Source organism: Jatrophihabitans lederbergiae, from assembly GCF_031845305.1.
Taxonomy (GTDB): domain Bacteria; phylum Actinomycetota; class Actinomycetes; order Mycobacteriales; family Jatrophihabitantaceae; genus Jatrophihabitans_A; species Jatrophihabitans_A lederbergiae.
Window position 1 is genome coordinate 113,736 of the sequence record NZ_JAVREH010000003.1, and the last position, 54,894, is coordinate 168,629.

Sequence of the window (54,894 nt, forward strand, 5' to 3'; positions counted from 1 at the left end):
CGCACAACATCGTCTCCAACGCTTCGTGCACGACCAACTGCCTCGCGCCGTTGGCCAAGGTGCTTGAGGACGGTCTCGGCATCGAGCAGGGCACCATGGTGACCATTCACGCCTACACCCAGGATCAGAACCTGCAGGACGCTCCGCACAAGGACCTGCGCCGGGCGCGCGCCGCCAACCTGAGCATCATCCCCACCACGACTGGGGCCGCGAAGGCCATCGGGCTGGTTCTTCCCTCGCTGCAGGGCAAGCTCGACGGTTACTCGCTGCGGGTGCCGGTGCCGGTGGGGTCGCTCACCGATCTTACCGTCCGGGTCGGGCGGGAGACGACCGTGGAAGAGGTGAACAGCTTGTTCCGTGCCGCGGCTGAGGGCCCGTTGTCTTCGATCCTCGAGTACACCGAGGATCCCATCGTCTCGGCCGACATCGTGACGAACCCGGCCTCGTGCATCTTCGATTCCGAACTGACCAAGGTGGTCGGCGGCCGGCACGTCAACATCTTCGGCTGGTACGACAACGAGTGGGGCTTCTCCAATCGCCTCATCGACACCACGAAGCTGGTGGGTGAGTCGCTCTAGTGTTGGAAACGACCACTTACCGCCCCGACGGAATCCTGGTTCCCGCAGCGAACTATTCCCCTGCCGTGCGCAGGGGAGGCATTGTCGCCGTCTCCGGCCAGATCGCGTTCGCCCCCGGCAGCTATGGCCCGGGTGGCGCACCCGGTATCCAGGAACAGGCGCGGCTGGTCTTCGACAACGTTCGGCGACTGCTCGAGGCAGCGGGGTCCTCGTTCTCAGAGGTCATCGTGGTCCGGGTGTTTCTCACCCGCGAGCAGGATTTTGCGGCAATGAACGCTGTCTTCAACGAGACGTTCACCGAGCCGTACCCGGCCCGTACCACGGCGTGGGGACATCTGCCGGGTGGACTGCTGATCGAGGCGGACGCGCTGGCCGTGTCCGGCGGCTAGAGCCGCTCCAACCGGGCAAGCGTGTCCGTGATAACCGCGTCCGAGGCGGCGAAGGAGAGTCGAACATGTCCTTCGCCGCCTAGGCCGAACGCGTGGCCAGGGGTCACCACCACACCGGTGGCCTCCAGGAGCCAACCGGCGAAGCCATCGGAGGTCGGATTCGCCGATCCGGTGATGTTGGGGAACAGGTAGAACGCGCCCTCGGGGTCGGCGCACGTGACCCCGGGCAGTCGCCGCACTGCGTTCAACAGGGCCTCGCGCCGTCTGTCATAAGCCGCGACCATCTGCTGGACGCAGGCCTGTGGCCCGGTCAGGGCCGCGAGACCAGCCAGCTGGGTGAACGAGGCGGCGCAACCGACGGTGTGCTCCTGCACCTTGATCATTTCGCCGATCACGGCGGCGGGCCCGGCCGCGTAGCCGAGACGCCAGCCGGTCATGGCATATCCCTTCGAGAAGCCGTTGATCGTGACCGTCCGTTCCTCGCACCCCGGCCGGCTGGCAAGGCTCAGGTGGGGCCGGTCGACGTAGCGGATCTGCTCGTAGATCTCGTCCGTGATGAGAACCAGGTCGTGCTCGACGGCTACCCGGGCGACGGCAGCCGCTTCGGCCGGCGTCAGAAGCCGGCCGGTCGGATTGTTAGGGGTGTTGATCAGGATTGCCCTGGTCCGGCCCGTCACCTTGTCTTCCAGCCGGTCGGCGGTGAGCGTGAAATCATCTTCAGGCTGCAACGGGACCGATACTGCCCGCGCGCCGAACAGCTGCACCATGGGCGCGTAGCTCACCCAACTGGGAGTCGGCACCAGGACCTCATCGCCTGCGTCCAGCACAGTGGCCAGGGTGATGTAGAGCGCGTGCTTGGCGGAAGGGGTGACGATGATACCGCGCTCAGGATCGGCATGCACGCCATTACAGTCGCGTAGCTTGACGCTGATTGCCTCGCGCAGCGCGGGCAGTCCGCGGCTCGGCGTGTAGTGCGTAGCGCCGGACCGCAGGGCTGCTTCGGCTGCCTCGATGATGTGCGGGGGAGTGGTGAAGTCCGGCTCTCCGCCGCTGAGGTTGACGACCGAGATGCCCTGAGCCTTCAGCCGGTTGACCTCGTCCAGCAACGCGACCGTGGCCGAGCGCCCGACCTGCGTGATCCGGTCGGCGACGTAGCGAGTCATGCCGGCAGCGCCTTGTCGACGCAGGTCACGGTGGCCGTGCGGTCGAGCAGGGTGAGCGCGGCCTCCTGCAGATCCTGATCCTCGGTGGCGGTGGCGTCTTCGAGCACCTCTACGGCGAAGCCCCGGTCATGCGCGTCGCGCGCCGTCGAGAGAACCACCAGGTCGGTGGCCACGCCAGCGAGGAGCAAGGTGTCGATGCCGCGTTCACGCAGTAGCAGGTCCAGTGGCGTCGCGTAGAAGGGGCTGATCCGGCGCTTGTAGACGATGTCCTCACCGGGTTCAGGGGTGAGAAGCGCGTGCACCTGGGTTCCCCAGCTTCCCGCGGCGAACCTGTGTTGGGGATCGGCCGGCCCGAACAGCGTCGACCGCGAGGGCCAGTCCTCATAGTGCTGGCTGAACGCCAGGACTACGAAGATGACCGGCACATCGGCCGCCCGGGCCCGCTCGATAGCGACGGCGGCGCGTGCCAGTGTCGCGCGACTCGTGGCGTGAGCGAGGCAGACATGGGAGTACTGGCCGTCCGGATGCACCAGTTCATTGATTAGATCCAGTACGAGCAACGCCCGCCGAGCCATAGTTCCTCCGTAGGTTTTACAGTGCTCCGCGGCGCGCGGTCGCGGAGTCGTTGGGCCACGATGTCGACCGGATGCCACGGCACGCTGACCAGGATCAGCGGGCGCCAGACAGTTGGGCTGGTGGCTGGCGGGTGTCTGGCCGCAGGATGCGGAGGATGTCGGCGGCAACCGCATCGGCGTCCTGCATGAAGTCGCTCCAGCTCGACGGTCCGGTCGCCACCACCTGGGTGAACCACCTGGTGTGCTCGCTCGGGATCCCCAGCACGTAGAGGCCGGTATCCGGATGGCCGTCCGCGCCGACCGGATGAAAGGGTGACGTGGTGACGGCTACTCCGCCGGTGACGAACTCGCCGGAGGCGCCGCGGTTGACGAAAGCGCTCCAGATACCCCGCTCGCGCAGCCGACGTGCCAGAGGCGACAGGTCGTGACCGAGGTCGGGCGCCGGAATGCGGGCGTCGATGACCGTTTCCACGGCTACGGCCGAGTCTCTGATCACCGGCGAGCTCACCACGAACCGGTCCTGCTCGAGGTCAGCGGTGAAGCTGGCCTGGGGCCCGGCCATCATCAGCACGCCGGCCTCGATCAACGCCGCAACATGACGGAGCCGTACGAGTGGCGGCCCGGCAGCTAGGAACGAGCTGCGCGGTGCGTACCAGTCCAGCAGGTCGAGCCTGTGGGAACGCGGCGACAGGCCACCGAAGTCGACCAACTCCCGGATGATCCAACGGAAGCTGCGCAGCATGTCCAGAGCGGCCTTGACAGGGGAATCGATGTTGCCGCGCTCGGCCTCTCGCAGATCGGCGCCGATGGCCGCCAGCAGGGTCTCGTGGAAGGATTGTCTGCTGTCGAAAGTCCGGTCGCGGAACGGAAGCGAGAGGGAGTCGAAATCAATCCCGGGCACGTCCGCCAAGCCGAACTCCGCGGCCACCTCGTCAAGCGCCGACACCGACTGCCCGCCGACGGCTCGCGCACGCTCGGTGAAGCTGTCGGCGACCTGCTTGCCGCCGCGCTCCCGCAGCGTGGCCACGTAGAAGACGAGATTGACCTCGGCCATCAGCCGGGGCAGGACGTCGTTGCGGAAGTCCAACTCCCGCTCCCGCGCACCGAACCGCACCCAATGCGGTGTGAAGTACAGCGGCTGGTAGGTCTGGACCGACGCCTTCTGATTGCGTCCTCGCGCAGGTTGCGGCATGCCGCTGCGCGAGCCTGCGAAGAGCGTCGGCTCATCGCCACTGGGCAGGTAACGGATGCCGTTCGGCATCTCGAGAAAGGCACCTCCTCGCCCGAGGGTCAGACAGGCCAGGACGTCGTAGAACGTCACTCCCATGCCCAGAATCCCCACCTTGCTGGCGGCAGGTATGTCGCTCAGCGGCATGTCCGCCGCTGAGTCACCGGCGATGTACAACAACTTCGGACGGCTAGCCGCGAAGGTGGCGAGCTCGCGGAGTGGGCCGGTCAGCGCGGGCTTGGAGTGACCGGTGGTCAGGACCGCACGGTCCACCGTCAGGGTGCGCCCATCGGCGAAACGCAGGTGGTAGCCCTCGGCGCCCTGCTCGAGATCCTCGAGTCGGCTGGTGAGACGGTGCAGTGTTACGTGAGACGGGAGCGCGGTCGCTATGGAGTCCAGCGTCGACATGAGGTAGCGCCCGTACACCGCCCGTGGCGCGTAGTCGTTCGCCCGGTCGATACCGGACTTCGCAGTCCACCACTGGGCGAAGGAGGGCCCTGCCGAGGGCCGAGCCGGGCCTTCGTCCGGTCGTCCTGAATACGCGGTGATCTCACCGGCCACGGTGTTCATCAGCAGCCATTCCGGCTGGTCGGTACGCCATACCCGGCCGCAACCGACCTGCACCGAATCGATGAGGAAGATATCGATCAGTTGCCGTCCCGGCAGGTCAGCGCACTCGGCTCCGCCGGGCTGATCGGCGATCAGCCTGGCGGCAAGCCGCTCCAGCACACTGAGCCCACGTGGTCCGCTGCCGACGATGGCGATGCTCCGTCGGCGAAGGCCCGCGGTCGGCGCAGCCGCCTCCGGCGGACAGGGGTCGTATCTCGTCACAGTCGACCTCTCACACGGTGTCCGTTTGTCACAAAGTCGGTGGGCCGTCAGCGTGCGCGTCTGTGCTAAGCCGGGTTGTGCTTGGACCTCGGGAAATCTCGAGAACCAGGTTCGCCACTTGCGCACCGGGCTTGCCGAGTCCGACCCGATAGCGCTGAACGATCTCGCTCTCCCGATTGATCGAGAGGCGGGGACCGCCGATGCCCATCCTCAATCGCTGGATCTCGGTCGCCAGGTCTTTGCGTCGTTGCAGCAGACCGATGACGTCCCGGTCGATTTCATCGATCAGGTCACGTCGTGTGCATATGCTGACGTTCGCGTCAGCTTTGGTCGTAGACATCGTTTCGGAATGTTCGGCCGATGCGTCAGGCGCAGTCGCGGTGGCCTGCGGAAGTAGCGGCCCGTCCTCGACGCCCTCTGGTTCTGTAGTCATGGTGTGCTCCCGCTCGTTCTCGTGCGATCGCGTGAGTGCGCTATCAGCCAAAGCGAAGTATGTGTCTTGAAGCATGGTCACCTTCGACGCACAGCGCATCGGCCGATGAAGGAAACGATTAATGTGCGGACTCAACCCCCAACCATTTCCGGCACTTCCGAATGAGCGTTTCCACCAAAGGAGGAGACGCTGCCTGCGGAGTGGTGGTGCTGACTCCGGGTTGCCCGGTGCGCTGCTGCCGACGCGCCCGGCTACCAGTGCTTGCGTGTCCTTGCGTTCTACGTGCCAAATTTACCAAATTTAATCTCTGAGAGGCACGCTCCATGTGCCGATTTGCCAGCTGTACCTACTGTTGTGTACACATGGTCGATGGACTCACGTCACCGACTGATTGAGAGCACTCAGGCACTGCTGTGGGATCGGGGGTACACGGGGGTGAGCCCGAAGGTGATCCAAGACCTCGCAGGTGTAGGTCAGGGAAGCATGTATCATCACTTCGCGGGTAAATCGGACCTTGCTCATACTGCTCTCGTGCAGACCGCCAACGACCTACGAGCACAAGCGCAGCGAAAACTTGACGGACCGGGTCGCGTGCTTGAGCGCATCAGTTGCTACCTGTTGCAGCACGACGAAGTGTTGCGTGGTTGTCCACTGGGCAGGTTGGTCTTCGACCCCGGTGTTTCCGCAGACGCGTGCATGCGGCAAACCGTGAAGGAGTTGTTCACATGGCAGCACGACGCGCTGGTTATCCTCCTGAAAGAGGGTATAGCAGCGGGCGAGTTCATCGATGAGCTCAATCCTGAGGACGCCGCGATCACCATTTCCGCCGTTCTCCAGGGAGCGTACGTATTGGCGAGGGCCAGCAGTGAGGTTGAAGCTTTTGACCGTGCGATTAACGGCCTGCTCACCATGTTGAGAACCTATACGCGTGTTTGTACGTAGCCATCTGGCAAGATTTGATGTTCAACGGTGAACAAGCCTCGAGTCTGCCAAGCGCTGCGCTACTTGAGATAGAGGTATAAATGCCCGCCGAAACCGTTCCACTCAGTCGGTTCGCGCCGCTTACTCTCCATGAGCCGGACGTGCGGATCCTGCTGATCGACCACGATCCGATATCACGTCATGTCCTTGGCGGCGTGCTCGAACACGCCGACCGACTGTGCCTCGTCGCCAGCGTTGACAGCCGCCAGTCCCCCAGCCTTTGGCAGCGCTACGAGTTCGACGTCGTGCTGTTGTGCGTCGGTCCGGATGAGGACCTGCACCCTACGATCGGCCCGCTGGTGGGGCGCGGCTCGCAGGTCCTGCTGCTCGGCACGCAGTGGAACCGGAGCCGTCTTGACGCGGCGTTTGCGTTGGGGGCCAGCGGGTGCCTGGTCAAAGTTCCGCATCTGACCAACCTGGCGTCGGCAGCCCGGGCGGTCTCAGCCGGCCATTGCGTCTTATCACCAGAACTGCTTCAGCTCTATGTCGTTCCTGCGGCCAACATGCACGACGAGCGCAGGTCCGCAGGAGAGGCGCGGGCCATCGCGCAACCCCCGTTGGCGATGCTGACCAGCCGGGAACGAGAAGTGCTCCGGATGCTCGCCGACGGTTGCTCCACCAAGGAGGCGGCTTGCCTGCTCCACGTGTCGCCCTCGACGATAAAAAGCCACATCTCGCACGCCCTGACCAAGCTTGGTGCCCGAAATCGGCTGGAAGCCGTGTTGCTACTGAGGGATGATGTGCGACCACCAGCGTACAAAGCTGATCCGTCGCTACAGGTACCGATGGTGCCCCCGGCAGGGTTCGAACCTGCGACATCCCGCTTAGAAGGCGGGAGCTCTATCCGCTGAGCTACGAGGGCGCTGGAGCAATGCTAGCGACGATCACTGTCGGATGCGCCGTGACCGGCCTCCTCGTTCGGCAGTGCCTCGAGCGCGAGCAGCGGCCCGCTATCCCCAGCTCGGGCCACCGTCCACAGTTCGGTCCGTGAGCCCCTGAGCCCGCCCGCGGCGCGATGTAGTGGACACAACCCGCACCGGGCCCCGGGCAACCGGATACGAGAAGGAGATCGCATGTACGGAACCAACATCACGATCGTCGGCAACGTGGTCGACGAGGTCGTGAACAAGCCTACCCAGTCGGGACTGTCCCGCGCCTCGTTCCGGGTGGCGAGCACCCAGCGCCGCAAGGACCGCGAAACCGGTCAGTGGGTTGACGGCCACAAGTTCTTCGTCAACGTCACCTTCTGGCGCGAGTTCGCCGAGAACGTCGCGGCCTCGCTCAAGAAGGGCGACCCGGTCGTCGTCAACGGCAAGATCTACTCCCGCCAGTACGTCAAGGACGAGAACAGTCACATCGCGTACGAGATCGAGCCGGAGTCCATCGGCCACGACCTCGCCCGCGGGACGTCGGTATTCAAGAAGCGCAAGTCCGGGTTCTCCGGATCGGTCGAGCTGGACGCCGACGGCCTGCCGATGCGCCTGGAGGACGAGGGCTACCAGCTGCTGGCGGACGGCGAGCCCGACTTCGCCAACGCCGACCAGTTCAGCAATGCCGATCCATTCAGCAACGCCGGCCCCCTCGGCGACCGGGAGCTGATGCCCACCGGCTGATCCCGTCCTCTGATCCCGTCCTCTGATCCGGCCGGCGCGGCAGTCCTGCCAACATCGCCAGCCCGCCGGAAGAAGCGAGGTGGTGCGGGCTGGCCCAGTCCCGACGGGACCGGGCCAGCCCGCAGGCGGGCGCCAGTTAACGTCGCGGCGAGGTCGGCTCAGTCGCGAGGAAGGCCCGGAGAGCCTCCACCACCAGGGCATGATCATCGGCCTGCGCCAGGCCGGAAACGGTCACGCTACCAACCACTCCTACGTTCCGGACCCGGACCGGAAAGCTCCCACCGTGGGCGGCGAAGAGCGCGGGGTCGACGCCGTACGCCTGGTCCAGTGCGTCCCCCTTCGCGGTGAGCCGCCGTCCGACCAGATAGGACGATGCCGAGAACCGCTCGACGACCCGGACCTTGCGTTCGATCCACGAATCGTTCTCAGGCGTCGTGCCGGACAGGGCGGCGTGAAACAGCTGCTGCCCGTAGCGGCGGATATCGATGGTGATCGGCAGTTCGCGCGAACGTCCCAGTTCCACCAGGCTGACACCGAGTCGCCAGGCGTCCTCATTCGTGAAGCGGTCGAAGCACAATTCGAGCTCGTGTTGCTCGAGTTCGGTGATAAGGCTGGCAAGCTGCTGTCCTGAATCGGTCACCCGTCCAACCTAACGTCGGTCGTCCACTACTAATCACGCACGGCCGAGGTCAGGCGCTGGCACAATGACCGGCCATGAAACCATAGGAGGTGCGGGGCGCCAACCTGATCATCACGCTCGCGCCGCAGACCATCGGCATGCAGTCCACCGGCACCGAGTACTTCAAGCTGGCACTGGCGATCAAGAGCATCCTGACCGTCGTCAACCTGCAGTTCTACAACTCGGGCAGCATGCTCGGCTGCGACGGCAACGTGTACTCGCAGGGAACGGTCAACTTCCTCACCGCACTGGCGTGCATCGAGCTGCAGGGCGGCCTCGCGCCCAGCCAGGTCGGGCTTGGCCTGCCCGCCAACGCCAGCGGCGCGGGCGGCGGCGCGGTGGCCCCGTCCGTCGTCAACGCGGCACTGGACCGGGATGCTGGCGCCAGCTACAACTTCGTCAACACCGTCTCACCGCATCTGAGCACGCTCCCGTAGGGCCGCTCACCACGATTCTCACTGCCAGCCCTCCGCCTGCCAGCCCTTTGCCGACACTGTTCAGTGGGGGGCTGGCAGCGTCAGCGTCGGAGAACTGGGACACTGGAGGCGAACACCGACTCCGGCACGACCCGATGGCAGCAAGGACCCAGACGTGGCTCAGTACATCTACTCCATGAACAAGGTGCGTAAGGCGCACGGTGACAAGGTCATCCTCGATGACGTGACGCTGGCCTTCCTGCCCGGCGCCAAGATCGGCGTCGTCGGCCCGAACGGCGCCGGCAAGTCCACCGTGCTCAAGATCATGGCGGGGCTGGACCAGGCCTCCAACGGCGACGCCGTGCTGGCACCCGGCGCGTCGGTCGGGCTGCTGCAGCAGGAGCCGCCGCTGGACGAGACGAAGACCGTCCGCGAGAACGTCGAGGACGCGGTGGCCGAGATGCGTGGCTACCTGGCCCGGTTCGAAGAGGTGTCGGCGGCAATGGCAGATCCCGATGCCGACTTCGACACGCTGCTCACCGAGCAGGGTGACCTCATGGAGAAGATCGAGCACGGCGAGGGCTGGGAGCTGGACTCCAAGATCGAGCAGGCGATGGACGCGCTGCGCTGCCCGCCCGGCGATGAGCCGGTAACCCACCTGTCCGGTGGTGAGCGTCGCCGCGTCGCGCTGTGCAAGCTGCTGCTGGAGCAGCCTGACCTGCTGCTGCTGGACGAACCCACCAACCACCTCGACGCCGAGAGTGTGCTGTGGCTCGAGCAGCATCTGGCCAAGTACCCCGGCACCATCCTGGCCGTGACCCACGACCGGTACTTCCTCGACAACGTCGCCGAGTGGATCCTCGAGATCGACCGCGGCCGCACCCACCCTTACGAGGGCAACTACTCCACCTACCTGGAGAAGAAGGCCGAGCGCCTGAAGATCGAGGGCAAGAAGGACCAGAAGCTGCAGCGGCGCCTCACCGAAGAGCTCGAGTGGGTGCGCCAGAACGCCAAGGGCCGGCAGGCCAAATCCAAGGCGCGGCTGCAGCGCTATGAAGAGATGGCGGCTGAGGCCGAGAAGACTCGCAAACTCGACTTCGACGAGATCCAAATTCCACCGGGTCCGCGGCTGGGCAATGTGGTGGTCGAGGTCAGCCACCTCGACAAGGGCTTCGACGGCCGGGTGCTGGTCAAGGACCTGTCCTTCTCGCTGCCGCGTGGTGGCATCGTCGGCGTGATCGGGCCGAACGGCGTCGGCAAGACCACGCTGTTCAAGACCATCGTCAACCTGGAGCAGCCAGACTCCGGCGAGGTTAGGGTCGGCGAGACCGTCAAGATCAGCTACGTCGACCAGAACCGCGGCGGTATCGACCCGAAGAAGAACGTCTGGCAGGTCGTCTCGGACGGCTTGGACTACATCAAGGTCGGCCAGGTAGAGATGCCCAGCCGCGCCTACGTGTCGGCGTTCGGCTTCAAGGGCCCGGACCAGCAGAAGCCCGCCGGGGTGCTCTCCGGTGGTGAGCGGAACCGGCTCAACCTCGCCCTCACTCTGAAAGAGGGCGGCAACCTGCTGCTGCTGGACGAGCCCACCAACGACCTGGACGTCGAGACGCTCGGCTCGCTGGAGAACGCGCTGCTGGAGTTTCCTGGCTGCGCCGTGGTCATCAGCCACGATCGCTGGTTCCTCGACCGGGTTTCGACCCACATCCTGGCGTGGGAGGGCGACGACACCAACTCGGCGCACTGGTACTGGTTCGAGGGCAACTTCGAGTCCTATGAGAAGAACAAGGTCGAGCGGATGGGCGCGGACGCGGCTCGCCCGCACGCTGTCACGTACCGCAAGCTGACCCGCGACTAGCGCGAACGCCGGCGAAGAGGACTTCGATGGCTCGTTTCATCGCTCGGTGCGCGATGCGGTGGTCGGATATGGACGCCTACGGCCACGTCAACAACACCGCCTACCTCGCCTACCTCGAGCAGGCCCGGGTGTCGATGTTCTTCGACCGCTACGACTCGTCCTTCTCGCGTGGCACCGTGGTGTCCCATCACGAGATCACCTACCTCCGTCCGGTCGTGTATCACCCGGAGCCCCTGCGCCTGGAGCTGTGGGTGGATCGGATCAGGGGCGCGTCCTTCAACGTGCTGTACGACGTGTTCGACGGTGACACCTTGGCGGCCCAGGCCCGGACGACGCTGGTGACCTTCGACTTCGACACCGACCGGCCACGGCGACTGACCACCGAGGAGCGGGCCATTCTCGACGAGTACACGGACAGGTCTGCCGAGAGCGCCGGCGACACGGCCGACGCGGCTGCCACCCGGCAGAGCGCGGGTTAAAGCGATGACGACCTCCCTTCTCGACGGCGCGCAGCTGCGGGACTTCACCCCGCTGGCCGAGCGGGCGGTATCCGTCGACGCGGCGTCGCTGATCCGGTTCCGGCGTGGTCCGGCAACGGTGGCTGGTTACGTCCGGCTGCCCTACGACGTCCTTGCCGGTCGTACGCTCGCGCTCCAGTCGCTCGGCGATGGATCCTTCGATGTCACGGTGTCGGCGGCGGACTTCCTGCGGTGGGTCGACGATCCCGCCGTGGTGCCGGTGGCCAAGGACGCGCACTGGCTCAGCGCTCTACCGCCCCGGGCGGGCTGGCAACGGGTGGAGCTGGTGCCCGATTCGGTGATCCGCGACCTCATCCGGTCGGGGGCCTCGCTTGCTCCCGATGCTGCCAGCCGGCGGGGCCAGGAGGCGTTGCTCGCTTCGGTCGTGCTCACCGCGACCGCGCCCGGTCAGCGAGTGGAGGTGCCGCTCGGGCCGTTCAGCGCGCTCACCCGGATGGGATTCCTGCCGCGGGACGCCCAGGCCGCCGTGGACGTCGCGCCGGGCTGGATCAGGGTCGCGACCACGCTCGGCTCGACATTCGTCAGCACCGGCAACGCACTGGGCATGCTCAGCCTCTGAACGACGGCAGTACGGCGCTTCAGGGAAGAACGTTTACCGGTACGCCGTGATCGGCGACCGTGGCCACCCGCACCGGCTCGAAGGTGCCCGGGTCGCCCGACCCCACGCTCACCGCGACGGTGAGCTGAGCACCCTGATGCTCCTCGGACGACACGTGCTCCATCGACACCTGCGCGAGCGGGACGCGGCCGGCCGCGGCGCTCAGGATGTCGTGCACCCGGTCTTGCTCGTCCGGCGGCCAGTACTGCGCGGTGACGGAGTTCCACACCACCGTCAGCACCCGGTGGCCGGCGTCCTCGGACAGCCGGGCGTCCAGCCACTCGCTCGCGGTGGAGCGGTCCACCGTCACCGGATGGTGCGCGGCGACCTGCAGGGCAGCCTTCAGCCGCTCGTGCCGTTCCAGGTCGTCCGGCCACACGAACGAGGTCAACGTGAGGCGTCCCTCTTCGGTTGTCGGGTCGACGGGCGCGAGATCACATCCCCGCCGCGACACGATCGTGTAGTCGACCGGCTGCACCGCCCCGATCACCGCGCGCTCCAGGCGCAGCGGTGAGTCGGCCGGTCCACTCGCCCACCCGGTCGGGGTGTCGCGGCCGATGCGGAAGTGATCGACCAGCAGGTTCAGCCCCGCGCTCGCGCCGGGCTCCAGCAATCGGATGCGGTCGAGCCCGGAACGCCGCACGGCGTCGAAGATGCCGACCAGCAGCGCCGTCGCGCGCCCGACCTCGTTGGTCTGCGGCACCACCTGCAGGGCGTCGCGAAGCTCCTGGACGTGCTCGGCCAGGACGGTGCGAAACGCCGGCCACGAGTTCCGGTAGTCCGCCGACCCGCCCAGGTTCGGGTAGTAGCTGCCGAGTTCGCGGGCTCGGCGGGTGAGCACCAGCCGCTGCAGCCTGGCGAGCAGGCGCAGCTGGACCAGGGACTCCGCCGGCGCGGCCTCCCAGTCCCGGCAGATCTCGCGCACCACGCCGCCGGACTCCCAGTCGTCGGCCAGGTGAGTGAGCAGGAACCGGTAGAGCCCCCGCATCTGCTGGGCATGGTCACGAAACTGGACGGCCAGCGTCGGGGTGCTCACGTTTTCCACGCTAAGCCAACGGGGCGGATCTCAGAATCTCAGACAGAAAGCGGTCGAGCTCAGACGCGTAGCCACACGGTGGTGTTGGGGGGCAGCGTGTCGCCCTCGATCGGCGAGGAGGACAGCAGGATCTCACCCGGCGGCAAGTCAACGGGTGTGTCACCGGCATTGAGCGCGACGACCAGGTTCGGGCCGCGGCGGTAGGCCAGGCAGCCGGCCGGTGCCTGCTGCCAGTGGAACGAGGAGCCGTGCAGCTCGGCGAGGCCGCGCCGCAACCCCAGCGCCTCGCGGAACAGCGACAGGGTCGAGTTGGCGTCGTCCAGTTCGTGCTCGACGGTGAAGAATTCCCATTCCGCGGGCATCGGCAGCCACGAGTCCTGGGACGAGCCGAAGCCGAACGGCGGGGTGACACCCTCCCATGGCAGCGGCACCCGCTCGCCGTCCCGGCCGCGCTCGGTGTGCCCGCTGCGCTCCCACGTCGGGTCCTGCAGCACCTCGTCCGGCAGGTCGACGTTCTCCAGGCCCAGCTCGTCGCCGTTGTAAAGGTAGGCGGTGCCGGGCAGTGACAGCATCACGAGGGCGGCAGCCCTACCGCGGGCCTTGCCGAGCTCGCCGCCGCCGTAGCGGGTGGTGTGGCGGACGACGTCGTGATTGGACAGCACCCAGGTGCAGGGCGCGCCGACCTCGGCCATGGCGGTCAGCGAGTCGTCGATGGCGCCCTGGAAGTCCTTGGCCGACCACTCCGCCAGGACCAGTCGGAAGTTGAATGTCAGGTGCAGCTCGTCCGGACGGACATAGAGCGCGAGCCGCTTGTCGTCGGGTACCCACGCCTCGCCGACCGCCATCCGGTTGGGGTAGGTGTCCAACACTCGGCGGAACATCCGCAGGTGCTCGTGTACGCCGTCCTGGTCGAAGCGGAGGTCGGGGTCCAGTTGGGTGTTGGGGCCGTTGTAGTGCGACAGATCCATGTCCGGGAGCCCGGCGGGCTTGGCCATCGAGTGCGCGACGTCGATGCGGAACCCGTCGACGCCACGGTCCATCCAGAACCGCAGGATGCGCTCGAACTCGGCGGAGATCTCGGAGTTGTCCCAGTTCAGGTCGGGCTGCTCGGGGGCGAACAGGTGGAGGTACCACTGGCCATCGGGTACCCGGTTCCACGCCGACCCGCCGAACATCGCGGGCCAGTTGTTCGGAGGTTCCGAGCCGTCCGGGCTCTTGCCGTCGCGGAAGATGAACCGGGCTCGTTCGGGGGAACCAGGAGCGGCCGCAAGTGCCTGCTGGAACCACACGTGCTGGTCGGAGAAGTGGTTGGGCACGATGTCGACGGTGACCTTGATGCCGCGGGCGTGCGCATCGGTGACCAGCGCGTCGAAGTCCCGCAGCGTGCCGAACATCGGATCGACATCGGTCGGGTCGGCGACGTCGTAGCCGCCGTCGGCCATCGGCGACGTGTAGAACGGGCTCAGCCAGATGGCGTCGATGCCGAGCAACTTCAGGTAGTCCAGCCGATTCCGGACGCCGATCAGATCGCCCATTCCGTCGCCGTTTCCGTCCGCGAAGCTCTTGGGATAGATCTGGTAGAACACGGCGCTGCGCCACCAGTTCGCGCCGCTGAGGGCCGCCGCGCCCTCGTGCTGGTCGAAGCCGGTGTCCTCGTCGAACGGGTTGTCACCGAAGCCCGCCTCCCAGTCCGAGGGCTGGTTCGGGGTGCTGCTGGGCTGGTCGGACACGCGTTCCTCCGGAGTGGGTTGGCTGCGGCACGGGTCTTCTGTAAGCCCTTGCAGCGTCATTCTTTATCGATTAAGAGAAGGCAGTCAAGCTGGCGTTCCCGGTGCGCGGCGCCGGTTGCTCGACGTCAGGCCATGCTGTTGCGCATGGAGTCGGCCGCCATCGTGAGGTAGTTCCAGATCCGGTCGTGGATGTCGGCCGGCAGGTCCAGCGAGTCCAGCGCCGACCGCATGTGGCGCAGCCAGGCGTCCCGCTCGGCGACCCCGATGACGAAGGGCGCGTGCCGCATCCGCAGCCGGGGATGCCCCCGGCTCTCGGAGTAGGTGCTCGGGCCACCCCAGTACTGGATCAGGAACAGGGTCAGCCGCTCTGCCGCGGGTGCGAGATCTTCTTCGGGATAGAGCGGTCGCAGGATCGGGTCCGCCGCGACACCCTCGTAGAACCGTTCTACCAGCAGCCGGAAGGTCTCGCTGCCACCCGCCTTCTCGAAGAACTCGGAACTGACCATGCCTCCATTGTGACGGGTGCGCTACCGGTGCTCGGCCGGGCGCTCTGGAGGGCGGCCAAAAATACGTGATGCGCGAACCGCTTTCGTCAGGTTCACTGGACCCCACACTCGGAGGTGAGGCCGGTGCCGGGGACGCTCGTGCTCAATGCGTCGTACGAACCGCTGTGCGTCGTGCCGATGCGCCGCGCCGTCGTGCTGATCCTGTCCGAGAAAGCCTATGTGGTGGAGTCCGGACAGGGCTTCCTGCACTCGGCGCACACGTCCGTCCCCATTCCGCACGTGGTGCGCCTTGCCCGCTACGTCCGGGTGCCCTATCGGCGGCAAGTGCCGCTGACTAGGCGGGCGGTGCTGGCGCGGGACGCTCACCGCTGCGCGTACTGCGCGGTCCGGGCAGACACCATCGACCACGTCCTGCCGCGCTCGCGCGGTGGCCGCAATGAGTGGACGAACGTCGTCGCGGCCTGCGCCCGCTGCAATCATCGCAAGGGCGACAAGCTGCTGGTCGAGCTCGGCTGGAGCCTGCAGCACGCTCCGGTGCAGCCGTCGGCCAATGTGGCGCTGGTGCTCGGCTGGGCGGTGCGCGACCCGTCCTGGGAGCGGTATCTCGGCTACGGCACCGAAGTGCTGGACCTGACGGCCACCGCCTGAGCCGTGCGTCCGGGCTGAGTCGGGTTACTGAGGGGGCCTGACTGACAGCGCGGAGCGACTGTCAGGGCCGAGCGCTAGCCTGCGAGTCATGGCCGAATTGCACGATCTCAGCGCCCTCGACGCCGCTGCCGCGATCCGTCGACGAGAGGTGAGCCCATCCGAACTGGTCGGGCACTACCTGGACCGGATCGACCGCCTGGACGACCGGATCGGCTCTTTCGTGACCGTCACGGACGAGGCGGCCGGGGCTCAGGCCGCTCGGGCCGACGCCGCGGTGCTGGCCGGTGCGGATCTCGCACCGCTGCACGGAGTGCCGACCGCGATCAAGGATCTGAACCTCACCCAGGGTGTTCCGACGAAGTTCGGCTCGGCGCTGTTCCGGGACTTCGTGCCGCCCGTCGATGACCATGTGGTGACGCTGCTCCGCCGGGCCGGCACCATCTCGCTCGGCAAGACAGCCACCCCGGAATTCGGGCTGCCCTGCTACACCGAGACCGACATCGGGCCGCCGGCTCGCACGCCGTGGGACACCAGCCGGCTCGCCGGAGGATCGTCAGGAGGGGCGGCCGCGGCAGTCGCCTCGGGCTTCCTGCCCATCGCGCAGGGCTCCGACGGCGGTGGTTCGATCCGGATTCCGGCCAGCGTCACCGGCCTGTACGGCATCAAGCCGGCCCGGGGACGGATCTCGCGCGGCCCGCTGGACGCCGACTCGTCCAACCTGTCGGTGCTGGGGCCGCTGGCGCGGACGGTCCGGGACGCCGCGGCGTTTCTGGACGCGACCGCCGCCCCGCAGCCGGGCGATCCGCAGTGGGCGCCGCCGTTGCCGGCCGGCCAGACGTTTCTGGGGTGGTGCGATCGGACGCCGGAGCGATTGCGGATCGGGCGCTACCTGCAGCCACCCATCCCGGGCGCCGAGATCGATGCGCAGTGCCGGCTGGCCTGGGAGAACGCAAGCGCGTTACTGGAGAGCCTCGGGCACGAGGTGGTCGACATCGACCTGCCCATTCCGCCGAACGTGATCCCGGCGTTCGAGACGGTGTGGGCGGTGTCGGCGGCGAGTACGCCGGTAGACCCCCGCCAGGAGTCCCAGCTGAGGCCGTTGACCAGGCACCTGCGCCACCGGGGCTCCCAGGTGAGCGGGGCTCAATACTCCGCCGCCCTGGGGCTGCTGTCGATGATCAGCAGGCAGGCGATCGTGACCACCGCACAGTACGACGCGGTGCTGACGCCGACGCTGGCGTTGCCGCCCCGCCCGATCGGCTGGTTCTGCGGAACTGCGGACGCTCCGATCGACCCGGCCGAGGACTTCGAGCGTCAGAAGCGATTCACCCCGTACACGGCGGTGTACAACGCCAGCGGTCAGCCGGCCGCCAGCCTGCCGCTGCACTGGACGCCCGAGGGCCTTCCGGTCGGCGTGATGCTGGTCGGCCGTCCCGCCGGCGAGGCATCGCTGCTGGCACTGTCGGCCCAGCTAGAGGCCGCGTCGCCGTGGTCGGAGCGGCACCCGGCGATCTGGCATGACTAAGACCTTCGATAGCGTGGACAGACACGTAGGTGTGCGGTGCAGGACAGCTCTGCGCGGCTACGAGGCTGGCGGGACACGCCGTTATCGGTTGGAGGAATGCGTATGAGCATCGTTCAGACGGTGTTGATCTACATCGGGATACCGGTGGTGGCTTTCGCGCTCCTCGCAGTGGTGACCTTGGGTCCGGGGGCCAGTCGCGCGCCGCGCTACCGTCCCGGCTCCCCGTGGCAGTACAAGCCGGTCTGGTACCTGCCGCATCCCGAGCACAGCGGTCCGGTCTCCAGCCTCGAGGTCCGTACCAACGCTGCCGCGTCGAGTCGGCTGGCCCTGCAGGGCAGTGTGGCGGAGCCGGTCAAGGCCAGTGGAGGTGCCAGCGGTGAGTGGTAGCAGCAGCGTGAGTGGAGGCACCAGCATGAGCCGGCACAGCGCCACCGCGATCGGCCATGACGACACCGGGACAGATCCGGAGCCGGACGCGGGCTCGGTGGCGCCAGGGGCGCCGGCGAGGGGCACCCGCCCGCAGGACAAGAGTCACGACTTCACCGTGCCGCGGGCCCCGCTGGTCAGCCGCGACCGGCCCTTCCAGCAGACCCAGCTCAACCGGATCGACGAGGCGCTGACCCTGGCCTCTCGCGAGACCGGCCTGCTCTTCAGCGTGTACGTGGGCGAACTCGGCGCGGACCCGCGGACCACCGCCGAGGCGCTGTTCGGCAAGCTGGGCAGCAGGCACCCGGCCCCGGTCTTGGTTGCCCTTTCACCCGCGGAGCGAAAGCTCGAGATCGTCACCGGCGGCGAGTCGGCACGCCGCATTCCGAACCGCGCGGCCGGACTGGCCGCGCTGGCCATGCGCGGGTCGTTCAGCAACGGCGATCTTGCCGGCGGCATTGTCAGTGGCCTGCGCCAGCTTGCCGATGCTGCCGGCCGGAAGTGACTGACCCCGCGCTCATCCGATTCAAATTTGTTCGCCGAACGAAACACTTCCCGATAGGGTAGTGGGCGATGACTGCCAGCCTGCCTGATCGGTCCGCGCATGCGGAGGCCGTATCAGCACTCAAAGCCTCGTACGCCGCGATCCCGTCCGGGCGTCCGGTACGGCTGGCCAAGCGCACCTCGAACCTGTTCCGACCGCGCACGGCTGAGGCGGCAGCCGGTCTGGACGTGTCCGGCCTGGCCGGCGTGATCTCCGTAGATCCGGTCGCGCGCACCGCCGACGTCCAGGGGATGTGCACGTACGAGCGGCTTGTCGAGGCGACGCTGCGGCACGGCCTGATGCCGATGGTGGTGCCGCAGCTCAAGACCATCACGCTGGGCGGTGCGGTCACCGGCCTGGGCATCGAGTCCTCGTCGTTCCGTAACGGCCTGCCGCACGAGTCGGTGCTCGAGATGGACATCCTTACCGGCGCGGGGGAATTGCTGACGGTCAGCCGCAGCGAGCACCCCGACCTGTTCGCAGGCTTCCCCAATTCCTATGGCAGCCTCGGTTACGCCGTCCGGCTGCGTATCGCGCTCGACCCGGTGCAACCCTTCGTCGCGCTGCGGCACGTCAGGTTCGACGACCTGGACGGCCTGGCCGGCGCTATCGCCGACATCACGGCGGGGCGGTCCTGGGACGGCGAGCCGGTCGACTTCCTCGATGGCGTTATGTTCGCCGCGAACGAGGCGTACCTGAGCCTCGGGCGCTGGTGCAGCAGCCCGGCCGACGCGGGGGTGGACACCGCCAGCGACTACACCGGTCAGCGAATTTTCTATCGGTCCATCCGCGAGCTCTCCCGGGATTGCCTGCATGTCGGCGACTACATCTGGCGCTGGGATACCGACTGGTTCTGGTGCTCGGGTGCCTTCGGCGTGCAGAACCCGCTGGTGCGACGGGTGTGGCCCGCGCGTTACCGGCGCAGCGACTTCTATCACCGGCTGATCGGTCTGGACCACCGATTCCGGGTGGCCCAGAAGATCGATCGGGCCCGCAAGCTGCCCTCGCGCGAGCGGGTGGTGCAGGACGTCGAGATCCCGCTCGAGCGCACGGCCGACTTCCTGCGCTGGTTCGAGCGCAACGTCGGGATGTCACCGGTGTGGCTGTGCCCGCTCCGGCTGCGCCAGCCCGCGACCGGGCCTGCTGCAGCCAGCGGTACTGGCGCCGAGCAGGCTGACGGTGGTAGAGCTGAAAGCGAGTCGATGGGCGCCAAGCCATGGCCGCTGTACCCGCTCTCCCCGGGCCAGAGCTACGTCAACGTGGGATTCTGGGGAACGGTCCCGATCGCCGAGGGCAGGCAGGACGGCGATGTCAATCGCCTCATCGAGACAGCCGTCGCCGATCACGCCGGGCACAAGTCGCTGTACTCCGACGCCTACTACGACGAGGACACGTTCAACGCCGTCTACGGCGGGGCCGTGTACGCGGAACTCAAGGAAGAATACGATCCCGGTCATCGACTGACCGGCCTCTACGAGAAGGCGGTGGGGCGGCGATGAAAATTGCTGATGCTGTTCAGACACTGACGGTGGACGCGCCGCCGATCCGGTTCGAGGCTTACGACGGCAGCGCCTTCGGTGATGCGGGCGCGCCGTTCAGCCTGCGATTGGTGAGCGAACGCGGCTTGAGCTACTTGGCAACCGCGCCCGGTGACCTGGGGCTGGCGCGGGCGTACGTGGCCGGTGACCTCGACCTCGCCGGCGCCCATCCGGGTGACCCGTACGAGGCGCTGAAGGCGCTGGGTACTTGGCGGTTCCGGCGCCCCACCCCGCGCGAGGTCAGCGTGCTGGTGCGCGAGATCGGCTGGCGTCGGCTGATGCCACCGACACCACCGCCGCAGGAATCGCTGCCCCGCTGGCGGCGCAACCTCGAGGGCCTCCGGCACTCACGCAACCGCGACGCGGGCGCTATCGGCAAGCATTACGACGTCTCGAACCGGTTCTACGAGCTCGTTCTCGGCCCGTCGATGGCCTACACCTGCGCGGTGTTCCGGAAGCCGGACGCCAGCTTGGAAGAGGCCCAGGAGGAGAAGTTCGACCTGGTCGCCCGCAAGCTGGGTTTGGCGCCGGGCATGCGACTGCTCGACGTCGGGTGCGGCTGGGGCGGCATGGTGCGGCACGCGGCGAAGCACTACGGCGTGCAGGCGCTCGGCGTGACGCTGTCGGCCGAGCAGGCGAGCTGGGCGCGGGCCGCGGTCGAGCGTGACGGGCTGACGGGTCAGGTCGAGATCCTGCACAGGGATTACCGTGATTCTCCCGGGTCGAATTACGACGCCGTCAGCTCGATCGGCCTGCTGGAGCACGTCGGGGTGAAGAACTACCCGTCGTACTTCGGGTATCTGGCGGGCAAGCTGCGCGACGGTGGCCGGCTGCTCAACCACTGCATCACCCGCCCGGACAACCTCGCGAGGGCTCTGCCGGGTCAGTTCATCGACCGCTACGTGTTTCCCGACGGTGAGCTGACCGGCTCCGGTCGGATCATCACCGAGGCGCAGAACGCGGGCCTGGAGGTGCGCCACGAAGAGAACCTGCGTGAGCACTACGCGTTGACGCTGCGCGAGTGGAACGCCAACCTCGTCGCGAACTGGGACGCCTGTGTCGCGGAAGTGGGGGAGGCGACCGCGCGCGTGTGGGGCCTGTACATGGCGGGTTCCCGGCTTGGCTTCGAGACCAATGGGGTGCAGTTACACCAGGTGCTGGCGGTCAAGGTGCCCGAGTCCGGCGATGCCGGCTTTCCGCTGCGGCCCGACTGGCAGTCCTGAGCCAGCCGTTCGGCAGACTGTCGACACGACGACTTGGTGCCGGGAGTCCGGCCCATCGCTGGGCAGCACCGCAACGTGACGCCCCGCAGCTTTCAGGACGTGGTGTGCAGCCAAGTCGTGAGGGCCTGCAGACGTTCGGCGTTTCGCTTCTTGCCCATAGCCAACGGGTACCTGCCGACGTCGATGTTGTAGACAGTCCCATCCCATAGTAGCGCTTGCAATGATTGCTGGCCGAGCCTGGTGCCACCGCTCGTCCCGAGCCGGAACTCCTCGATCTCGGTCCGTGTGAGTACGCGGGTGCCGAGGTTGTTGCGAATGGCCAGTGTGCCGTCTGGTGCGGACGTGACGCCGAGCCTCAGCAGCCGGTAGCCGAGTCCCAGCCCGAATGCCATGAATACGAGGCCGATGGCGGCCGACGCTCCGTGCACGTGGATTATTGTGCTCCAGCCGACCATGGCGAGCCAGAAGATCAAGAAGGCAACAACGTAGACACGGATGAGGAGCGGCGGGCGGATCGTCACGTTGTTCGTGTCACTGGTCACAGCGGTCCGTTACGCTGCCGAGCCCGCGGTGGTGTCGGTGGCACGAGCAGCCAGCGCCCGCGCCACGTCCGCGCGGCCTTCGCCGACCAGCCGGCGCAGCGCGGCCGGGTGCTTCGGGTCCGCCAGGAACTCGTCCGCCCGCCGCAGGGTGTCTTCGGAGATCGCGGTGGACCAGGTCGGGAACATGCCGACGATGATGTCGGAGGCCATCTCCGGCGTACGGTGCTGCCACACGTCCGCGGCCTGCTCGAAGTACTTCGCCGTGTACGGCGCGAGTAGTTCCCCCTGCAACGAATGGTGAAATCCGTTCAGCACCGCCCGCATCAGAGCGTTGCTGAGGCTCTGGTCGGTGAGCGCCGCCGACCACGCGGCCGCCTTCGCCTCGGCGGTCGGCACCAGCGCCCGCGCGGTGGCCGCGGCCCGGGCGCCGGCAGAGGTCTTGTCAAGCTGCGCCTGCGCCGCGATCTCGGCCTCTCCAGCCCGGCCCCGGGCGACGAGGGCGAACAGCAGCGACCAGCGCAGGTCGGTGTCCATCGCCAGCCCTTCCAGCGTCCGCTCGCCGGAGACCAGGTCCGCGATGAACTGAACCTGCTCGTCGGTGCATGCCGAGCCGAGCAGGGCCTGCACCCACGCCAGCTGGTGGTCCGATCCCGGGGCAGCGTTGCACGCCGCGGTCATCGCCACGTCGCCGAAGGCCGCCCGTCCGGTGTCGGCCCACTCCGGGTCGGCGTAGATCTCCAGCGCCCGCAGGGATTGCCGGATGATGGACTGGACGACGCCGATCTCGGACTCCGCCGGCAGCCCGGCCATTGCCAGCTCCAGGTACTCGCGGATGGCCAGCTCGCCGTCGCGCACCATGTCCCAGGCCGCGGACCAGCACAGGGTCCGCGCCAGCGAGTCCTCCAGCGCGCCGAGACCGCCGGCCAGCAGCGTCTGCAGGCTGTGCGCGTCCAGGCGCACCTTGCAGTACGTCAGATCATCGTCATTGACCAGCACCAGGTCCGGCCGGACCGTCCCGACCAGCTCGGCAATGTCGGTGCGGTCGCCGTCCAGGTTGACCTCGACGCGGCCGGTGCGCGCCAGCTTGCCGTGGCCGTCGTAGGAGTACAGGCCGACGTCGAGGCGGTGCGGGCGCAGCACGTTGTCCTTGGCCGTGGTGGTCGGGGCCGTTTGGGTCAGCGCGAACGAGCTGAAAGTCCCGTCCTCGTCGACGGTGAAGTCAGCGGAGATGGTGTTGATGCCGCTGGTCTCGAGCCAGCGCTTGGCCCAGTCCGCCAACTCGCGGCCGGACGCCGCCTTGAGCGAGGTCAGCAGATCCTGCAGCGTGGTGTTGGAGTAGGCGTGGTCGGCGAAGTACTGCCGGACCCCGGCGAGGAATTCGTCCAGCCCCACATAGGCCACCAGCTGCTTCAGGACGCTGGCGCCCTTGGCGTAGGTGATGCCGTCGAAGTTGACCTCGACCGCTTCGGCGTCGGGGATCTCGCAGGCGATGGGGTGGGTCGAGGGCAGCTGGTCCTGCCGGTACGCCCAGGTCTTCTCGGTGTTGGCGAAGGTGGTCCAGGCATGCGTCCACCGGGTGGCCTGCGCCTGCGAGATGGTCGCCGCCCACTCGGCGAACGACTCGTTCAGCCAGAGGTCGTCGAACCAGCGCATCGTCACCAGGTCGCCGAACCACATGTGTGCCATCTCGTGCAGCACGGTGGTGGCCCGGCGCTCGTAGCGGGTGTCGGTGACCCGACTGCGGAACACGTAGTCCTCGAGGAACGTCACGCAGCCGGCATTCTCCATCGCCCCGGCGTTGAACTCGGGCACGAAGAGCTGGTCGTACTTGCCGAAGGCGTAACGAACTCCGAAGTTCTGGTGGTACCAGTCAAAGCCCTGCTTGGTGACCGTGAACAGGTCCTCGGTGTCGAAGAACTGGCTCAGCGACGTGCGGCAGTACAGCCCCAGGTCTATGCCGTCGTGGTGGTCGAGAGCCTCGAAGAACGGGCCCGCGACCAGCGCGGTGATGTAGGTGCTCATCGGTGGCGTCGTCGCGAACTCGGTGCGGGCCGAACCCCTGCCTGCGTCGGTCACCTCACCCGCGGCGCCGTTGGAGATGACCTTCCAGTGCGCCGGAGCGGTGACCCGCAGCGAGAACGGCGCCTTCAGGTTGGGCTGGTCGAAGCAGGCGTACATCCGCTTGGCATCGGTCGTCTCGAACTGGGTGTAGAGGTAGACCTCTTCATCCACCGGGTCCACGAAGCGGTGCAGGCCCTGCCCGATCGTGGTGTAGAGCAGGTCGGCGTCGACCACGAGCACGTTCCGGTCGGCGAGCCCGGTCAGCGTGATCCCGTGCTCCGGGTCATAGCCGCTGGTGTCGACCGCCGTGCCGTTCAGGGCGACCTCGTGCAGGCGGTCGGCCACCACGTCGATGAAGGTGCTCGCCCCCGGCTCGGAGGCAGTGAACGTCACGGTGGTGCGCGAACGGAACGTCCGGACGCTCGGCTCGCCACTTGCGTCGGTGAGATCGAGGTTGACGTCGTAACCGGATACCTGGAGGAGTTCCTGCCGGCGCCTCGCGTCCTCTCTGGTGAGATTGGGAACGCGAACGGTGTTGGCGTCGATGAGGGTGTCGCTTGCACCGTCGTCGGCACCGGTGTGGTCGTGGCGCACGGAATGCCGCTCCTTCAAGCTACGTTGGCGTTTAGTGAAGTTACTCTTTCATATCTGCCAAGACTTCATATCTGCCAAGACTTCATATCTGCCAAGACGTTAGGGGTATCTGATGACCACGGTAGGGGATGCGGCGCGGCCCACGGTCGACTTCTGGTTCGATCCGTTGTGCCCGTTCGCCTGGATCACCTCACGATGGATCCTGGAGGTCGAGAAGGAACGCGACATCGATCTCAATTTCCACGTCATGTCGCTTGCGGTGCTCAACGCCGACCGCGAGCTGCCGGCGGACTACCGCGCGATGATGGACGAGGCGTGGGGTCCGGTCCGGGTGGCGATCGCGGCGGAGGAGCAGGCCGGCACACCGGTACTGCGCAAGCTCTACACCGCCCTGGGCACCAAGCGCCATGACGAGGGACGGGAGCTGGACCGCGCGGTGATCATCGAGGCGCTGGCCGAGGCCGGCCTGCCGGAGAGCCTCGCCGACGCCGCCGATTCCACCGACTACGACGAGGCCCTGACCACCTCGCACCACGCCGGCATGGACCCGGTCGGCATGGACGTCGGCACCCCGGTGATCCACGTCGACGGCGTCGCGTTCTTCGGCCCGGTGCTGACCCGCAGCCCGCGCGGCGAGGACGCGGTCAAGGTCTGGGACGGCACCCGGCTGCTGGCGGGATACCCGTACTTCTTCGAGCTCAAGCGCACCCGCACCGAGTCGCCGCGGTTCGACTGACATGGCACCCGCGGGACCAGAACCGCTGTTTCACCTCGTCCCCGAGCCGCAGTGGCGTGCTGCCAGAGAGACCGGCGTGTACGCGCCGGTCTCTCTGGCAGCGGAGGGCTTCGTGCACTTCTCCTACCGTGAGCAGGTCGCCGGGACCGCCACCGGCTCTATGCCGACAAGCAGGACCTGATCGTGGTCGAGGTGGACCCGGCCAGGCTCGGGCAGCCAGTCGTGGACGAGGACCTCTACGGTGCCGACGAGGAGTTTCCGCATGTGTACGCGGCCATTCCGACGTCGGCCGCGGTGGCCGAGCACCCGCTGCGCCGCACGCCGCACGGCCAGTTCGAGTTCTGACCCAGGCCGACCGAAGCCACCGGTCGAGCGGATGAGCGCTCAACCGGTGGCGTTCGGGGCGCCTGTGCTGTCGGTATGCTTGCGCGGTGACAACTGCCCCCGACCGTCCCACGGTTGACGGCTTGGAAGCCAAGTGGGACCAAGTCTGGCAACGCGACGAGACCTACCGATTCGACCGGACGAAGAGCAGGGCTGAGGTCTACTCGATCGACACCCCCCCGCCGACCGTCAGCGGTGAGCTGCACCTGGGCACCGTGTTCGGCTACGTGCAGGTCGACGCCATCGCGCGCTTCCGGCGAATGCGCGGCCGCGCGGTCTTCTATCCGATCGGCTGGGACGACAACGGCCTGCCGACCGAGCGCCGGGTGCAGAACCTCTATGGAGTGCGGTGCAATCCCGCCCTGGACTATGACCCCGACCTGAAGATCGAGGCCGATCCGAACCGCAAGGGCAGGGCGCCGCAGCGCGACGTCTCGCGTCCGAACTTCCTGGAGCTGTGCCACCAACAGACCGAGCTTGACGAGAAGGTCTTCGAGCAGGTGTTCCGCGACGTCGGCCTGTCCGTCGACTGGAACCTCGCCTACGCCACCATCGATGACCGCTGCCGGCGGATCGCCCAGCGTGCCTTTCTGCAGAACGTCGCCAAGCAGGACGCCTACATCGCCGAGGCCCCCACGCTCTGGGACGTCGACTTCCAGACCGCCGTCGCGCAGGCCGAAGTCGAGGACCGTCCGGTCAAGAGCTCCTACGTCCGGCTGCTCTTCCAACGCCCGGACGGCAGCACCGTCGAGATCGACACCACCCGTCCGGAACTGCTGCCCGGCTGCGTGGCCGTCGTGGTCAGTCCGGACGACCCCCGGTACGCCGACCTGATCGGCACCGAGCTGACGACGCCGCTGTTCAACGTTGCCGTTCCGGTGCTGGCCCATCGGCTGGCCGACGCCAGCAAGGGCACCGGCATGGCCATGGTGTGCACCTTCGGCGACAACACCGACGTCATCTGGTGGCGCGAGCTGCGGCTGCCGCTGCGCTCGATCATCAACCGGGACGGCCGGCTGCGACGGGCGGTTCCGGAGTGGCTCTCGTCCGGCGCTGGAAGCTTCAGCAGTGCCGAGGAGCTGTGGGCCGACTTCGCGGGCAAGACCGCGGCCCAGGCCCGCGCCCGGATCGTTGAGCTGCTGACCGATGCGTCGCTGGTCGCCGGTGAGCCGCGGCCCATCGAGCACGACGTCAAGTTCTACGAGAAGGGCGACCGGCCGCTCGAGATCGTCACCAGCCGCCAGTGGTACATCCGCAACGGCGCGCTGGACACCGAGCTCCGCAACCGGCTGCTGCGTGGCGCCGCCGAGCTCAACTGGTACCCCGAGTTCATGCAGACCCGGCTGGAGCACTGGATCGCCGGGCTCAACACCGACTGGCTGGTGAGCCGGCAGCGCTTCTTCGGCGTGCCGCTGCCGCTCTGGTACCCGATCGACGCCGACGGGGTGCCGATCTGGAGCGAGCCGATCGTCCCCGAGGTCGAGCGGCTGCCGATCGACCCGCAGGTCGACGTGCCCATCGGTTTCGACGCGTCCCAGCGCGGACTCCCTGGCGGATTCACCGGTGACCCCGACGTCATGGACACCTGGGCCACCTCGTCCCTCAGCCCGCAGATCGTCTGTGGGTGGACCGAGGACGACGACCTGTTCAGCCGCACCTTTCCGATGGACCTGCGCCCGCAGGGACCCGAGATCATCCGGACCTGGACGTTCTCCACCATGCTGCGCGGCATCCTGCAGCACGACTGCCTGCCCTGGGCGAATGTCAGCATCAATGGCTGGATCCTGGACCCGGACCGCAAGAAGATGTCCAAGTCCAAGGGCAACGTCGAGACTCCGGCCAGCCTGGTGGCGGACTTCGGTGCCGACGGCGTCCGCTACTGGGCCTGTCGCGCGGGTCAGGGCGTCGACACCGCCGTCGACCGCGGCCAGATGCGGGTCGGCCGCCGGCTCGCCGTGAAGCTGCTCAACGTGTCGAAGTTCGTCCTCGGTCTGGTGTCGGAAGACCTGCAGGGTGGCGCGGTCACCGAGCCGGTCGACCTCGCCATGCTGCGCCAGCTGGCCAACGTGGCCGACCGGGCCACGGCCTCGTTCGACCGCTACGACTACCGGCAGGCGCTCGACATCACCGAGGAATTCTTCTGGCGCTTCTGCGACGACTACGTCGAGCTGGTGAAGTCCCGGTCCTACGGCAGCGACGATGGTGCCCGCTCGGCGCAGGCGGCGTTGGCCGCGGCGCTCTCGGTGCTGCAGCGGCTGCTGGCCCCGATGCTTCCGTTCGTCGCCGAAGAGGTGTGGTCGTGGTGGCAAGAGGGTTCGGTGCACCGCGCCGAGTGGCCCACCGCCGACTCGCTCACCCCGCAACTGGCCGGCCTGGACGAGAGCGTGACGGCGGCCTTCGACACCGCGGCGACGATATTGCGCCATGTTCGCAAGGCAAAGACGGACGCCAAGAAGGGCATGCGCTGGCCGGTTCGGCTGCTGCGCGTGCAGGACAGCGCTGACGTGCTGGCCGTCCTTCGGCGCACCCTGGTCGACGTCCAGGCTGCCGGTACGGTCGCCGAGGTCGAACTGGTCGAGGCGGCAGAGCAGTCGGTGACCATCACGTTGGCCGACGAGATGCCCGAACAGGCTTAGCGAACTCCCCGCTCAGCGCAGCCGGTCGCGCAGCTGAGGATCACACACGAACCAGGGCTGTTCGGCCTCGGCCACCGCACTGAGCTCGCCAGCCGCGCGATGCTGGGCGAGTGCAGCCTCGGCGGCATCGAGCTCACGGTCCGCCGCACGGGCCTCTCGGGCATCGGCGCGCAGCCACCGCCCGAACACCAGCGCCAGGAACGGCAGGTCGAGCAGCTCGGCGACGCACCACAGCACAGCACCTCCCAGTTGCTGGTCATGCAGCCACGGCGGCGCGAATGCGGAGCTGGAGCGGTGGTCGAAGAAGCCCGACACCGGCTTGGTCGACAGCCGCAGCACGATGCCCGGGACCGCGTCGAGCAGCAGCTCCACGAAGCCGACCGCGACGGCGGCACCCACCGCGATGGAGCTGGCGCGGTCATTGACCGACACCAGCGGCAGCACGATCAGCGCTCCGAACAGCACCAGCGCGAGCTGGACCAGCCAGTTGACTCCGGCATGTTCTGTCACCCAGCCGGGCACCGGGCCGAACAGCGCCGCCACGCACAGCACCGGCACCAGCGCCGGGCCGACCAGGGGGGAGGTGAAGACAGAGCCCAGCCGCGACTCGATCAGCCGTGCCACCAGGCCGGCGCCGGGTGCCTGCCGGGAGAGTTCCACCGGCTGTCCGCACATCAGCGGGAACGGCACGATCAACAGCAGCGCCAGGCACTGGCTCACCCACACCCAGTACACCGTCCGCCCGTAGACCGCCGCGGGGCCGCAACTCACCAGCAACAGCAGGACCAGACCGGTGACGAAGGAGGCGGTCCGCAGCCGGGGCCAGCCGCTCTCAGCGCTGGCCGCTGTCTGGTTCACGGCTGTCCGGTCGGCGGCTGTCCGGTTGCCGCCGCGTACCAGGCGCAGGTACCAGGCCAGGGCAGCCACCGCGAGGATGATCGCCACCGGCTGGACGGTCCAGGTGGTCAGCATCTTCGACGTCGAGGGCGCGCCAGCGGAAAGAGCGGATACAGCAGCCACCCGGCCATTGTCCGCCTCCGGTTAGCTGGCACTCTTAGTGGCATGCGCGTTTACCTGGGCAGTGACCACGCGGGCTTTGAGCTGAAAGTCGCGCTGCTGGAGCGGCTCAGGGCGGCCGGGCACGAGACGACCGACTGCGGCGCCTTCGACTACGACGCCGAGGACGACTACCCGACCTTCTGCATCGACGCCGCACAGCGGGTGGTGGCCGATCCGGGCAGCCTCGGCATCGTGCTGGGCGGGTCGGGCAACGGCGAGCAGATCGCCGCCAACAAGGTCCACGGTGTGCGGGCGGCGCTCGGGTACAACATCGAGACGGCGACCCTGGCCCGCCAGCACAACGACGCCAACGTGCTCGGTCTCGGTGCCCGGATGCATCCGCAGGAGGACGCGTTCGCCATCGTCGACGTGTTCCTGGCAACGCCGTTCTCGGGGGAAGCCAGGCACGCCCGCCGGATCGGCATGCTCATCGAGTACGAGCAGAGCGGCGCATTGTCCAGCTAACCGGCGGGCGTCCAGCTAACCGGCGGGTGTCCAGCTAACCGGCGGGTGGCTGCCACTGCCGCCGGATGACCACGACGTCCCGCTCAGCGGCGGCCACATCTTCGGGCCGTGGCCGGGCCACATCCCGGGCGCGCAGCGCCCCCTGCACCCCGACCTGGGACGGCGTATTGCCCGCGAGGTCGCGCCAGCCATGCTCGGAGTCGCGGCCGTGCGGCCGCCCCGCGTGATTCGAGTTGGCCTTGCTCCGGCCGCGCTGCTGGCCCTGGCCCGCTCCGCCGTGCTGGCGAGTGAGGGTCTTGCTCGTCTCCGCCGTCTCGCTTCTCTCCGAGGCTTCACCGGTTTGAGGGGTTTCGTCGGTTTCCACCGGACCGGCGGCAGCGGGCGGTCCGGCCTGCCGTTGACCGCGACGCCGGCCCCGCGCGCCGGCATTTTCCGCTGCGCTCATCCGGTTATCTTCGCAGCCCGGAGAGGGGTTTTGCACCACCATGATTCCGGCCGGGTCAGCGAGCAGTCTGCGCCGCTGGCGCTGACGGCCGCACTTTGCCCTTCCGGGGATGGAACGAGCGTGATGTGGCGGTAGATGCCCTCACCGCGGCAGCTGCGAGGTGGATCGGCGCAGCAGTTCGCGCAGCCGCGCCAGCTGTCGATCGTGCCACAGCTGCCGGGTCTGGGCGAGGTGGCTGAGCCGGACCAGCGAGCGCACCAGGGCCGTCAGCCGGTGCGGCCAGCGGGCCAGGTCCACCGCGGGCAGCAGTCGGCATGGCAACGGCGATGGCGTGCCGTCCGCCCCCGCGGCCCAGCCGCGCCCCGGACGGGCGTACGGCCCGGTGGCCCGCCGGGGAAAGCGATGGGCGATGGCGAGCGTCAGCACGGCGATCAGGCCACCGGCCAGCACGTCGAGCAGGTAGTGGTTCGCGGTCACCAGCACCACCGTCGCGGTAATCAGTGGATAGCACAGCCAGGCCCACCGGGGCGAGATCGACCGGCGGGCGCCGGGCAGCCTGATCGGACCTGCCAGCCGGTAGGCGACCAGCGCCGTCCAGACCGCCCAGGCCAGGTGCAGCGAGGGAAAGGCGCCGTACTGGTCAGCTGTCACCGGGCCGCCGTGCGAGGTGCCGAACCCGGCATTGGCGACCGCATCGATGAACCCGCCGCCGGGCAGGAAACGGGGCGGGGCGGCCGGATAGCAGAGAAAGATCGCCAGGCCGAAGACGTTGGTCAGTACCAGCGCGTTGCGGACCCGACGATAACTGGCAGGCCGCCGCCACCAGCACCAGACCAGCACGCTGAGCGTCACCGAGACGTGCGCGAACTGGTACCAGTAGCTGGCCAGCAGGGACACGTCGGCGTGCCGGACCGCCCAGCCGTTGAGCACCCGCTCCATGTCGACGTGCAGCCGGCTCTCCACGTCGAGCAGGAACTGGCCATGTCGCAGGGCGGCCTGCTGGCGAACCTCGGCATGGGTCCGCACGAGGTCGTACGCGCGCAGCAGGAGCAGCACCACGACGATCTCGCCGATCACTCGCGGTCGCCGTACCACCGGCATCGGTGCAGGCGCGACAACGGCGGCGGGCCGGGTGGCCACGGCGCCGGTGCGCCCGCTCAGGTCCTCTTGGAACATTGTCTGGATCGCTCTCGTAGTCGAGGGCGGTCCCCTCCCGATCCGGTGTTCGCCTCGCGACCGAGCTCGGCCGCAAGGTTCCAGCTGCGTGGCCAGGTCGGCCAGCGACCCCTGATCCCGTCGATTCTCTCAGGTCGTCGGCCCCGGCGCAGTACCCGCCACACCGAACTCTTACCGCTGGTTCTTACCTGCTGGCCGAACCGCGGTGGCCCGTCAAAGCCTGAGCGCGCGCTCCACCCGGGCCGGATCGGCGGCTGGCACATCGGCTGCGTGGGACCCGGCTGCTCGAGCGCGGACTAGCTGGCGGGCCGGGGCAGCACGTCGTCCACGATCACGTTGACGGTGACCGTCTGCAGGCCGATCTTCTGCTGGAGTTCGGCCATCACCCGGCGCTGCACCTCATGCGCCATCTGGTGCGCGGGGTCGCCGTAGGTCACGGCCACGGCGAGTTCGACCACGGCGGTGCGGCCCAGCACCCCGACCGCGGCGTACGGGTGCCGGTGCCGGTGGGTCGCCTTGGCGACCAGCGCGGCGATTCGCGAGTCGGTCGTACGGCCCAGCGCGACGCGGACTCCGGGGACCAGCGCGGCGGTTTCACGGGCGACCGCCGCGACGACTCTGGCCGCGATCCGGATGGAACCGCCCTCGGTGAGCTGCAGGGTGTACCAGACGTCCTGCACCAGCTTGTCGACCTGCTTCATCACGGAGTTCTTCAGGCGCGCCGGCGTGTGCACCGGCGCGCGGGCGTACTCGTGCACCGGCGCCCAGAGCTGGCGGAACTCCGCCAGCGCGGCTCCGCAGTGCGGGCACTGCTGCTGGTGGGCGGTGAGCTGGTCACCCTGCCCGTCAGCCACCTGCTCCAGCAGTTCGTCGACGGAGGCTCCGCAGGCCAGTTCGCGCGACCCACGACGGAGCAGATCGCGGAGCGCGCCGGAGCCCGCTGTCGGGTCACTCATGATCGGCTGCTCACCTCCACTCCGCTAGAGCTGTTCCCAGTGTGCGCCGCGCGCGGAAGAGATGGCTGCGCACGGCCGCGACGCTGGAGCCGGTGATCGCGGCGACCTCGGCGTACGGCAGGCCCTCCAGGTGGTGCAGCACCACCACTATTCGCTGGGGCGGCGGAAGCGCCTGCACCGCGTTGCTCACCGCGTCCGTGGTCAGGTCGCGCTCCAGAGTCCGGGCCGGCTCGTTGGACTCGTCCGGCTGGTCGGCAAGCAGGTCCAGGGAGTCCGGGCGGCGATCGCGTTGGATTCGATTCAGCGCTCGGCGGGTGACGATGCGGTACAGCCACGTCGAGTAGGCGGACTCGCCCCGGAACCGCGGCAACTGCTGCCACGCGGCGACCAGCGCCTCCTGAGCCACGTCCTCGGCGTCGTGATGGTCACCGACGATGCGCAGCGCGACCCGGTAGGCGAGCGGCGCGTGTCGGCTGACGAGCTCGGCGTAGGCGTCGAGGTAGCCCTCTTGCGCGCGCTGGACGAGGTAGTCGTCATCGACCTCGTGCTCCAACGCGTCCCCTTCGTCGTGGGCGAGGTCGGCCCCCGCCGAGTGGCAGCGTAACTTGCGCCGCCGACGCTCCGTTCCCCCGCTCGGGCGCGGTGCCGACGAGCCGCGACCGGGTCGGAGCAAGGAACGGTCGAAAACTTCGGAAACTGGTGTGCGATCTTTTCCAACGGGCAGTGTCTTACTGTGCAGAGGACCCTGCACAACAACATGCACATCCTCACTGCCGGCGCTTCGGTGCGTGTTCGGCCGCCCGCCCGCCCGCCTCGGCACAGACGCAGTTCAGGAGATCACTCTCAATGACTGAATCCAGCACCACACTGAGCAAGAACCCACCCGGATCGAGTTCCGCGGTGTCGAGCTCCTCAGCGGGCTCCGCGGCACCTGACCGGCTGGCGACCGACGAGGGAAAGATCAGCGTCGCGCAAGGCGTGGTCCAGAAGATCGCCGGAATGGCCTGCCGTGAGATCAGCGGCGTGCACTCGATGGGAACCAGCCCCAACCGTGCATTCGGCGCCCTGCGTGAGCGCATCCCGGGCAGCTCGGGTCCCAATGTCGCCCAGGGCGTCGGCGTCGAGGTGGGTGAGACGCAGGCCGCGATCGATCTCGACATCGTGGTGGAGTACGGCGTGTCGATCGCTGATCTCGGCCGGAGCATCCAGCGCAACGTCAAGCAGTCGGTCGAGCGGATGACCGGACTCGAGGTGGTGGAGGTCAACATCAACGTCGACGACGTCTACCTACCCTCGGACGACGACCAGCAGCAGGAGACCCCGTCGCGCGTGTCATGAGCAGCAACCCGGTAGCCGTGAGGGATGGGGCCGAAGTCGACATCGACAGCGTCGCCGCGGCGGTGCGGGCCTGCCCAGGGGTTGATGACCTCGCCGCCGGCAGGCTCGCCAGTGTCGCGACCTACCTGCCGGGTCGGCAGGTCGCCGGGCTGCGAGTCGAGCCGGACCGGGTCACCGTGCAGGTGCGCGGCAGGTGGAACGTGCCGGTCGCCGAGGTGGCGAGTGAGATCCGGGCCGCACTCGCGCCCCTGGTGGGTACCCGGGTCGTGGATGTCGCCCTCGCTGATGTCGCCGATCCCGCCGAGCCGGCGGCGCTCACCCCAAGCACCTCCATGCCGCCACAGCTTCCCACTGGTGGGAGTGTGGAGACATGGAGGAATCCGAACGCCGGCGTAAAGCCGAGCGTCGGGAGTTCGTCCGCAACCACCATCCCGACCGCGGCGGAGACCCCGACGAATTCATAGTTGGCTTGCGCCGCTTCGACGCTCCATCCGCCCAGGCAGTGGGCGAGCCGCCACCTCGGGTCTTCGTCGTGGCGACCCCGCGCTGGCCGGTAAGCCTGGTCAGCCGGGCCGTCCGAGGCATCACCAGGCGCCACCGGCTCAGGCAGCGGCGGCGGGTCCGGTAAGCAGCCGCCTCGCTGTGCAGGTCCGTTGCCAGGCGGAAAATCGTGAACGTGGAACCACTTGCAGATTGTGAGATGACATGACCCGCACCACGCTCGGCATCCTGATCGGTCTCGCGCTCGGGTTCGCCCTGGCATTCGGCAGTTTCGGGCAGATGCTGATCGTCGCCCTGTTCGCTGTCATTGGTTTCGTCGTGGCGAAGGTCCTCGACGGTGACCTCGACCTGAGCCAGCTCTCCGGCCGCCGCGATCAGCGATGACCGCAACGATCAGTGATGCGGGCCAACCGCGACCCGGCGAGTCCTCGCAACAGCCCGCGGTGCCCGGGCGGGGTGAGCTCGGCACGCTGACCATCAACGATTCGGTGGTCGCCAAGATCGCCTCGCGCGCGGCTCTGGATGTCCCCGACGCCGGCGCGGCCGCACCTCGGGTGCTCGGCCGGTCGCTGGGCAAGGCCGGCGGACTCGGCCGGGAAAGCAGCCTGCAGGAACTGCCCAAGGCGAGCGCCCACGTGGACGGCTCGGTGGCTCTGCTCGACCTGCACATCAGCGTGCGCTGGGGCGCGTCGGTGCCCGGCACCGCCGAGGCCGTACGCGAGAGCGTGCGATCCCGGGTCAACGAGCTGACCGGGCTGAACGTCGCCGAGGTCACCATCGCCGTGACCGGCCTCGTCACCCACCTAGCCCCGCCGCCCCGTGTTCGCTGAGCAGGAAGGACAGAACTGATGAGACTCTTCAATCGGCTGCTGGCTGCCCTGATCAGCGTCGCGTTGATCGTGATCGGTGTCCTCTTGGTAGTCGAGGTGATCGCCGATCGGCTGGGCAAGGCCCCGGCGATCGTGCACTGGCACCCGGCCTACCACTGGGCACACCGCACCCAGTGGCAACAGGGCAGCGTCCGGGTGGCGTGCATCGCGCTGGCCGTCCTCGGCCTGATCCTGTTGCTCGCCGAACTCAAGCCCAGCCGGCCGTCCAGGCTTCGCACCACCTCCACCGACGTCGACTCGGCCTACGCCCGGCGTGGCGTGGCCGGTACGGTCCGGTCCGCGGTGGCGAAGGTGGACGGGATAAACCACGCCGACGTGACGGTCAAGCGTCGCAGGGTCAAGGTTTCGGCCACGACCGCGGGTCTGCAGCCGTTCACGGCCGAGAGCTTGCGCGAGCCGGTCACTACCGCGGCCCAGCAACGGCTGGACGCCCTCGAACTGGACCCGGCGCCGTCGCTGTCCGTCCGCGTGAGCACAAGGAGTCGCTGATGCACGCCGACCGCACCAACCGGGCCGCCGCGCTGCTGCTGGCGATCCTGCTGCTGGCCGCCGGAGTGATCGGCGCACTCGCGGGCTTCGGAGCCTTCGGCTCGGTCACCAAGCACGGGGGCCTGCTGTCCAACCGCGTAGGGGCCTACTTCTCCGATCATGGTGACTGGCTCTGGCCCGTCATCGCCGTGGCCGCGGCGATTCTGGCGCTGCTGGCACTGCGGTGGCTGCTGGTCCTGCTGTTCTCCACCGACCGGGCCAGCGACCTGACGATGACCGGAAACCGTTCGGCCGGTCGCACCACCCTGGCGCCGGGGGCGCTCACGGACGCGGTTTCGGAAGAGATCGGCGGCTACGCCGGCGTCCACTCGGCGCGAGCGCGGCTGATCGGCGACGCAACGAGGCCCACACTCGTCGTGGGCGCCACCCTGCACGACTCCGCCGACCTGCCGAGCCTGCGTCGTCGGATCGAGAGCCAGGCCATCGGCCACGCCCGTCAGGCGATGGCTGACCCGGAACTGCCGGTCCGCCTGGATCTCAACGTGACCGACCGTCAGGCCAGCCGGGTCGGCTGATCCGTCCGGCGTGATCTGACGTTCTATCTTTCGCGTGACGGTCCCGACACCGTGGGCCGTCAGGCGTCGCCGACCCCGAATGCGGGCCGGTCAGCCTCAGAGAGAGACATCCCAACATGGTCGAAGCCATCAATTATCAGAGGGGCGTGGAGAACGCCTGGTCTAATGTGGCCACCTTCATCCCGAAGCTCGTGATCTTTCTGCTGATCCTGGTCGTCGGATACTTCGTCGCCAAGGCCGTCACCAAGATCCTGTCGCGAGTGCTCACCAAGGTCGGTTTCGACCGTGCGGTCGAGCGCGGCGGCATCCGCAAGGCGCTGGAGAGCAGCCAGTACGACGCCTCCGACATCCTCGCCAAGCTGGTCTTCTACGCCATCATGCTGTTCGTGCTGTCGACCGCGTTCGGGGTCTTCGGTCCCAACCCGATCAGTGACTACCTGCACGCCGTCATCGCGTACCTGCCGCTGGTGTTCGTGGCCATCCTGATCGTCGTCATCGCCTCGGCGGTGGCCGCCGCGGTGAAGACCCTGATCCAGGGCAGCCTGTCCGGCCTTCCCTACGGCCGGGTGCTGGCCAACTCCGCGTCCGGCCTGATCCTGGCGCTGGGCGTCGTCGCGGCGCTGGACCAGCTGCACATCGCCACCCGGGTGGTCGACGCGGTGCTCTACGCAGCGCTCGCCGCAGTGGTCGGCGTGATCATCGTCGCCGTCGGCGGTGGCGGAGTCCGCACCATGTCCTCCCGCTGGGAAGCCACGGCCGCCCGTTACGACGAAGAGAAGCCCCGGATCGCCGCCGCTGCCCGCAATGCCCCCGGCGTGCGCGAGCAGGCGCGCCAGGCAGCGGGTCAATCTTCCACGTCCGTACGGTCCGGCAACCACGGTGGCGCGTCCGCTCCCGGACAGCGCTGACCCGTCACCGGCACTGACCGCGAACCGTCCCACCCAACCGCGGCCGTTCCACGGTCGCGGGCAACCAACCCGCACCAGCTATCAAGGAGATCAGCATGACCGCACCAGAGCAGTTGCAGAACGTCATCGGCCAGAACGCTGTGGACGCCGAGGGCGCCAAGATCGGTCGCATCGGCCAGATCTATCTGGACGACCGCACCGGCCAGCCTCAGTGGGTCACCGTCAGCACCGGCCTGTTCGGCTCCAAGGAGTCCTTCGCGCCGCTGTACGGCTCGCGGGTGGAGGGCGACCAGCTCGTGCTCGCCGTGACCAAGAACATGGTCAAGGACGCCCCTAACGTGGAGAACGACGGTCACCTCGAGGAGTCCGAGGTCGACGCGCTCTTCCAGTACTACAACGGTTACCTCGGCGAGCAGGTCCAGACCACCACGGGCAACGCCGAATACGCCGGTTCACAGGGCCACGACACCTCCGGCCCCAACACCGACGACGCCATGACCCGCTCCGAGGAGCGCCTCCGCGTGGGCACCCAGCAGGTCGAGACCGGTCGGGCCCGGCTGCGCAAGTACATCGTCACCGAGAACGTCACGACCACGGTTCCGGTCAGCCACGAAGAGGTTCGCATCGAGCGCGAGCCGATCACCGAGGCCAACCGGGCGCAGGCCATGGCCGGTGGCGACCTCACCGAAGAGGAGCACGAGGTCACCCTGCACGCCGAGCGGCCCGTGGTCCAGAAAGAGACCGTGCCGGTCGAGCGGGTACGCCTGACCACCGAGACCGTCACCGAGAACCAGACCGTCTCCGAGCAGGTGCGCAAGGAGCAGATCGACCAGGTCGAGACCGACGCCGGCACCGACCAGCGCTGACCCGCAACACACCGCGACACAGTGCGTAGGAGGACACCATGATCGGTCTCATCATCAGCCTGATCGTCATCGGCCTGATCGCCGGCGCGATTGCTCGGCTGGTCGTACCGGGTAAGCAGGACCTGTCCATTCCGATGACGATCCTGATCGGCATCATCGGCTCGTTCATCGGCGGCTTTCTGGGGTACCTGATCTTCCACAAGGACTCCCACAACGGGTTCTTCCAGCCGTCCGGCATCATCGGCTCGATCATCGGCGCGATCATCGTGCTGCTGATCTGGCTCAAGGTCGGCGGCCGCTCGTCGCTGCGGTCCTGACGGTCGCTGCCGGCTAGCCTGCGTGCGCTGAAGTGGCGACGACCGTGATGCAGCCCTTCGTGGTCGCGATCGAGTATCGCGGTGCGGATATCGATCCGCACCGCGATACCGCGCGGGTTGCCGTGCTCGAGCACGCGTACGGGCTCGAGACGGCAACCCTGGCCGCGCACGCGGGCCAGGAGCCGCGGGTCGCCTTTCCGGCGGCCGTACGGGGATGGGCTACCCCGTCCGAGAGTGCCCGGTGCGCCGAGTGCGCCGCGGCGGTGGACGAGATCGTGGCGGCGTTCGTCCGGGTGGCACTGCGCCATTGCCGTCCGGACATCCGACGGTCTCGCTGACCACCCCCGCTGGTCGGCTGGCGTTCGTGCTGGCTTCACCAGTAGCTGCTTTGCTGGGTGTCACGTTTACTGTTCGAGGCGACGCGACAGCTCCTGTGAACCGCACCGGGTCCGCGCGCCATCCGTGGCGAGGGGGGCCCGGTGCGCGCGTTAGTGGTAGAGCAAGGATTCAGCCGGGGGACGTTGACGGCCGTGCGGGCGCTCTCCGCGGCCGGCTGGCAGGTCGGCGTCGGAACGTCCCGGGGCCGTGGACTCGCGTCCTCGTCGCGGCACTGCGCACGACGTCACGTCGTTCCGGCGGCGCACGAGAACCCGACCGGGTTTGTGGCGGCCGTCGCGGAGGCGGTCGGCCAAGGCGGCTACGAGGTCGTCTTCGGCGGTGGCGAGGCAGAGGTGCTGGCGCTGTCCGAGCACCGGTCGGCCATTCCGGCGGTGGTGCCGCACGCCCCCCACGACGCCGTGCTCGGCGCGCTGGACAAGTCCCGGCTGGCGGCGGCCGCTGCCACCGTGGGCTTCGCCGTTCCCGCGACGCTCGACCTCTCATCCTGCGTGGACGAGGAGCAGCCGCTCGTGGTGAAGGCGCGACTGCATGCCCGGCCCGGCCACTCCGGGGCGCCGCCGCGGATCGACACCACCGTGGTGCTCGGCGCGACAGCCGCGCGCCGCCGGGTCGCCGAGATCGCCGCGGTGGGCGGTGAGGCGGAGCTGCAGGAATTCGTGCAGGGCCGGCTGATGGCGTACTCCGCCGTGGCGACCAGGGGAGGGGAGCGGGTGGCCGCCCACTCCATGCAGGTCGCCTCGCGGGTCTGGCCGCCGGACGCCGGCGCAAGCTGCCGGGCGGTCAGCGTGCCCGTCGAGGACGAGATCGCGCGGCGGGCCGCGGCGCTGTTCGCGCACCTGGGGTGGTTCGGCCTGGCCCAGTTGCAGTTCCTGGTGCCCGCAGACGGGGTGCCGCGCCTGATAGACCTGAACGGGCGCTTCTACGGCTCGCTCGCGCTGGCGGTGAAGGCCGGCGCGAACCTGCCGGCGGTGTGGGCGGCGCTGGCCACCGACCGGGGCCTGGACGCCGGGTCGGCCAGGCCGGTGCGGCCCGGGGTTCGGTACTCGTGGCTCGAGGGGGACGTCCGCCGAGCACTGGTGGAACGGCGCGGCTCACGGCTGCGCGACGTTGCCGGCGCCCTGTGCGCGGGAGTCGGCGCGGCGCACAGCGTGGCGAAGCTCAGCGATCCGGCGCCGGCGCTGGCGGCCACCCGGCGACTACTGGCGGACCGGTAACTTCCGGCTGGTCCGTGCCGTGTCCTGGCAGGTTGGTATGCCGTGCGCTCGCTATGGCGGCCCGAGAGCATCTCGGTTGCCGGGCGAGCGGCTAGGACGAGCGGGTGACGGGAATCGAACCCGCACAATCAGTTTGGAAGACTGAGACTCTACCATTGAGCTACACCCGCAAGACTCGCGAACAACCCGAGATACCCCTGAACGTACCTGGGCCGCCCGTGAGGTGCGATGACAGCCTAGCGTGTGAAGGTACGACGCTCACGCACCCGTACACTTGCCCCTCGGTACGTGTGTCGTTCGCGGAGCGTGGCGATACGGGTATCGGGGTGTAGCGCAGCTTGGTAGCGCACTCGCTTTGGGAGCGAGGGGCCGCAGGTTCAAATCCTGTCACCCCGACTGGCAGAACTGAGCAGAACTTTTCCGTAGAGGTGCACGAAGGTCGACCGCGCCGCGGCGGCTGATTACGACAGGCGCCACCGCCGAATACCGCGAATTTAAGTTCGTCGCAGAGGAGCGAAGAGCACACCGTGAAGAGCAGCGTCGAGACCCTGAGCCCAACCCGTGTGAAGCTCGCCGTCGAGGTGCCCTTCGACGAGCTGAAGTCCAGCTTGGACGAGGCCTACAGGGCGATCGGCTCACAGGTTCGCGTTCCTGGGTTCCGGCCGGGCAAGGTTCCGGCCCGCATCATCGACCAGCGCGTCGGACGCTCGGCCGTTCTCGAAGAGGCGATCAACAAGGCGCTGCCCAAGGCGTATTCCGACGCGGTCCGCGAAACCGGCGTCAAGGCCCTCGGCCAGCCCGACATCGAGGTGACCACGCTGGAGGACAACGACCACATCGCGTTCACCGCCGAGGTCGACGTCCGCCCCGACATCACCGTCCCCGCCTATGACAACCTGGCCGTCACCGTCGAGGACGCCGTCGTCACCGACGACGAGCTGACGGAGCAGCTGGACGAGCTCCGCGCCCGGTTCGGCACCCTCAACAGTGTCGACCGCCCGGTCCAGACCGGCGACTTCGTCTCGATCGACCTCAACGCGACCGTGGACGGCGAGCCGGTCGAGGGCGGGTCGGCTCAGGGGCTGTCCTACGAGGTCGGCTCCGGCAACCTGATCGAGGGCCTGGACGACGCGATCCTCGGCAAGTCCGCCGGCGACACCGCGGAGTTCGCCTCCCAACTCGCCTTCGGCGACCACGCCGGCTCGGACGCCCAGATCAACGTCGTGGTGAACTCGGTGAAGGAGCGCGAGCTGCCCGAGGTAGACGACGAGTTCGCCCAGCTCGCGTCCGAGTTCGACACCGTGGACGAGCTCAAGGCCGACCTGCGGACCCGGCTGGACCGCGTGAAGGTTCTGGGCCAAGGCGCCGAGGCCCGTGACAAGGTCCTGGAGCTGCTCGTCGAGCAGACCGAGGTACCGTTGCCGGAGTCCTCGGTACAGGCCGAGATCGAGTGGCGCGAGCACGATGTGGTGCACCAGCTGGGCCACGACGACGCGGCGTTCGAGAACTACCTGCAGACCGAGGGCAAGACCAAGGACGAGTTCACCGCCGAACTCCGCGAGGTCGCCGAGAAGTCGGTCAAGACCCAGTTCGTCCTGGATTCCATCGCCGACGCCGAGGCCGTGTCGGTGTCCGACGCCGAGCTGACCGAGTACATCGTGCGCCAGGCACAGCGCTACGACATGGCGCCGCAGGAGTTCGCCGACCAGATCGTGCAGGCCGGCAACATCGGCGCGCTGGTGGCCGACGTCCGGCGGAACAAGGCGCTGGCAACGGTGCTCGAAGCGGCCAATGTCACCGATCAGTCCGGCAACGAGGTTGACCTGTCCGCGCTGGCGACGCCCGAGGGACAGGCTGAACTGGAGCAGCTGGACGACGCCGTGGCCGATCTCGATGACATCGAAGGCTCCGACGACGCTGACGAGTCGGCCAGCACCGACCAGGTGGCCAGCACCGACCAGGCCGCCAGCCGCGACAGCGAGTAAACCTCGCGACCTCGGCGGTCCGTCAGCCGCAGGGCCGTCGGCCCGTCAGGCGCAAGGCGGCGGGTAACGCCAGCGCGAAGCCGGTAGGCGAAGCTGCCGCGGGGGCCCATGACGGCAGGTCGTGACGGCACCGGAAGCGGCCTCGTAGGCCTTTGATGCCCTGAGCGAACGCGGGCGGGTCTGGGACTCCCAGGCCCGCCCGTGCCGTTAGGGTCGAAGTAGATCCACACTTCTTGGAAAGGAAATGCCAGTGAGCTCCTCTGACCACCAGCGCCGATTCGACGCTGGGTTTACCAGCCCGCAGGCCAGCGCTGCGCCGGAACCGATCCGGATCATCGAGGCGCGTAGTGCCGGCGCTGGCATGAACCTCAACGACTCGATCTATGACCGCCTGCTCCGCGACCGGATCATCTTCCTGGGCCAGGTTGTCGACGACACCATCGCCAACCAGCTCTGCGCCCAGCTGCTGCTGCTGTCGGCCGAGGACTCGAGTCGCGACATCAACCTCTACATCAACTCGCCCGGTGGATCCGTCACCGCCGGCATGGCCATCTTCGACACCATGCAGTTCGTCGAGTGCGACGTCGCCACGTACGCGCTGGGAATGGCCGCCTCGATGGGGCAGTTCCTGCTTTCCGCCGGAGAGCGAGGCAAGCGTTACGCCCTGCCGCACGCGCGGATCATGATGCACCAGCCGTCCGCCGGCATCGGTGGCACCGCCTCCGACATCGCGATCCAGGCGGAGCAGTTCAAGCTGACCAAGGCCGAGATGGCCAAGCTCATCGCCGAGCACACCGGCCAGACCGAAGAGCAGATTCGCGCGGATTCCGAGCGGGACCGCTGGTTCACCGCTCAGCAGGCACTCGACTACGGCTTCGTCGACCACGTGGTGAGTCGGGTTGCCCAGATGAGCGACGGCTCTGCCCCGGCGCCGGAGTAAGGGAGACACACGAACATGAGCAATCTTTACACCCCCGGTAGCGCCGGCTGGGCCTCATCCGGTGGCGCGGCCAGCGCCCCGCAGTTGCCCTCCAGCCGCTACGTCCTGCCGTCGTTCGTCGAGCGGACGAACTACGGCATGAAGGAATCCAACCCGTACAACAAGCTGTTCGAGGAGCGCATCATCTTCCTCGGCGCGCCGATCGACGATGTGGTCGCCAACGACGTCATCGCGCAGCTGATCTGCCTGGAGTCGACGGACCCGGATCGCGACATCCTCATCTACATCAACTCGCCCGGTGGCTCGTTCACCGCGCTCACCGCGATCTACGACACGATGAGCTATGTACGTCCCGAGATCCAGACGTACTGCATGGGCCAGGCGGCATCGGCGGCCGCGGTGCTGCTCGCCGCGGGCACCAAGGGCAAGCGCTTCGCCCTCGAGCACTCACGCGTTCTGATCCACCAGCCCTCCGGTGAGGGCTCGGGCCAGGTGACGGACCTCGAGATCCAGGCCAACGAGATCCTGCGCATGCGTGGGCAGCTCGAAGAGATCCTGGCCGCCCACACCGGCCAGACCGTGGACCAGGTGAAGCTGGACATCGAGCGTGACCGCATCCTGACGGCGGACCAGGCCAAGGCATACGGCATCGTCGACTCGGTCATCACCACCCGCAAGGTCGTCAACGACTGAGTGCTGTCCCACCGGACGGCTGCTGGGCCGGCGGGTGGCCCACGCGATCAACAGTGCGGTTACTCGCCGGTCCGCCGGACACGCGGCTATGGGTGAGACATCTCGACCAGCACGGGGTAGCGTTTCGCAACATCGTTGCCGCGTGCCGGTCATATCGAGCCCGAGCCGGCTGGCAGCAGCAGGGATTCAAGGCCGACGCGGCACAGTGACGGCGTCGGCTGTAGGGCAGGAATGCCTAGTGAGGGGATTTCTCAGGTGGCACGTGTAGGTGACGGTGGTGACCTGTTGAAGTGTTCTTTCTGTGGAAAGAGCCAGAAGCAGGTCAAGAAGCTGATCGCAGGTCCTGGGGTGTACATCTGCGACGAGTGCATCGACCTGTGCAACGAGATCATCGAAGAGGAACTGTCGGAGAACACCGAGTTCAGCTTCGACGAGCTGCCCAAGCCGAGTGAGATCTGTGAGTTCCTGAACTCCTATGTGGTCGGCCAGGAGCAGGCGAAGCGGACCCTGGCCGTGGCCGTCTACAACCACTACAAGCGGGTCCAGGCCGGCGGTGAGAACAGCGGCAAGCGGTCGGACTCCAACGTCGAGCTCGCCAAGTCGAACATCCTGCTGCTCGGTCCGACCGGCTCTGGCAAGACGCTGCTCGCCCAGACGTTGGCCCGCATGCTCAATGTCCCGTTCGCCATCGCGGACGCGACCGCGCTGACCGAGGCCGGCTACGTCGGCGAGGACGTCGAAAACATCCTGCTGAAGCTGATCCAGGCAGCGGACTACGACGTCAAGCGTGCCGAGACGGGCATCATCTACATCGACGAGGTCGACAAGATCGCCCGCAAGTCCGAGAACCCCTCGATCACCCGCGACGTCTCCGGTGAAGGTGTGCAGCAGGCGCTGCTCAAGATCCTCGAGGGCACCTCGGCCGCGGTGCCACCCCAAGGCGGCCGGAAGCACCCGCACCAGGAGTTCATCCAGATCGACACCACCAACGTGCTGTTCATCGTCGGCGGCGCGTTCGCGGGACTCGACAAGCTCATCGAGGGCAGGGTCGGCAAGAAGGGCCTGGGCTTCGGTGCCGAGCTGAAGACCAAGTTCGAGCTGGACACCAAGGACGGCTTCGCCGAGGTCATGCCAGAGGACCTGATGAAGTTCGGCCTGATCCCGGAGTTCATCGGACGGCTGCCGGTGATCACCACCGTCCGCCCGTTGGACCGGGCCGCGCTCATCGAGATCCTGACCGAGCCGAAGAACGCCCTGGTCAAGCAGTACGCGCGGCTGTTCGAGCTCGACGGCGTGGAACTCGAGTTCGCCGACGACGCGCTCGAGGCCATCGCGGATCAGGCGGTCAAGCGGGGCACCGGAGCCCGTGGCCTGCGCGCCATCATGGAAGAAGTCCTGCTGTCGGTGATGTATGAGGTGCCCTCCCGCGAGGACGTCGCCAAGGTCGTCATCACCGCCGAGACCGTGCTGGAGCACGTGTACCCCACGCTGGTTCCCCGGGCGGAGCTCGACCCGCCTCGGGAGAAGTCAGCCTGACCCCCGGGTGCGCTGTACGCCTCGCTCAGTCCCGCAGCAGCGGGGCTGAGCGGCGAGCCGATTTTTCCAGTTCCATAGCGGGCGCTTTGCCCACACCGGATCGCCGCCCCGCCCTTACGCTGAGCATATGGCCACCGCACCCTTTCCTGCGCCGAAGCCGAGCGATCAGCATGTGGTGGTGCTCCGCGACCCTCGGGCCATCAAGGCCCTGGCACATCCGGCACGGCTGGCTGTCATCGACGAGTTCTTCGCCGGGCGCAAGCTCACCGCCACCGAGTGCGCCGACATCGCGGGCCTGAGCGCGAGCGCCATGAGCTACCACCTGCGCGCTCTGGAGAAGTGGGGGATCATCCGCCGCTCCGCCGCGACGGGTGACGGCAGAGAGCGCCCGTGGGAGGCGGCAGGTGAGCTGCTGACCGTCGACTCGGCGGAGCCGCGCGCGTCCGCCGCCGGCGAGGCGGTGCTGGTGGCGAACCTGCTCGACCGGCAGCGGGAAGAGGCGCTGCGCTGCATCGGCAGCCAGAACGAGATGTCCGCGGCCTGGTACGAGGCGCTGACAGTACGGAGTTCGGCATTCTGGCTCAACCAGGCCGAGGCCAAGCAGCTCGCGGCCGAGATGTCGGAGCTGCTGCTGGACTTCCAGCGCCGCCAGCACGAGCACGCGCCGGCCGGTGCGCGCCGAGTACGGGTGTCCTACACCGTGGTGCCGCTCGCCGGGAGTGCAGACGCCGGGACGGTCGAAGCGGGCCGAGCATGACAGCCGGCGGGCTCCGCGCGCCCCGAGTGCCGGCGTCCGTAGGATTCAGAGGGTGACCGATGCAGCGCCGACCTCGAAGACGAGCAAGCAGCAAGACAGCGAGCGGCGTCGCGAGGTCGAGGCGAAACTGCTCGCTCGCTGGGGTGAGGCCAAGATCGGGCCGTCCCGGCAGCGGATCGAGCAGTTGATGGACGTGCTCGGCGAGCCACAGCGGATGTACCGGGCGATCCACGTCACCGGCACCAACGGCAAGACCTCGACCGCCCGGATGATCGACGAGCTGCTGCGGGCCTTCGGCCTTCGCACCGGCCGCTACACCAGCCCGCACCTGTCGTCCATCACCGAGCGCATCGTGCTGGACGGTGAGCCGGTCAGCGACCGGCTCTTCGCCGACGCCTATGACGAGATCGAGCCGTACCTGGAGATGGTGGACGACCGCTCCGACCTGCGGATGACCTTCTTCGAGGCGATGACCGGCCTGGCCTTCGCCATCTTCGCCGACGCACCGGTGGATGTCGCGGTCGTCGAGGTCGGCATGGGGGGCAGCTGGGACGCGACGAACGTCCTGCAGGCGCCGGTCGCGGTGATCACGCCGATCGCGCTGGACCACATGGAGTTCCTGGGCGACACGGTGGCGCAGATCGCCGTCGAGAAGGCAGGCATCATCCATCCCGAGGCGTCGGCGATCCTGGCCTCGCAGCCCGTCGATGCGGCGGCGGAACTGCTCAAGCGCGCGACCGAGGTGGACGCGGCGGTGGCTCGGGAGGGCCTGGAATTCGGCGTGCTGGATCGCCAGGTCGCGGTGGGCGGGCAGCTGCTGACGCTGCAGGGTCTCGGCGGCGTCTACGAGCAGGTCTTCCTGCCGCTGCACGGCGCCTACCAGGCCGAGAACGCTGCGTGTGCGCTGGCGGCCGTCGAGGCGTTCTTCGGTGCGGGTGCCGCCGGCGGCCCGATCGACGCCGACCTCGTCCGGGCCGGATTCGCCGCGGTGACCTCACCGGGCAGGCTCGAGGCCGTCCGCTCGGCACCCACCGTGCTGGTCGATGCCAGCCACAACCCGGCGGGCATGACAGCCACGGTGCGGGCCCTCGACGAGGGCTTCGACTTCCGACGGCTGATCGGCGTGGTCGGGGTGCTGGCGGACAAGGACGCCCGGGGGCTGTTGGACGTGCTGGAGCCGGCGCTGGACGAGATCGTCGTCGCGCAGAACTCGTCCGGCCGGGCACTGCAGGTGGACGAGCTCGCCGCGATCGCGGTGGACGTCTTCGGCCCGGACCGGGTCACCGTCGAGCCCCGCCTCGACGATGCCATCGAGGCCGCGATCCGGCTGGCCGAAGAGGACCCCGACGGCGTGCTGTCGGGCTCCGGCGTGCTGGTGACCGGCTCGGTCGTCACCGCCGGCGAGGCGCGCACCCTGCTCACCCGCCCCGGCGCGTAGGGCGGTGACAGCGATGACCGATCCCCATCCAGCACAGCCGAGCGAGCGAGAACCCACCCTGGCACAGCCCACCGAGGCGGAATTGCAGGAGCGCCGGGACAAGGCCAATCGCGCCACCCGCGGCGTGCTGGCTGCGCTGCTCTGCCTGGAAGCGTTTGTCGTCCTGCTGGTGCCCCGGGCGATCGCCCAGACCTCGCAAGGGTTGTCCGGAACCAAGACGCTGCTCCTGCTCGCCCTGGCCGTGGTACTGGTGGTCACCGGGTTCCTGCTCCGCCGCCGCTGGGGGATCGGGCTGGCCTCCGCGCTGCAAGTGCTGGTGGCCGCGACCGTCGTGCTGATCCCCGCGCTGGTGGTGGTGGTGGTGATCTTCCTGGCGCTGTGGGCGTATCTGCTGCGGACCCGCAACCAGCTCGTCGGTACGCCGTCCGGCTGGCGAATGCTCGTGTCCTGACAGCCGATACGCTGTCGCGGTGACTGACACAGCCGTCGAACGCACCCTGATCCTTGTCAAGCCGGACGGGGTTGCCCGCAACCTGATCGGCCAGATCCTTGCCCGGGTCGAAGCCAAGGGCTACCGCATCGTGGCCCTGGAGCAGCGGATCGCGGACGCCGACCTGCTGGCCCAGCACTACGCCGAGCACGTGGGCAAGCCGTTCTACCAACCGCTGGTGGACTTCATGTCCTCCGGTCCGGTGGTGGCGATCGTCGCCGAGGGGCACCGGGTGATCGAGGGCTTCCGCGCGCTGGCCGGCGCCACCGACCCCACCCGAGCGCAGCCCGGCACCATCCGTGGCGACCTCGGCCGCGACTGGGGCCTGAAGGTGCAGCAGAACCTCGTGCACGGCTCGGACTCGCCCGAGTCGGCCGAGCGTGAGATCGGGCTGTGGTTCAGCGGTCGCTGAGGCGGGAAGCTCTTATCTTTCCAGTGCTTCAGGGGGAAATCCTTGGGCGAGTCGTAGCGCATTTTATCGAGTGGCCACACATACCATCGGATCATCCGTTCACACCAGCAACACTTGATCCGTTCGATGCCGGACACCGCGCAGGCGACACATACAAGAGGTAGCAGGGACCCATGGCATTCACCCCCATGTCGCTCCTGAGCGGCGACCTGCTCGGCGGTGACCTCGCGGTCGACCTCGGCACGGCGAACACCCTGGTGTACGCCCGCGGTCGCGGCATCATGTTGAACGAGCCCTCGGTCGTCGCCGTCGACACCACCACGAACTCGGTCGTCGCGGTCGGTGCAGAGGCCAAGCGCATGATCGGCCGTACGCCGGGCCACATCCGAGCGGTTCGTCCTCTGCAGGACGGGGTGATCGCCGACTACGACATCACCGCCGAGATGCTGCGCTACTTCGTCCGCAAGGTGATCGGCCGCCGCGCGTTCGCCGGCCCCCGTGTCGTCGTCTGCGTTCCGAGCGGCATCACCTCCGTCGAGCAGCGCGCCGTGAGCGAGTCCGTCTATGCCGCCGGTGCCCGCCGGGTGCACATCATCTCCGAGCCGATGGCCGCCGCGATTGGAGTGGGGCTGCCGGTCAGCCAGGCGTCCGGCTCGATGATCGTCGACATCGGCGGCGGCACCACCGAGGTCGCCGTCATCGCGCTGGCAGGCATCGTCTCCAGCACCAGCCTGCGGGTGGCAGGTGACGCTCTGGACCGCGCGATCGTCGACCACATCCGTTCCGAGTTCTCGCTGCTGATCGGCGAGCGCACCGCGGAAGAGCTGAAGATCTCGATCGGTTCGGCGTTCCCGATCGCGGGGCCGTCGCGCGCGGAGATCCGGGGCCGTGAGATCGCCACCGGCCTGCCGCGCACTGTTGCCGTCTCCGCCGACGAGCTGCGGCACGCCATGAGCGGCCCCATCAACCGCATCGTCGCCGCCGTCCGGGCGACCCTGGACCGCTGCCCGCCCGAGCTCGCCGGTGACCTGGTGAGCCGTGGCATCGTGCTGACCGGTGGCGGCGCCCTGCTGCGCGGCCTGGACGCGCGGCTGCAGCACGAGATCGGCATTCCCGTGCTGGTGGCCGACCGTCCGCTGGATTCTGTGGTGCTGGGCACCGCGACCGTGGTGGAGCAGTTCGAGTTCCTGCACAAGGTCGTAGTCGACGGACACCGTCGCTAGCGGCCAGAGCAGACAAGCCCTCTTCCATGCGCAGGCTGACCCGTCGCCAGCAGATTTCCGCCGCCGCACTGGCGGTTCTCGCCCTGTTGTTCATCAGCCTCGACTTCGCCGGCGGTTCGTTGGGCGGTGCCCGCGGTGGCGCGACCGGTGCCCTCGGGTCGCTGTACCGCGGAACTGACAGCATCCTCGGCCCGGTCCGGCGCTTCGTCCAGGGTGTTCCGGACGTCGGCGGCAACCGTCGCGAGATCGCCCAGCTCAAGCAGCGCAACGCCGAGCTGCAACGCGAACTGACCGGGTCGGCCGTGGACACCGCGACCGCCAAGAAGCTGGACGCCCTGCAACTGCGGGCCGACACCTCGCACTGGAAGCTGATGCCGGCCCGGGTGATCGCGACCGGCCCCGGTTCGGGATTCCAGTGGACGGTCACGGTGGACGTCGGAAGGCGCGAGCATGTCCTGGTCGGCCAGACTGTCACCGACGGGGTCGGGTTGGTGGGCCGGGTGGTGCGGGTGTATTCCAGCACCTCGGTGGTGCTGCTGGTGGCAGACCCGGCATCGGGCGTGGGAGTCCGCGATACCCGCTCCGGTGAGCTGCTGCTGGCTGCCGGCGCTGGCACGCACGGCATGACGGCAAGTCCCGTGGATGACCGATCCGACCTCAGAACCGACGATGTGCTCGTCACCGGCCCGACCGGCAAGACGACCTTCTCGGCCGGCGTCGAGGTCGGGGTCATCACGTCCGTGCACACCGCGGCCGGCGGCGTGGTCTCGGCGATCGTGCGGCCCACCGCCACGCAGACCGGGCTGGACCTCGTCGGCATCATCCTGCAGACCCCGCGCAACACCACCCGTCCGGCGCTGACCCCGGACTCGGCGCGATGACCGTCTCACGGGTGGCCCTGGCGATCGCCGGCCTGATCACCGCGCTGCTGCTGCAGGCGACCCTGATCGGCCCGCTGACCTTTCCGGTTCCGGTCTCGCTGCCGGTGGTGCTGGTTCTCGTGGTGGCGATCTACGCCGGTCCCGGAATCGGCATGGGGCTGGGTTTCACCACCGGCCTGGTCGCCGACCTCGGCTCGGACCACCCGGCCGGCGTGCAGGCGCTGTGCTGGCTGGCGGCCGGTCTGGTCGGCGGCATCGTCGGCGGCCTGGCCACCCAGCGGGGGTACGGCAGTCGGGGCGTCGCCGGCCTGACCGCCGTGCTCGGCGCCCTCAGCTCCCTGGTCGTCGGGGTGCTGCTGGCGATCCTGGGCTCGCACGCCGCGACGGCCACCCTGGCGTTCCGGGACATGATTCCGGTCGGACTGACCGAGGCGCTGATGGCCCTTGCGCTCGCCCCGCTCGTCCGCACTCTCCTGCTCGCTCAAGGCATTCGGTCGCCCCGCCCGGTTGCCCACCTGATCGGCAGCCCGAATGTCCTTCACTGATCCCCGTTCCGGTTCGCACCGCGCACGGCTGTCAGTCCTGCGGCTGCTGATCGGCTCGTTGCTGCTGACGCTGCTCAGCCGGTTGGCCTTCGTGCAGCTGATGGACCCGAACAAGCCCGCGCAGTCCGCCGGCGCGACGCACCTGGGCTCCATCGTGGTGCCGGCGCCGCGCGGTGAGATCGTCGACTCCCGAGGCCGGGTGCTGGTCGGCAACAAGAGCACCCACGTGCTCACGGTTGACCGGTCCGCCCTGGACCAGCAGGACGACCACGGCGCCGCGGTGCTCGCGAGACTGGCGCCCGTCCTCGGCATGGCCGCAGTGGATCTGAGGCACGAGATCACGCCGTGTGGCAGCAAGGTCCCGTCGCCCTGCTGGACGGGGGAGCCGTACCAGCCGGTGCCGGTGGCCAGTGACATCGACGCCGGCGTGGTGTTTGCGATCTCAGAGCACGCCGAGGACTTCCCCGGTGTGGCGATCGACGCCCAGACGGTACTCGACTACCCCGGCGGAACGCTCGCGGCGCACGTCCTCGGCTATACCGGCGTGGTCGGAGCCGACGATCAGAAGGCGAACAGGGCCCTGGCCGACGCGGACACCATCGGCCGGAGTGGGCTCGAAGAGTCCTACGACAGCGTGCTGCGCGGCGTGGACGGTGAGCAGAAGGTTCAGCTGGACCCTCGTGGCGAGGCCGTCGGCACGGCCGCCGCGGTACCGGCCAAGCAGGGCGACACACTGATCACCAGCATCGATGCCGACGTCCAGGCGCTGGCGGAGAAGTCACTGCGCGAGCAGATCCACGCCTCGCAGCTCAAGGGCAAGCCCGCTCCCTCGGGCGCGGCCGTGGTGATGGATCCGCACACCGGCCGCGTGATCGCCGCCGCCGGCTACCCGACGTATGACCCGTCCGAGTTCGTCGGTGGGATCTCGGTCGCCGATTACCACAAGCTCACCGCGCCGGGCGCCAACGATCCGCTGGTCGGCAGGGCCATCGCCGGTGCCTACGCCCCGGGCTCGACGTTCAAGCTCATCAGCTCCTCCGACGACGTGATGAGCGGCGCGGTCACGACCGACGGGCGCTATCCGTGCCCCGGCTCGCTCAGCGTCGACGGCCGCACGAAGACCAACTACGAATCCGAGTCCTTCGGTGGCCCCATCGACCTGACCTTCGCGCTGCAGGTGTCCTGTGACACCTTCTTCTACGCCCCCGCGGTCGCCGAGTGGCAGGCCGACCAGGCCCGCGTGGACAGCGGCAAGAAGCCGTTGGAGCAGCTGCAGGCAATGGCGCGCGCGTTCGGCGTCGCGCAGTTCCCGGGGATGGACCTGCCCGCCGACGAGCAGGCCACCGGCTCCATCGGTGACCGGGCGAGTCGGATGGCCGGCTGGAAGGCGAACAAGGCCGACTACTGCGCGGCCGCGAAGGCGGGCTACCCGGACGTCACAGACCCGACCAACCGGGCCTACCTGACGCAGCTGGCGTCGGAGAACTGCACGGACGGCTGGCGCTTCTTCGCGGGCAACAACGCCGACACCGCGATCGGGCAGGGCGACACCACGGTGTCGCCGCTGCAGCTGGCGACCGCCTATTCGGCCATGGTGAACGGCGGGACGCTGTACCAGCCCACGCTCGGCTGGGGAGTGGCCGACGCCAACGGCAAGATCATCAGGACGATCACGCCCAAGACCGTCCGGACGCTGCCGGTCACTCCCTCGGTGCTCTCCAAGGTCGCGAATTCGCTGCACTTTCAGAACAACCACTCGGTGTCCGGCGCCCTGGCCTTCGACGGCTCGCCGATCCAGACGCTGATCAGCGGCAAGACCGGAACGGCGGAGGTGTACGGCAAGCAGGACACCTCCTGGCTGGCGTCCTGGGGTCCGGTGCAGCCGGGGCAGGACGCCAGCAACGCCAAGTTCGTCGTGGTGGGCATGATCGAGCAGGCCGGTACCGGGGCGTCGGCCGCGGCGCCGATGGTCCGCAAGATCTACGAGGGCCTGCTGGGCGTCAACGGCGCGCCGGTGGTGGCGGGTTCCGAACCGGCCAGCACGATGCCCACGGTCGTGGCCAAGTCACTCTCCCACCAGAGCAAGCCCAGCTCATCAGGCTCCACGGCGGGTACCGCCAGGGCCACCAGCGCATCGGCTAGCGCGTCCTCCGGAGGCGGCCAGGCCCCACCAGGCTCCGCCGCGCCACTGCCCGACGTGCTGCCCACCCCGAGCGGAACGAGGCGGCCGTGACCAGCACCCTGACCTTGCCGCACCGCTCACCGCTGCGGGCCGTCACCGACTCCCGGCGGCTGCGCTCCTATGACTGGGTGCTGCTCGGCGCGGCCTTCCTGCTGTGCCTGATCGGGGCAATGCTGGTGTGGTCGGCGACCCGCACCCGGATGGAACTGGCCGGCCTGAACCCACAGACCTACCTGGCCAAGCACCTGCTGAACACGGCGCTGGGCGCGGTGCTGCTGTTCTGCGCCGCCCGGGTCGACTCCCGGATCCTGCGGCTGATCGGCCCGGTGCTGTACGTCCTGAGCATCCTGGGGCTGCTGGCGGTGTTCGTCATCGGCTCCACCATCAACGGCGCGCACGCCTGGATCGTGATCGGCGGTGGCTTCGAGATCCAGCCTGCCGAGTTCGCCAAGGTCGGTCTGATCTGCGCGCTGGCGGTGCTGTTCGGCCAGCGGGCGGCGCTTCGGCCGCAGTCCGGCCACCCGAGCGTGCGGGACCTGCTGATGGCGCTGGCGCTGGCGGCACCGCCACTGGGCCTGATCATGCTGCAACCGGATCTCGGCTCTGCCCTGGTTCTGGTGTCGGCGACCCTGGGCCTGCTGATCGCGGCCGGTGTCCAGGGCCGCTGGATCGTGGCCCTGCTGGTGCTCGGCGTGCTCGGCGCGGTGCTGGCGATCAAGGGCGGTGTACTGGCGGAATACCAGCTGGCACGCTTCGCCGCCTTCGCCCATCCGGGCCGCGACGCTCAGGGCGTGGCGTACAACATCAACCAGGCCCATATCGCCATCGCGCATGGCGGAATCTTCGGTCAGGGACTGTTCCACGGCGAGCAGACCCGCGGCGCGTTCGTGCCAGAGCAGCAGACCGACTTCGTGTATTCGGTCGCGGGCGAGGAGCTCGGCTTCGCGGGCTCGGCGCTGATCATCGGCCTGTTCGCCGTGATCGTCTGGCGTGGCCTGCGGATCGCCGCGGCCGCGACCGGGACGCAGCGACTGGTAGCAGCCGGCATCGTGTGCTGGATCGGCTTCCAGACGTTCCAGAACATCGGCATGAACCTGGGGCTCACCCCGGTCACCGGGCTGCCGCTGCCGTTCGTGTCCTACGGTGGGTCGTCGATGTTCGCCCAGGGCCTTGCACTGGGCCTACTCCAGGCGATCCACCGGCGGACGCCAGGCTGAGGCATCCGGTTCGGGCACCGCGGGCTGCATGGGGCTTCCAACCGCCGGCTCGGTTTCGTCCGCGTCGGGTACGACGTCAGCGGCTGAAGCAGCTGAGGCGGCTGAGGCGCGGGCAGCCATCAGCCGGTCCCACCCCCAGGCGAGGACGCACACCAGACTGGACAGCGCGGCCAGTCCGATGGACCAGCCGAGCCCGAAGGTCTCGTAGTCTAGGGCGAGTACCTGCTTGCGGATCGGCAGCGTCGACAGGGCCACCGACCCCGCGGACCCGGCGAGTAGCAGCGCGCCGGTGATGCCCACGGTCGAGGACAGCTGGGCCGTGGGCATCACCGGCCGGGTGCTACTCGCGCGCCAGCGCGGCCGGAGCGCGGCAAGCATGCGAGGTCCCGCGATCGCGACCACCGCGGCAAGCAGCATCAGCGCCGCGCAGGCGCAGAACACAATCCCGTACCGCGGTCCGGTGAGGGCGTCGTCCACCGAGAGCGGGCCGCTGGCGCGCAGTCTCGGCCGTCCCCAGCCGTCGACATAGAAGCTGAAGCGCGCCGCGGCCGGGTTCCCGGACAGCTGCGCCTGGTCCGGGAGCTGACCGTGGATCCGGTACAGCGGCGCGAAGCTCGCCCCGACTGCCAGCGCCGCTGCCACCACCCAGGCGGTGGCGTGCATGAGCGATGCCTTCAGCGGGCGTGTGGTCGCGGTCGCCGCCGGCCTGCCACCAGCGCCAGCCGCACCGCCACCGTCAGCACCATCGTCCAGCGGCGTGACGCTGAAGAACTCGATCTCGGACTCGGTTGCCATCGGCTGTTGGGTGTCCTTCCAGCCTCGTGGGAGCGACAGGCTCCGGTCCAGCCTCGTGGCGCCAGGCTCCGGTTCGCTCGGTCAGCCGCGGTCGCCAGCTGAGCTTAGGACCGGATCAGCCGCAGTCGCCGCATGTTTGGCTACCTCTTCTAACACGCACTTCACCTGCGTAGACTCTTAGTAACATATTGC

57 protein-coding genes, 3 tRNA genes and 4 pseudogenes (1 of these 64 cut by a window edge) are annotated in these 54,894 nt (G+C 68.3%); 45 read left to right on the forward strand and 19 right to left on the reverse strand.

The annotated features are described in order from the left end of the window. Window positions 1-578, forward strand: partial view of a type I glyceraldehyde-3-phosphate dehydrogenase gene (gap, locus tag RM423_RS03425; RefSeq protein WP_311421589.1) — the 3' portion only. The gene continues 430 nt to the left of window position 1, outside the view; only the last 578 of its 1,008 coding nucleotides appear in the window; its start codon lies beyond the left edge, outside the window; the stop codon is at window positions 576-578. A 2-nt stretch (window positions 579-580) separates the two neighbouring features. After that, a complete protein-coding gene (locus RM423_RS03430) occupies window positions 581-967 on the forward strand; it encodes a RidA family protein (protein ID WP_311421590.1) in 387 nt (128 codons plus the stop codon). On the opposite strand, the gene RM423_RS03435 is transcribed toward RM423_RS03430, so the two are convergent. The 4 genes from RM423_RS03435 to RM423_RS03450 all read right to left on the reverse strand — a co-directional run bounded on the left by RM423_RS03435 (window position 964) and on the right by RM423_RS03450 (window position 5,272). Beyond that, entirely contained in the window at window positions 964-2,130 is a 1,167-nt protein-coding gene (locus RM423_RS03435; protein WP_311421591.1) for a pyridoxal phosphate-dependent aminotransferase, read from the reverse strand. The two genes, RM423_RS03430 and RM423_RS03435, sit on opposite strands and share 4 nt — an antisense overlap. Beyond that, window positions 2,127-2,705: a cysteine hydrolase family protein gene (locus RM423_RS03440; protein ID WP_311421592.1), complete on the reverse strand. Its 579-nt coding sequence runs from the start codon at window positions 2,703-2,705 to the stop codon at window positions 2,127-2,129. Before RM423_RS03440 ends, RM423_RS03435 begins: the two co-directional genes overlap by 4 nt. A gap of 94 nt (window positions 2,706-2,799) precedes the next feature. Then, window positions 2,800-4,764 carry an FAD/NAD(P)-binding protein gene (locus RM423_RS03445; protein WP_311421593.1) on the reverse strand — a complete coding sequence of 655 codons (1,965 nt, stop codon included), beginning with the start codon at window positions 4,762-4,764 and terminating at the stop codon, window positions 2,800-2,802. A 28-nt stretch (window positions 4,765-4,792) separates the two neighbouring features. Beyond that, on the reverse strand, window positions 4,793-5,272 hold the full coding sequence (locus tag RM423_RS03450) for a chorismate mutase (protein WP_311421594.1): 480 nt from the start codon (window positions 5,270-5,272) through the stop codon (window positions 4,793-4,795). A 294-nt stretch (window positions 5,273-5,566) separates the two neighbouring features. Here RM423_RS03450 and RM423_RS25385 point away from each other — a divergent pair. Both RM423_RS25385 and RM423_RS03455 read left to right on the forward strand, forming a co-directional pair. Then, window positions 5,567-5,707 (forward strand): annotated as a pseudogene (locus RM423_RS25385) (TetR/AcrR family transcriptional regulator); the annotation flags it as partial. 21 nt (window positions 5,708-5,728) lie between these two features. Beyond that, the gene (locus tag RM423_RS03455; RefSeq protein WP_311421595.1) at window positions 5,729-6,139 is read left to right on the forward strand and encodes a TetR family transcriptional regulator C-terminal domain-containing protein; all 411 of its coding nucleotides are present in this window, start codon (window positions 5,729-5,731) and stop codon (window positions 6,137-6,139) included. Between the two features lie 173 nt (window positions 6,140-6,312). On the opposite strand, the gene RM423_RS03460 is transcribed toward RM423_RS03455, so the two are convergent. Next, the gene (locus RM423_RS03460) at window positions 6,313-6,585 is read right to left on the reverse strand and encodes a hypothetical protein (RefSeq protein ID WP_311421596.1); all 273 of its coding nucleotides are present in this window, start codon (window positions 6,583-6,585) and stop codon (window positions 6,313-6,315) included. A 156-nt stretch (window positions 6,586-6,741) separates the two neighbouring features. Between RM423_RS03460 and RM423_RS25390 the strand changes: the two are divergent. Beyond that, window positions 6,742-6,894 (forward strand): annotated as a pseudogene (locus RM423_RS25390) (response regulator transcription factor); the annotation flags it as partial. A 70-nt stretch (window positions 6,895-6,964) separates the two neighbouring features. Here RM423_RS25390 and RM423_RS03465 read toward each other — a convergent pair. Beyond that, window positions 6,965-7,040, reverse strand: a tRNA-Arg gene (locus RM423_RS03465). 211 nt (window positions 7,041-7,251) lie between these two features. Here RM423_RS03465 and ssb point away from each other — a divergent pair. Beyond that, window positions 7,252-7,791 carry a single-stranded DNA-binding protein gene (ssb, locus tag RM423_RS03470; protein ID WP_311421597.1) on the forward strand — a complete coding sequence of 180 codons (540 nt, stop codon included), beginning with the start codon at window positions 7,252-7,254 and terminating at the stop codon, window positions 7,789-7,791. 136 nt (window positions 7,792-7,927) lie between these two features. Here the strand turns inward: ssb and RM423_RS03475 are convergent, their stop codons facing one another. Then, on the reverse strand, window positions 7,928-8,431 hold the full coding sequence (locus RM423_RS03475; protein ID WP_311421598.1) for a heme-degrading domain-containing protein: 504 nt from the start codon (window positions 8,429-8,431) through the stop codon (window positions 7,928-7,930). 95 nt (window positions 8,432-8,526) lie between these two features. On the opposite strand from RM423_RS03475, the pseudogene RM423_RS03480 reads away from it, so the two are divergent. From RM423_RS03480 to RM423_RS03495, 4 genes and pseudogenes are all read left to right on the forward strand, one after another. Beyond that, window positions 8,527-8,907: pseudogene (locus RM423_RS03480) on the forward strand (hypothetical protein); the annotation flags it as partial. Between the two features lie 154 nt (window positions 8,908-9,061). Continuing rightward, on the forward strand, window positions 9,062-10,744 hold the full coding sequence (ettA, locus tag RM423_RS03485) for an energy-dependent translational throttle protein EttA (RefSeq protein ID WP_311421600.1): 1,683 nt from the start codon (window positions 9,062-9,064) through the stop codon (window positions 10,742-10,744). A 26-nt stretch (window positions 10,745-10,770) separates the two neighbouring features. Beyond that, window positions 10,771-11,223 carry an acyl-CoA thioesterase gene (locus RM423_RS03490; RefSeq protein ID WP_311421601.1) on the forward strand — a complete coding sequence of 151 codons (453 nt, stop codon included), beginning with the start codon at window positions 10,771-10,773 and terminating at the stop codon, window positions 11,221-11,223. A 4-nt stretch (window positions 11,224-11,227) separates the two neighbouring features. After that, window positions 11,228-11,842, forward strand: coding sequence for a hypothetical protein (locus RM423_RS03495; RefSeq protein ID WP_311421602.1), 615 nt, complete (start codon window positions 11,228-11,230; stop codon window positions 11,840-11,842). Between the two features lie 19 nt (window positions 11,843-11,861). On the opposite strand, the gene RM423_RS03500 is transcribed toward RM423_RS03495, so the two are convergent. From RM423_RS03500 to RM423_RS03510, 3 genes are all read right to left on the reverse strand, one after another. Continuing rightward, window positions 11,862-12,917, reverse strand: a complete 1,056-nt coding sequence (locus RM423_RS03500; protein ID WP_311421603.1) for a DUF2332 domain-containing protein — start codon at window positions 12,915-12,917, stop codon at window positions 11,862-11,864. Between the two features lie 59 nt (window positions 12,918-12,976). After that, window positions 12,977-14,707, reverse strand: coding sequence for a glycoside hydrolase family 13 protein (locus RM423_RS03505; protein ID WP_396327577.1), 1,731 nt, complete (start codon window positions 14,705-14,707; stop codon window positions 12,977-12,979). A 65-nt stretch (window positions 14,708-14,772) separates the two neighbouring features. After that, window positions 14,773-15,153, reverse strand: a complete 381-nt coding sequence (locus tag RM423_RS03510; protein ID WP_311421605.1) for a globin — start codon at window positions 15,151-15,153, stop codon at window positions 14,773-14,775. A 123-nt stretch (window positions 15,154-15,276) separates the two neighbouring features. Between RM423_RS03510 and RM423_RS03515 the strand changes: the two genes are divergently transcribed. The 6 genes from RM423_RS03515 (at window position 15,277) to RM423_RS03540 (ending at window position 21,057) form a co-directional block, all read left to right on the forward strand. Beyond that, the gene (locus RM423_RS03515) at window positions 15,277-15,801 is read left to right on the forward strand and encodes an HNH endonuclease (protein ID WP_311421606.1); all 525 of its coding nucleotides are present in this window, start codon (window positions 15,277-15,279) and stop codon (window positions 15,799-15,801) included. Between the two features lie 88 nt (window positions 15,802-15,889). Next, window positions 15,890-17,326, forward strand: a complete 1,437-nt coding sequence (locus RM423_RS03520) for an amidase (protein ID WP_311421607.1) — start codon at window positions 15,890-15,892, stop codon at window positions 17,324-17,326. 102 nt (window positions 17,327-17,428) lie between these two features. Next, window positions 17,429-17,713, forward strand: a complete 285-nt coding sequence (ctaJ, locus tag RM423_RS03525; protein ID WP_311421608.1) for an aa3-type cytochrome oxidase subunit CtaJ — start codon at window positions 17,429-17,431, stop codon at window positions 17,711-17,713. Between the two features lie 25 nt (window positions 17,714-17,738). Continuing rightward, a complete protein-coding gene (locus RM423_RS03530) occupies window positions 17,739-18,257 on the forward strand; it encodes a DUF5130 family protein (RefSeq protein ID WP_311421609.1) in 519 nt (172 codons plus the stop codon). A gap of 68 nt (window positions 18,258-18,325) precedes the next feature. Next, the gene (locus tag RM423_RS03535) at window positions 18,326-19,795 is read left to right on the forward strand and encodes an FAD-binding oxidoreductase (protein ID WP_311421610.1); all 1,470 of its coding nucleotides are present in this window, start codon (window positions 18,326-18,328) and stop codon (window positions 19,793-19,795) included. Next, entirely contained in the window at window positions 19,792-21,057 is a 1,266-nt protein-coding gene (locus tag RM423_RS03540) for a class I SAM-dependent methyltransferase (RefSeq protein ID WP_311421611.1), read from the forward strand. The genes RM423_RS03535 and RM423_RS03540 overlap by 4 nt, the downstream gene beginning before the upstream one ends. A 92-nt stretch (window positions 21,058-21,149) precedes the next feature. Here the strand turns inward: RM423_RS03540 and RM423_RS03545 are convergent, their stop codons facing one another. Both RM423_RS03545 and pepN read right to left on the reverse strand, forming a co-directional pair. After that, window positions 21,150-21,599, reverse strand: a complete 450-nt coding sequence (locus tag RM423_RS03545) for a hypothetical protein (RefSeq protein WP_311421612.1) — start codon at window positions 21,597-21,599, stop codon at window positions 21,150-21,152. A 9-nt stretch (window positions 21,600-21,608) separates the two neighbouring features. Continuing rightward, window positions 21,609-24,254 carry an aminopeptidase N gene (gene pepN / locus RM423_RS03550; RefSeq protein ID WP_311421613.1) on the reverse strand — a complete coding sequence of 882 codons (2,646 nt, stop codon included), beginning with the start codon at window positions 24,252-24,254 and terminating at the stop codon, window positions 21,609-21,611. A gap of 112 nt (window positions 24,255-24,366) precedes the next feature. Between pepN and RM423_RS03555 the strand changes: the two genes are divergently transcribed. The 3 genes and pseudogenes from RM423_RS03555 (at window position 24,367) to valS (ending at window position 28,010) form a co-directional block, all read left to right on the forward strand. After that, on the forward strand, window positions 24,367-24,990 hold the full coding sequence (locus RM423_RS03555) for a mycothiol-dependent nitroreductase Rv2466c family protein (RefSeq protein WP_311421614.1): 624 nt from the start codon (window positions 24,367-24,369) through the stop codon (window positions 24,988-24,990). 1 nt (window position 24,991) lies between these two features. Next, window positions 24,992-25,335 (forward strand): annotated as a pseudogene (locus RM423_RS03560) (DUF952 domain-containing protein). A gap of 86 nt (window positions 25,336-25,421) precedes the next feature. Further along, the gene (valS, locus tag RM423_RS03565) at window positions 25,422-28,010 is read left to right on the forward strand and encodes a valine--tRNA ligase (RefSeq protein ID WP_311421615.1); all 2,589 of its coding nucleotides are present in this window, start codon (window positions 25,422-25,424) and stop codon (window positions 28,008-28,010) included. A 12-nt stretch (window positions 28,011-28,022) separates the two neighbouring features. Here valS and RM423_RS03570 read toward each other — a convergent pair whose 3' ends face one another. Continuing rightward, entirely contained in the window at window positions 28,023-29,030 is a 1,008-nt protein-coding gene (locus tag RM423_RS03570) for a cytochrome c oxidase assembly protein (protein WP_311421616.1), read from the reverse strand. Window positions 29,031-29,072: 42 nt separating this feature from the next. Here RM423_RS03570 and RM423_RS03575 point away from each other — a divergent pair, with 42 nt between their 5' ends. Continuing rightward, window positions 29,073-29,534: a ribose-5-phosphate isomerase gene (locus RM423_RS03575; RefSeq protein WP_311421617.1), complete on the forward strand. Its 462-nt coding sequence runs from the start codon at window positions 29,073-29,075 to the stop codon at window positions 29,532-29,534. Window positions 29,535-29,568: 34 nt separating this feature from the next. Here the strand turns inward: RM423_RS03575 and RM423_RS03580 are convergent, their stop codons facing one another. From RM423_RS03580 to RM423_RS03595, 4 genes are all read right to left on the reverse strand, one after another. Continuing rightward, window positions 29,569-29,979 carry a hypothetical protein gene (locus tag RM423_RS03580; protein ID WP_311421618.1) on the reverse strand — a complete coding sequence of 137 codons (411 nt, stop codon included), beginning with the start codon at window positions 29,977-29,979 and terminating at the stop codon, window positions 29,569-29,571. Window positions 29,980-30,120: 141 nt separating this feature from the next. Continuing rightward, the gene (locus tag RM423_RS03585; RefSeq protein WP_311421619.1) at window positions 30,121-31,155 is read right to left on the reverse strand and encodes a phosphatase PAP2 family protein; all 1,035 of its coding nucleotides are present in this window, start codon (window positions 31,153-31,155) and stop codon (window positions 30,121-30,123) included. Window positions 31,156-31,451: 296 nt separating this feature from the next. Next, on the reverse strand, window positions 31,452-32,111 hold the full coding sequence (locus RM423_RS03590) for an Asp23/Gls24 family envelope stress response protein (RefSeq protein WP_311421620.1): 660 nt from the start codon (window positions 32,109-32,111) through the stop codon (window positions 31,452-31,454). A 10-nt stretch (window positions 32,112-32,121) separates the two neighbouring features. Next, window positions 32,122-32,664 (reverse strand): RNA polymerase sigma factor, encoded by a 543-nt coding sequence (locus RM423_RS03595; RefSeq protein WP_311421621.1) that lies wholly within the window; start codon window positions 32,662-32,664, stop codon window positions 32,122-32,124. Window positions 32,665-32,957: 293 nt separating this feature from the next. Between RM423_RS03595 and RM423_RS03600 the strand changes: the two genes are divergently transcribed. From RM423_RS03600 to RM423_RS03650, 11 genes are all read left to right on the forward strand, one after another. Next, a complete protein-coding gene (locus RM423_RS03600; RefSeq protein ID WP_311421622.1) occupies window positions 32,958-33,449 on the forward strand; it encodes an Asp23/Gls24 family envelope stress response protein in 492 nt (163 codons plus the stop codon). Further along, on the forward strand, window positions 33,446-33,913 hold the full coding sequence (locus RM423_RS03605) for a hypothetical protein (RefSeq protein ID WP_311421623.1): 468 nt from the start codon (window positions 33,446-33,448) through the stop codon (window positions 33,911-33,913). Before RM423_RS03600 ends, RM423_RS03605 begins: the two co-directional genes overlap by 4 nt. A gap of 241 nt (window positions 33,914-34,154) precedes the next feature. Further along, window positions 34,155-34,334, forward strand: coding sequence for a hypothetical protein (locus RM423_RS03610; protein ID WP_311421624.1), 180 nt, complete (start codon window positions 34,155-34,157; stop codon window positions 34,332-34,334). Beyond that, a complete protein-coding gene (locus tag RM423_RS03615; protein ID WP_311421625.1) occupies window positions 34,331-34,780 on the forward strand; it encodes an Asp23/Gls24 family envelope stress response protein in 450 nt (149 codons plus the stop codon). The genes RM423_RS03610 and RM423_RS03615 overlap by 4 nt, the downstream gene beginning before the upstream one ends. A gap of 18 nt (window positions 34,781-34,798) precedes the next feature. Then, window positions 34,799-35,329 carry a DUF6286 domain-containing protein gene (locus tag RM423_RS03620; RefSeq protein WP_311421626.1) on the forward strand — a complete coding sequence of 177 codons (531 nt, stop codon included), beginning with the start codon at window positions 34,799-34,801 and terminating at the stop codon, window positions 35,327-35,329. Continuing rightward, complete coding sequence (locus tag RM423_RS03625; protein ID WP_311421627.1) at window positions 35,329-35,904, forward strand: hypothetical protein; 576 nt, start codon at window positions 35,329-35,331, stop codon at window positions 35,902-35,904. Before RM423_RS03620 ends, RM423_RS03625 begins: the two co-directional genes overlap by 1 nt. Before the next feature lie 116 nt (window positions 35,905-36,020). Then, entirely contained in the window at window positions 36,021-36,812 is a 792-nt protein-coding gene (locus RM423_RS03630) for a mechanosensitive ion channel family protein (protein ID WP_311421628.1), read from the forward strand. Between the two features lie 95 nt (window positions 36,813-36,907). Then, window positions 36,908-37,678: a PRC and DUF2382 domain-containing protein gene (locus tag RM423_RS03635; RefSeq protein WP_311421629.1), complete on the forward strand. Its 771-nt coding sequence runs from the start codon at window positions 36,908-36,910 to the stop codon at window positions 37,676-37,678. A gap of 38 nt (window positions 37,679-37,716) precedes the next feature. Next, window positions 37,717-37,995, forward strand: coding sequence for a GlsB/YeaQ/YmgE family stress response membrane protein (locus RM423_RS03640; protein WP_311421630.1), 279 nt, complete (start codon window positions 37,717-37,719; stop codon window positions 37,993-37,995). Window positions 37,996-38,039: 44 nt separating this feature from the next. Continuing rightward, the gene (locus RM423_RS03645; protein WP_311421631.1) at window positions 38,040-38,333 is read left to right on the forward strand and encodes a hypothetical protein; all 294 of its coding nucleotides are present in this window, start codon (window positions 38,040-38,042) and stop codon (window positions 38,331-38,333) included. Window positions 38,334-38,474: 141 nt separating this feature from the next. Beyond that, the gene (locus tag RM423_RS03650) at window positions 38,475-39,608 is read left to right on the forward strand and encodes a carboxylate--amine ligase (RefSeq protein WP_311421632.1); all 1,134 of its coding nucleotides are present in this window, start codon (window positions 38,475-38,477) and stop codon (window positions 39,606-39,608) included. A gap of 99 nt (window positions 39,609-39,707) precedes the next feature. Here RM423_RS03650 and RM423_RS03655 read toward each other — a convergent pair. Next, window positions 39,708-39,778 (reverse strand) — tRNA-Gly (locus RM423_RS03655). A 152-nt stretch (window positions 39,779-39,930) separates the two neighbouring features. On the opposite strand from RM423_RS03655, the gene RM423_RS03660 reads away from it, so the two are divergent. The 14 genes from RM423_RS03660 to RM423_RS03725 all read left to right on the forward strand — a co-directional run bounded on the left by RM423_RS03660 (window position 39,931) and on the right by RM423_RS03725 (window position 53,907). Beyond that, a tRNA-Pro gene (locus tag RM423_RS03660) sits at window positions 39,931-40,004 on the forward strand. A 131-nt stretch (window positions 40,005-40,135) separates the two neighbouring features. Further along, window positions 40,136-41,593: a trigger factor gene (tig, locus tag RM423_RS03665; protein WP_311421633.1), complete on the forward strand. Its 1,458-nt coding sequence runs from the start codon at window positions 40,136-40,138 to the stop codon at window positions 41,591-41,593. A 361-nt stretch (window positions 41,594-41,954) separates the two neighbouring features. Next, complete coding sequence (locus tag RM423_RS03670) at window positions 41,955-42,533, forward strand: ATP-dependent Clp protease proteolytic subunit (protein WP_311421729.1); 579 nt, start codon at window positions 41,955-41,957, stop codon at window positions 42,531-42,533. 15 nt (window positions 42,534-42,548) lie between these two features. After that, the gene (locus RM423_RS03675) at window positions 42,549-43,226 is read left to right on the forward strand and encodes an ATP-dependent Clp protease proteolytic subunit (RefSeq protein ID WP_311421634.1); all 678 of its coding nucleotides are present in this window, start codon (window positions 42,549-42,551) and stop codon (window positions 43,224-43,226) included. A 255-nt stretch (window positions 43,227-43,481) separates the two neighbouring features. Next, window positions 43,482-44,762: an ATP-dependent Clp protease ATP-binding subunit ClpX gene (gene clpX / locus RM423_RS03680; RefSeq protein WP_311421635.1), complete on the forward strand. Its 1,281-nt coding sequence runs from the start codon at window positions 43,482-43,484 to the stop codon at window positions 44,760-44,762. 127 nt (window positions 44,763-44,889) lie between these two features. After that, a complete protein-coding gene (locus tag RM423_RS03685) occupies window positions 44,890-45,519 on the forward strand; it encodes an ArsR/SmtB family transcription factor (RefSeq protein WP_311421636.1) in 630 nt (209 codons plus the stop codon). Window positions 45,520-45,571: 52 nt separating this feature from the next. After that, window positions 45,572-46,957, forward strand: coding sequence for a bifunctional tetrahydrofolate synthase/dihydrofolate synthase (folC, locus tag RM423_RS03690; protein ID WP_311421637.1), 1,386 nt, complete (start codon window positions 45,572-45,574; stop codon window positions 46,955-46,957). Window positions 46,958-46,970: 13 nt separating this feature from the next. Beyond that, window positions 46,971-47,408: a DUF4233 domain-containing protein gene (locus RM423_RS03695; protein ID WP_311421638.1), complete on the forward strand. Its 438-nt coding sequence runs from the start codon at window positions 46,971-46,973 to the stop codon at window positions 47,406-47,408. A gap of 19 nt (window positions 47,409-47,427) precedes the next feature. Beyond that, entirely contained in the window at window positions 47,428-47,859 is a 432-nt protein-coding gene (ndk, locus tag RM423_RS03700; RefSeq protein WP_311421639.1) for a nucleoside-diphosphate kinase, read from the forward strand. 173 nt (window positions 47,860-48,032) lie between these two features. Further along, window positions 48,033-49,082, forward strand: a complete 1,050-nt coding sequence (gene mreB / locus RM423_RS03705; RefSeq protein ID WP_311421640.1) for a rod shape-determining protein — start codon at window positions 48,033-48,035, stop codon at window positions 49,080-49,082. Window positions 49,083-49,108: 26 nt separating this feature from the next. Further along, on the forward strand, window positions 49,109-49,963 hold the full coding sequence (gene mreC / locus RM423_RS03710; RefSeq protein WP_311421641.1) for a rod shape-determining protein MreC: 855 nt from the start codon (window positions 49,109-49,111) through the stop codon (window positions 49,961-49,963). Next, window positions 49,960-50,508 (forward strand): hypothetical protein, encoded by a 549-nt coding sequence (locus RM423_RS03715; protein WP_311421642.1) that lies wholly within the window; start codon window positions 49,960-49,962, stop codon window positions 50,506-50,508. The genes mreC and RM423_RS03715 overlap by 4 nt, the downstream gene beginning before the upstream one ends. Next, entirely contained in the window at window positions 50,495-52,741 is a 2,247-nt protein-coding gene (locus RM423_RS03720; protein ID WP_311421643.1) for a penicillin-binding transpeptidase domain-containing protein, read from the forward strand. The genes RM423_RS03715 and RM423_RS03720 overlap by 14 nt, the downstream gene beginning before the upstream one ends. Beyond that, on the forward strand, window positions 52,738-53,907 hold the full coding sequence (locus RM423_RS03725) for an FtsW/RodA/SpoVE family cell cycle protein (RefSeq protein WP_311421644.1): 1,170 nt from the start codon (window positions 52,738-52,740) through the stop codon (window positions 53,905-53,907). Before RM423_RS03720 ends, RM423_RS03725 begins: the two co-directional genes overlap by 4 nt. Here the strand turns inward: RM423_RS03725 and RM423_RS03730 are convergent. Continuing rightward, window positions 53,872-54,702 carry a hypothetical protein gene (locus tag RM423_RS03730; protein ID WP_311421645.1) on the reverse strand — a complete coding sequence of 277 codons (831 nt, stop codon included), beginning with the start codon at window positions 54,700-54,702 and terminating at the stop codon, window positions 53,872-53,874. The genes RM423_RS03725 and RM423_RS03730 overlap by 36 nt on opposite strands. Between the last annotated feature and the right edge of the window lie 192 nt (window positions 54,703-54,894).

Excerpts from the sequence above, each read along its gene's own strand:
- RM423_RS03490 (WP_311421601.1), top strand. The coding sequence starts at position 10,771 with ATGGCTCGTTTCATCGCTCGGTGCGCGATGCGGTGGTCGGATATGGAC.
- RM423_RS03605 (WP_311421623.1), top strand. The coding sequence starts at position 33,446 with ATGAGCAGCAACCCGGTAGCCGTGAGGGATGGGGCCGAAGTCGACATC.
- RM423_RS03635 (WP_311421629.1), top strand. The coding sequence starts at position 36,908 with ATGACCGCACCAGAGCAGTTGCAGAACGTCATCGGCCAGAACGCTGTG.
- RM423_RS03450 (WP_311421594.1), bottom strand. The coding sequence starts at position 5,272 with ATGCTTCAAGACACATACTTCGCTTTGGCTGATAGCGCACTCACGCGA.
- RM423_RS03520 (WP_311421607.1), top strand. The coding sequence starts at position 15,890 with ATGGCCGAATTGCACGATCTCAGCGCCCTCGACGCCGCTGCCGCGATC.
- RM423_RS03600 (WP_311421622.1), top strand. The coding sequence starts at position 32,958 with ATGACTGAATCCAGCACCACACTGAGCAAGAACCCACCCGGATCGAGT.
- RM423_RS03695 (WP_311421638.1), top strand. The coding sequence starts at position 46,971 with ATGACCGATCCCCATCCAGCACAGCCGAGCGAGCGAGAACCCACCCTG.
- RM423_RS03730 (WP_311421645.1), bottom strand. The coding sequence starts at position 54,702 with ATGGCAACCGAGTCCGAGATCGAGTTCTTCAGCGTCACGCCGCTGGAC.
- RM423_RS03585 (WP_311421619.1), bottom strand. The coding sequence starts at position 31,155 with ATGTTCCAAGAGGACCTGAGCGGGCGCACCGGCGCCGTGGCCACCCGG.
- ssb (WP_311421597.1), top strand. The coding sequence starts at position 7,252 with ATGTACGGAACCAACATCACGATCGTCGGCAACGTGGTCGACGAGGTC.
- RM423_RS03630 (WP_311421628.1), top strand. The coding sequence starts at position 36,021 with ATGGTCGAAGCCATCAATTATCAGAGGGGCGTGGAGAACGCCTGGTCT.
- RM423_RS03675 (WP_311421634.1), top strand. The coding sequence starts at position 42,549 with ATGAGCAATCTTTACACCCCCGGTAGCGCCGGCTGGGCCTCATCCGGT.
- RM423_RS03495 (WP_311421602.1), top strand. The coding sequence starts at position 11,228 with ATGACGACCTCCCTTCTCGACGGCGCGCAGCTGCGGGACTTCACCCCG.
- RM423_RS03610 (WP_311421624.1), top strand. The coding sequence starts at position 34,155 with ATGACCCGCACCACGCTCGGCATCCTGATCGGTCTCGCGCTCGGGTTC.
- RM423_RS03575 (WP_311421617.1), top strand. The coding sequence starts at position 29,073 with ATGCGCGTTTACCTGGGCAGTGACCACGCGGGCTTTGAGCTGAAAGTC.
- RM423_RS03620 (WP_311421626.1), top strand. The coding sequence starts at position 34,799 with ATGAGACTCTTCAATCGGCTGCTGGCTGCCCTGATCAGCGTCGCGTTG.
- RM423_RS03460 (WP_311421596.1), bottom strand. The coding sequence starts at position 6,585 with ATGCGGAACTTTGACCAGGCACCCGCTGGCCCCCAACGCAAACGCCGC.
- RM423_RS03590 (WP_311421620.1), bottom strand. The coding sequence starts at position 32,111 with ATGAGTGACCCGACAGCGGGCTCCGGCGCGCTCCGCGATCTGCTCCGT.
- RM423_RS03505 (WP_396327577.1), bottom strand. The coding sequence starts at position 14,707 with ATGACGCTGCAAGGGCTTACAGAAGACCCGTGCCGCAGCCAACCCACT.
- RM423_RS03715 (WP_311421642.1), top strand. The coding sequence starts at position 49,960 with ATGACCGTCTCACGGGTGGCCCTGGCGATCGCCGGCCTGATCACCGCG.
- mreB (WP_311421640.1), top strand. The coding sequence starts at position 48,033 with ATGGCATTCACCCCCATGTCGCTCCTGAGCGGCGACCTGCTCGGCGGT.
- ctaJ (WP_311421608.1), top strand. The coding sequence starts at position 17,429 with ATGAGCATCGTTCAGACGGTGTTGATCTACATCGGGATACCGGTGGTG.
- RM423_RS03670 (WP_311421729.1), top strand. The coding sequence starts at position 41,955 with ATGAACCTCAACGACTCGATCTATGACCGCCTGCTCCGCGACCGGATC.
- RM423_RS03440 (WP_311421592.1), bottom strand. The coding sequence starts at position 2,705 with ATGGCTCGGCGGGCGTTGCTCGTACTGGATCTAATCAATGAACTGGTG.
- RM423_RS03625 (WP_311421627.1), top strand. The coding sequence starts at position 35,329 with ATGCACGCCGACCGCACCAACCGGGCCGCCGCGCTGCTGCTGGCGATC.
- RM423_RS03720 (WP_311421643.1), top strand. The coding sequence starts at position 50,495 with ATGTCCTTCACTGATCCCCGTTCCGGTTCGCACCGCGCACGGCTGTCA.
- RM423_RS03615 (WP_311421625.1), top strand. The coding sequence starts at position 34,331 with ATGACCGCAACGATCAGTGATGCGGGCCAACCGCGACCCGGCGAGTCC.
- RM423_RS03640 (WP_311421630.1), top strand. The coding sequence starts at position 37,717 with ATGATCGGTCTCATCATCAGCCTGATCGTCATCGGCCTGATCGCCGGC.
- RM423_RS03685 (WP_311421636.1), top strand. The coding sequence starts at position 44,890 with ATGGCCACCGCACCCTTTCCTGCGCCGAAGCCGAGCGATCAGCATGTG.
- RM423_RS03580 (WP_311421618.1), bottom strand. The coding sequence starts at position 29,979 with ATGAGCGCAGCGGAAAATGCCGGCGCGCGGGGCCGGCGTCGCGGTCAA.
- RM423_RS03555 (WP_311421614.1), top strand. The coding sequence starts at position 24,367 with ATGACCACGGTAGGGGATGCGGCGCGGCCCACGGTCGACTTCTGGTTC.
- RM423_RS03540 (WP_311421611.1), top strand. The coding sequence starts at position 19,792 with ATGAAAATTGCTGATGCTGTTCAGACACTGACGGTGGACGCGCCGCCG.
- mreC (WP_311421641.1), top strand. The coding sequence starts at position 49,109 with ATGCGCAGGCTGACCCGTCGCCAGCAGATTTCCGCCGCCGCACTGGCG.
- RM423_RS03435 (WP_311421591.1), bottom strand. The coding sequence starts at position 2,130 with ATGACTCGCTACGTCGCCGACCGGATCACGCAGGTCGGGCGCTCGGCC.
- RM423_RS03510 (WP_311421605.1), bottom strand. The coding sequence starts at position 15,153 with ATGGTCAGTTCCGAGTTCTTCGAGAAGGCGGGTGGCAGCGAGACCTTC.
- RM423_RS03535 (WP_311421610.1), top strand. The coding sequence starts at position 18,326 with ATGACTGCCAGCCTGCCTGATCGGTCCGCGCATGCGGAGGCCGTATCA.
- RM423_RS03530 (WP_311421609.1), top strand. The coding sequence starts at position 17,739 with ATGAGCCGGCACAGCGCCACCGCGATCGGCCATGACGACACCGGGACA.